This window comes from Enterobacter sp. ECC-249, assembly GCF_043965265.1.
Taxonomy (GTDB): domain Bacteria; phylum Pseudomonadota; class Gammaproteobacteria; order Enterobacterales; family Enterobacteriaceae; genus Enterobacter; species Enterobacter quasiroggenkampii.
This window is the reverse complement of record NZ_CP143660.1, coordinates 4,080,685-4,136,924: the sequence shown is the minus strand read 5'-3', so window position 1 is coordinate 4,136,924 and position 56,240 is coordinate 4,080,685. Positions and strand designations below refer to the sequence as shown.

Sequence of the window (56,240 nt, the reverse complement as noted above, 5' to 3'; positions counted from 1 at the left end):
CACCCACATTAAAATTTCTGGGATAAATGATTACGTTTACATTAACAGAGTGAAAGGCCTCTTAACACCCTAAGAGGCCAACGCAATGTAAAACTTAGTGAATTGCATCCTGACGATGGTAGCCGCGCCACCATACTAGCAGGTTAAGGGTGGCGACGATGGCTCCAATCGCACATACCCCAGACCAGCCCGCATGCTGCCACGCCGACGCTGAAATTAGCGAACCCGCAGCGCCGCCAATGAAGTAGCTGGTCATGTATCCGGCCGTCAGGCGGTTACGCGCCTCAGGCTTCACGCGATAGATGACGGTCTGATTGGTGATATGAACGCCCTGTACGGTGAGATCGAGTACCAGGATACCGACGATCAGCGCCAGCACCGAGATGTGTCCGTACCAGATCGCCGCCCAGGAGAGCAGAAGTAAAACCAGCCCTGCGGAGGTGGTCAGGTGGGATTTGCCCTTATCGGCCAGCCCGCCTGCGGGACGCGCGCCCAGTGCGCCTGCGGCACCGGCCAGGCCGAACAGGCCAATCACTCCTTCGGAATAATTGAACGGCGGCGCGGCCAGCAGAAACGCCATCGATGTCCACAGGATGCTGAAGTTAGCGAAGGTAAAGCAGCCCAGCAGGGCGCGGGTACGCAGAAGCTTATCCTGGGTGAACAGGCTGAACACGGAGGCCAACAGCTGAGGGTAGTTCAGGTGATTTTCCTGCTTCACTTTTGGCAGCCCGCGCCACAGCGCCAGAGCCATGATGACCATCAGCACGCTCGCCACCCAGTATACGGTGCGCCAGCCGCCGAGGCTGGCCAGCAGTCCTGCAACGGTACGCGCCAGCAAAATCCCCAGCAGCAGGCCGCTCATGATGGTGCCCACCACCTTGCCGCGTTTTTCCGGGGAGGCGAGGGTAGCGGCGAGCGGGACCAGAATTTGCGCCACCACGGAGAACAGCCCCGTTAGCGCTGTACCGACGATCATCATCGTCAGCGACTGGCTGCTGGCGGTGATCAGCATCCCACCGGCGGCCAGCAGAGTCATGGAGACGATGAGCATTCGGCGTTCAAACATATCGCCGAGCGGCACCAGGAACAGCAGCCCGGCGGCATAGCCCAGCTGGGCGGCGGTGACGATAAATCCTGCGGAGCTGGCGGAGAGATTGAACGCGCGGGCGATGGTGTCGAGAAGAGGCTGCGCGTAATAGTTGCTGGCGACCGCCAGACCCGTTGCCACGGACATTAAAAGGATGAGTGCGGGGCTAAGCCCTTGAGCTGTTTTTGTCATTAGTTTCAGGAATCGTTAGTTAAGTGATTATTTTTCCGGAAACCATAATAGCTAATGATTGTGAATGTTGGGGGATTGTTGGGTGATGGATTGTGCGGTTTAGGTTGGGTGCGGTCTGGTGCCCCCTCACCCCGGCCCTCTCCCCAAAGGGGAGAGGGTTAGGGTTAGGGTGAGGGGTAAGGTTTTGTTTTTACTTCTGCGCCGCAAGCGCCTCTTTCACCCAGCCGTCAAACTGCTGCTGGTGGGCTTTGATCCAGCCGTCCACGTGGCCTTTCACATCCGCTTCGGAGGATTTGCCCGCGTGCATCATCGCGTTCTGGGCGTTGATGTCCGCCAGCGGCAGCTTCATCACCGAGAACAGCTTCGCCGCCGCCGGGTTTTTCTCTGCCCAGGCTTTGTTCGCCACGATATGCATGGTGTTAACCGGGAAGCCGTAGTTCATGCCGTTCGGCAGTTTGGTGTCGATAACTTTCTGCTCGCCCGGCAGGGAGGAGAACGGCACCTGCAGCCACATCACGTCTTTACCCGGCTTCAGCACGTCGCTCACCCAGTACGGCGTCCAGGTGTAGTAGATCACCGGTTTACCCTCTTTGAAGCGGGCAATGGTGTCGGCCATCATCGCTGAATAGTTGCCGTGGCTCACGTCGACCGTTTTCGCCAGATCGAAAGCTTTATTCTGGTGGTTAATCACCGCTTCACAGCCCCAGCCCGGCGAGCAGCCCATCATATCGGCCTTGCCGTCACCGTTGGTGTCGAACAGTTTGGCGATCTTCGGATCTTTCAGCTGTTCAATATTGGTGATGTGATACTTATCGGCGGTTTTCTTGTCGATAAGATAACCCTGCGCCGCGCCCGTCACGAAAGTCCCTTCGCGATAGAATTTCTTGTCGCCACCGGCGGCGGCATACATATCGTCGTGCAGCGGCTGCCAGTTGACGGCGGTAAAGGTGGCGTCACCGGAGGCAATCGAAGTGTAGCCCACGTTGTAATCCACTTCGCTCGGCGTGTTAACCGTGTAGCCGAGCTTCTCCAGCGCGCGGCTGACGATCAGGGTCTGGAAGCTCTCTTCCGAAATGGTGCTCTGCACCGGCTGCACGGTAATGCCTTTGCCCGGCAGGTCAGCCGCGAAGGTGCTGGTGGAGACAAGGGTGGCAAACGCTGTGGCAAAAAGTACGTTATGTCGCATCGTTGTTCCTTATTTTGATTTCGTGAAAGGGCGGGTGAGTAACCCGACAGGGCCGGTGGAATACCAGCGACGGTTGCCGCGACTGCGTGAATCACGACCGACGGCCTGGGTCAGGCGGTCAAGAATTATGGCGAGGATCACAATTCCGACGCCGCCGACGGTGGCCAGCCCCATATCGAGACGGCCAATGCCGCGCAGCACCATCTGGCCCAGACCGCCAACGGCGATCATCGAGGCGATCACCACCATCGACAGGGCCAGCATCAGCGTCTGGTTTACGCCCGCCATGATGGTTGGCATCGCCAGCGGGAGCTGAACCTTAAACAGCATCTGTCGCGGGCTGGCACCGAACGAGCGTGACGCTTCGATCAGGTCCGCAGGCACCTGGTTTATCCCGAGAATGGTCAGACGAATAATCGGCGGCAGGGCAAAGATAATGGTCACCACCACGCCCGGCACGTTGCCGATGCCGAACAACATCACAATCGGCACCAGATAGACGAATGCCGGTGTGGTCTGCATCGCATCCAGCAGCGGGCGAATAATCTTCGCCGCCCGCGGACTGCGCGCCAGCCAGATCCCCATCGGCAGGCCGATAACGATGCAGAAGAGCAGGGCGGTCAGCACCAGCGCCAGGGTGATCATCGCCTGCGACCAGGCCCCAATCGCGCCGATGGCGATCAGGGAGATCAGCGTAGCGATCCCCATCCCGACGCTACCAAACTGCCAGGCAATCAGGGAGAACAGGATAATGGCGACCGGTGCCGGCATGCCCAGCATCAGCTGCTGGAAGCCGTTCAGGATGTAATCCACCGGGACGCGGATCCCCTGAAAGACCGGACGGAAGTGCGTGACCACCCAGTCGATCCCCTCCGTGACCCAGCTGTCCAGCGGGATCAGCGTTTTATGGAACGGATCCATAATATTGAAGTGCTCTGGCGCAGGCGCGGGTGCGCTATTGAGCCAGTCTGCCGCGCCGCCGCCGTCGGCGGGTGCTGGCGTGGAACCCCACGCGTCGGCGGATTGTGCAGCGTTGTCCGCTGCTTCAGTGGTGCCCCACGGGTTTGATTGATCAGCCATTGTTTGCCCCCTCGCGATCTAAAGCCTGCAGCAGCATCCGTTTTGAGATGATGCCGACGTACTGTTGTTCCTCACCCACGACCGGCACGGCGCACGGCGCCTGGCCCACGTGAGAGAGCAACTCGCTGAGCGGCGTTTCGGCGTCCACGGCAAGTGGAGCGTCAATTAACGCCGCATCGATTCCCTGGTTCTCAGTAAGTGCCGTTTTCAGGGAGTCGATGGAGACAACGCCAACAAATTTATTGCCGCGTTCAACCAGATAACCGTATTCACGGTCTTCGTCCTGCAGCAGCTTCAGCGCCGAGCGCGGGCCAAAGCCTGGGGTTTTACGAATAATGCCGTTTGGCGTTCGACGGGCAATATCTTTAGCGCTAAAGACCTGGCTAATATCCACGCCGCGGAAGAAGGTGCGCACATAATCATTTGCCGGATTATTGAGAATTTCATCCGGCGTGCCGACCTGCACCACTTCACCGTTTTGCATAATGGCAATACGGTCGCCAATACGCATGGCTTCATCCAGATCGTGGGAAATAAAGACAATCGTTCGCTGATGTTTAGCCTGTAATTTTACCAGCTCATCCTGCATCTCGGTGCGAATTAACGGATCGAGGGCGGAGAAGGCTTCGTCCATTAATAATATGTCTGGATTAATGGCTAATGCGCGGGCTAATCCCACGCGCTGACGCATACCGCCGGAAAGTTCATCCGGGTACGCATGCGCATAATTTTCCAGCCCGACCTGACGCAGTGCATCCAGGGCTTTTTCCTGACGTTCCTGAGCCGGCGTGCCGGCTAATTCCATGCCGAAAGCGGTATTATCCAGCACCGTCATGTGCGGCATCAGCGCGAATGACTGGAACACCATTGCGATCTTCTTTCTGCGCACCTCGCGAAGCTCGGCGTCTGATATTCTGGCGATATCCACGCCGTCAATCAGCACCTGTCCGCGGGTGGGTTCAATCAGGCGATTGAGAAGGCGAACCATAGTGGATTTACCCGAACCGGATAATCCCATGATGACAAAAATCTCGCCTTCTTCAATGGCCAGACTGGCGTCTTTAACGCCAAGCGATAGCCCGGTTTTTTCCAGAATTTGCTCTTTCTTAAGGCCTTGCTCAATATATTTGAATGCGCGCTGCGGATGCTCGCCAAATACTTTATAAAGATTTTTCACTTCTAATTTAATTGCCATGCAATAGAGAGTGTCCTGTTATTTGTTTATGCCGATATGATTACCATGGTAAATTGTTAACGGGCATAACCCTAACATACTGAGAATCTGAGACAACCCTGGGTTTGCTTATGACATGAATTTTCATGGAAGCGAAACGGCTGAATTTCCCATGACTAAAGGGCTGAGCGTGATCTGAATTTTTCTCAATTTTTTGCTGCTGCATCGGGAAATTTCGCCTGAAATGGAATGATTCAGGCGAATATGACGTGGAAATTACAGTGTAGTTGCTTTGTAAATATTAGAGAGGAAATTGTTGGGTTTATATTAAATTAACGAACGTTAACGTTCATTAAAAATCCCAGTCTTCATCCTCGGTTTCTACCGCTTTGCCCATTACGTACGATGAGCCCGATCCCGAGAAGAAATCGTGGTTTTCGTCGGCGTTGGGCGACAGCGCGGCCAGAATCGCCGGGTTCACCTCCGCCATCTCCGGCGGGAAAAGCGCCTCATAACCCAGGTTCATCAGCGCCTTGTTGGCGTTGTAGCAGAGGAAGGCCTTCACGTCTTCCTCCCAGCCGGTGCCGGCGTAGAGTTCCTCGGTATAGCTCAGCTCGTTGTCGTACAGATCCATCAGCAAATCGAGCGCAAAGCCTTTAAGCTCCTCGCGCTTTGCCTCGCTGACTTTCTCCAGCCCTTTCTGATACTTATAGCCGATATAATACCCGTGCACCGCTTCATCACGAATGATGAGCCGAATCAAATCGGCGGTGTTTGTGAGCTTGCCCCGGCTCGACCAGTACATGGGCAGCCAGAAGCCGGAATAGAAGAGGAAGGATTCCAGGAACACGCTGGCGATCTTCTTCTTCAGCGGCTCGTCGGCGCGGTAATATTCCAGAACCAGCTCCGCCTTTCTCTGTAATGACTCGCTCTCCTCGCTCCAGGCGTAGGCTGCGTCCACGTCTTTGGTCTGGCACAGGGTGGAGAAAATCGAGCTGTAGGAGCGGGCGTGCACCGCCTCCATAAAGCTGATGTTCGACATTACCGCCTCTTCGTGCGGCGTCAGCGCGTCGCTCATCAGCGCCGGTGCGCCGACGGTATTCTGAATGGTGTCGAGCAGCGTCAGGCCGGTAAAGACGCGGATCGTCAGCTGCTGCTCGGCGTGGCTCAGCGTTTGCCAGGCCGGAATATCGTTGGAGAGCGGGACCTTTTCCGGCAGCCAGAAGTTGCTGGTCAGGCGGTTCCACACCTCCAGGTCTTTGTCGTCCTGGATTTTGTTCCAGTTAACGGCACTCACGCGTGACAGTTTCATCCTTTCTCCTTACAGCGCGCAGGACACGCAGCCTTCAATTTCGGTGCCTTCCAGCGCAAGCTGGCGCAGGCGAATGTAGTAGAGCGTCTTGATACCTTTCTTCCAGGCGTAGATCTGCGCTCTGTTGATGTCCCGCGTGGTGGCGGTATCCGGGAAGAACAGCGTCAGCGAGAGTCCCTGATCCACGTGTTTTGTCGCCTCCGCGTAGGTATCAATGATTTTTTCCGGGCCGATCTCGTATGCGTCCTGATAGAGCGCCAGGTTCTCATTGGTCATAAACGGGGCAGGGTAGTAAACGCGCCCGGTTTTGCCTTCCTTACGAATCTCAATTTTCGACACGATCGGGTGAATGCTCGACGTAGCGTGGTTGATGTAGGAGATCGAGCCGGTTGGCGGCACGGCCTGCAGATTCTGGTTGTAGATGCCGTAGCGCATCACGTCATCACGCAATTGCAGCCACATCTCGCGCGTCGGCAACACGATCCCGACGCGGGCAAACAGTTCGCGCACTTTTTCGGTTTTCGGCTGCCAGTCGCCTTCCAGGTACTGGCTGAAATATTCCCCGCTGGCGTAGCGGGACCGCTCAAAGCCCGCGAACCGCTGGTTGCGCTCGCGCGCCAGCATCATCGAGGTGTGCAGCGCGTGCCAGGTAATCGTGTAGAAATAGAGGTTGGTGAAGTCCAGCCCTTCCGGACTGCCGTAGGCGATGCCCTCCCGCGCCAGATAGCCGTGGAGGTTCATCTGCCCCAGCCCGATGGCGTGCGACGCGGCGTTGCCCGCTTCAATAGACGGCACGCTGCGGATGTGGCTCATGTCCGACACCGCAGTCAGCCCGCGAATGGCGGTCTCCACCGTACGGCCAAAGTCGGGGGAATCCATAGTGTGGGCAATATTCAGCGAGCCGAGGTTGCAGGAGATATCCTTCCCGATGTCGGCGTAATCCAGGTTCTCGTCGTAGGCTGACGCGCTGTTGACCTGCAAAATCTCCGAGCACAGATTGCTCATGTTTATGCGCCCGGCAATCGGGTTCGCGCGGTTCACCGTATCTTCGTACATGATGTACGGATACCCGGACTCAAACTGAATTTCGGCAAGCGTCTGGAAGAAATCGCGGGCGTTGATGTATTTTTTGCGAATGCGCTCGTCGGCTACCAGCGCGTCATAAAGTTCGCTGATGGCCACGTCGCCAAAGGCTTTGCCATAGATTCGCTCAACGTCATACGGCGAGAATAGCGCCATCTCGGCATTCTCTTTGGCCAGTTTAAAAGTGATATCCGGGATCACCACGCCGAGCGACAGGGTTTTGATACGGATTTTTTCGTCGGCGTTTTCGCGCTTGGTATCGAGAAAACGCAGAATGTCCGGATGGTGCGCGTGCAGATAAACCGCGCCCGCGCCCTGGCGCGCGCCAAGCTGGTTGGCGTACGAGAAGGCATCTTCCAGCATCTTCATCACCGGGATCACGCCGGAGGACTGGTTTTCGATGCGCTTGATCGGCGCGCCCGCTTCGCGCAGGTTAGAGAGCAAAAACGCCACGCCGCCGCCGCGTTTGGAAAGCTGCAGCGCCGAGTTCACCGCCCGGCCAATCGACTCCATATTGTCTTCGATACGCAGCAGGAAGCAGGAAACCAGCTCGCCGCGCTGGGCTTTGCCGCAGTTGAGGAAGGTTGGCGTGGCGGGCTGGAAGCGTCCGGAGAGGATCTCATCGGTGAGCTGCACCGCCAGCGCTTCATCGCCCTGCGCCAGCGTCAGCGCGACCATCACCACGCGATCTTCAAAGCTTTCTAAGTAGCGTTTGCCGTCAAAGGTCTTCAGGGTGTAGCTGGTGTAGTACTTCCAGGCACCGAGAAACGTCTGGAAACGAAAACCGCTGGCGTGGGCGCGTTCAAACAGCGTCACCACAAAGGCGCGGTCGTAGCGGGTGAGGACGCGCGCGTCGTAGTAGCCCTCGTTAATCAGACAGTCGAGACGTTCATCCTGGCTCGTAAAGGTCACACTGTTGGGCCGCACGTGGGCGGCAAAAAAGGCGTCCACCGCCTCACGATCTTTATCGAACTGGATGCGCCCCTCCCGATCGTAGAGGTTAAGCATCGCGTTTAATGCGTGGTAATCCGGCGTCGCCTGAATCACCCGTTCTGCGGTTGTCGTTGCCAAAATTCGTTCACTCCTTTACGCACGTTTTCGACGTCCTGCTGTGTCCCCATCAGCTCAAAACGATAGAGATACGGCACGCCGCATTTTTGAGAGATGACATCCCCGGCGCGGCCAAAGGCGTCGCCGAAATTGCGATTCCCCGCCGCGATAACGCCGCGGATGAGCCCGCGGTTATGGGGATCGTTGAGAAAGCGGATCACCTGACGGGGCACTGCTCCCGCTGTCCCGCCTCCGCCATAGCTGGGCACCACCAGAATGTACGGTTCCTCTACCCGGATCCGCTCCCGCTCGTTAAGCGGAATGCGCACCGCAGGCAGCCCGACGCGCTCAATAAAACGGAGCGTGTTTTCCGAGCTGCTGGAGAAGAACACCAGTCTGCTCATGCCCGTGCGGCCTGCGCGGCGATGCGGTTGATCATGTCCGGGCGGAAGCCAGACCAGCTGGTCTCCCCGGCCACCACCACCGGAAGCTGACGGAAACCCTGCGCGCGAAGGGTATCGGCGGCCTCGGGCTGCTGGTCAATATTCACCATCTCAAACGCCACGCCGCGGCTTTCCATCGCCCGTTTGGTCGCGTGGCACTGAACACAATCGTTACGAGTGTAAATAATAATGCTCATGATTCGTATTTCCATTTAAAATGAGGAAGCGGCGCGAATCATCGCGTCAGGTTGTATGTATCTTGCTAAAGGAAATACTAGATGTAGTTGTCTTAAGTTTCAACCATACAAGATATGGGAAATTCAGATTGATGTTGTCCCGATGATGAGCTCAGCGGGGCAGGGCAGGCTATACGGGTTTTACAGGCGAGAAGGCAAAGAAAAGCCCCGGCAGCCACTGACAACCGGGGCAGAAAATGGTGCGCGATCGGGTTATTTACGCAGGCTAAGCAGAGCGCCCACAAAGATACCGACCGCCGCTACCGTGCCGAGCGTACAGAGCGGTTTTTCGCGCACGAAGGTCGTTGCGCAGCTGACCGCATCGCAGGCAGCCTGTGTCGTACGCGTGCGGCCGTTTAAGCGTGCGCGGGTTTCACGGAGCAGAGACTGAGCCTTACGCTTTGCGGCATCCGCTTCGTCCTTCGCGTCACTTCCCCAGGACTTCAGCACCTCTTCCAGCGTGTCCGCTAATTGGCTGACATCATTACGAATATCCTGAGCGTCGTCGTTAATATCGTTTCGGTTCGGTCTGTTAAACATACGATCCTCCGTAATTTTGTGTTCCCGTTCAGTTTAGTTCAGAAATTTAATATCGGAAGCGCATCACGCGTTATCCGGCAGTTTATGGACTATTCTGAAAGCCCTGCTATTGCTGAATACTGTAAGGTTGCCGGGCAGGAAAAGATAACGAGGAAAAGATATGTATTTACGACCTGACGAGGTGGCACGCGTTCTTGAAAAAGAGGGATTCACCATGGATGAGGTGACGCCAAAAGCGTATGGATATCGCCGTGGCGAGAATTATGTTTACGTTAATCGTGAAGCAAGAATGGGACGTACCGCTCTCATTATTCACCCGACGCTGAAAGACAGAAGTCTGTCATTTGCTGAGCCTGCCTCGGATATTAAAACCTGCGATCATTATCAGCAATTTCCGCTCTATTTAGGCGGTGAACGGCATGAGCATTATGGTATTCCGCATGGTTTCAGCTCGCGTATGGCGCTGGAGCGGTTTTTGAAGGGACTGTTTGGCGACGTACAGTAAATTCGCGACTGGCTTTCGCCAGTCGCTTCACTTCACGCTTTAGCCTGGCTGTACTGGCTGACCTTAAACAGGCGGCGGCAGTAGTCGAGGAAATAGCCGTATACCGCACCCATCAGCATTGAAATCACAATATTCGAACTGACGGCCGCAGCGATCTGGTGCCAGTCTGCACCGACTGTCAGGAGAATGGCCACGTAAACCGGCGACTGGAACGTCACATAAGCCAGAACGTCTGCCAGGTTTTTCACCCAGCCTGCGGGACTGATTCGACGCGCGAAACGCATTACCGCATCGCGGTATAACCCGTAAGGCCATGCAATAATAATATTGACCGGGATCGCCACCAGACGAGAAGAAAGTGACTGCTCGAAGGACATTCCGGAGAGGAATATTTCGATCAGCATGTTCACGACGGAACAGTAAACAACCATCGCGAAAGTATCCGCCACCGCGTGGCGCAGGCGAGATTGCGGCGAGAACATGTCTGAACTCCTTGAGAAGAACACAAAAGAAACGATTTTCCTTCAGCGCTTAGTGCTTTAGGTTGGTTTGTCTGACGTGTATAGCGTATATCTCTGAGTTTGAACTAACAACTAGTGATTAATTTTTATTTAATCGCCTTTTGTCCACAAAATTCTCTAAATTTGTTCGTTTTTTGTCCCGATCGTTATAATCTGTCTTGTTTGCTTTTTTTTCTATTAAAATCAATATGTTGATTTTGTTGGTGGCGCGGATGACGAATGCTCCTCCTGGCAGCGGCACAGTATGCTGAGATTTGAAGTAAAGTTGACCATTTATATTAATGCGGTGATTCGATACCTCTGTTTCCCTGCAGCGCCGTGCGTTATTATTCGAAATGAGATCTTAATATATTTACACTGATGCCCATACGGATCCTTGGGTAGATATTTCAACTCAAATGAATTATTCTGTCGGCGATTTATCTATTTACCCCAAAGAAAAGGTTTTCAAATAATATGTCTTTGACGTTACAGAATCTTAATAATATCCGAACCCTGCGCGCCATGGCGCGTGAATTATCCCTGGACGTTCTTGAGGAAATGCTGGAAAAGGTCAGGGTCGTTACTGAAGAGAAACGCAGCGAGCTGACGGAATTAGAGCAGCAGCGTGCTGAGCAGCAGGAAAAAATTAATGCCCTGCTGGAGCTGATGAAAGCCGATGGTATTTCACCGACTGACCTGCTGGGTTCTGAACTGGCGCAGGCGGGTAAGCCAGCGAAAAAGCGTAAGCCGCGTGAAGCAAAATATCGCTTTATTGACCAGAACGGTGAAGAGAAAACGTGGACCGGTCAGGGCCGCACGCCTAAGCCTATTGCCAACGCGCTGGCAAACGGTAAATCACTGGATGATTTTCTGATCTAATGCATGGACCGGGCGGAACATGCCGCCCGGTTATCTGTTCAGCAGACGCCGAAATCACCTTCTTCGGTATACGGCGCCACATCGGCGGCTTTCAGCGTATATTTCTCACCTTGCTCATTGCTGGCCTGGACCGCCACAATGCTGTCACCGTTCACTTCGAGTACTTTCAGTTTCGGGCCGCCTTTACGCGGTTGCACATAATCACCGACAGAAAACATATTACCTCCTCATCGTTTTAGCGATCTTCACATTAGCCCACGCATGACGCCGGGTACAGCGTATTTCACTGATTACTGCTTATGAGGTACGCCGGTTCCATGGCATCACCTTAAGCAGCCTGGCCATGCCGCAAAAGCCTGTCACACCGGCAAACAGCAGCCCGGCGCCAACAAAACCGCTGAGCAGGAAAAAGCCGCTGGAGACGCTATAGCCCAGCATTACCCCACAGAGAATCAACAGCCCGGCGGCAATTTGCACCTGACGCATCAGCGGGAGAGGCTGGGATTTGTCTTCGACGGTCGGCAGCCCGGCCTGCTTCCAGCCCTGAATTCCCCCTTCGACGACAAATGCCTGAGCGGGAAGGGCAGCCTGCGCCAGACGCTCGGCATTGCCTGAGGTCCGGGCGCCGGACTGGCAGTGAAAAATCACCGTATCGCCCGCCTGCGCGTTAAGACCGCCGGGTAAGGTATCCAGCGGCACGGACCGTGCGGCGGCAATATGCTCGCGGGCGTACTCATCGGCATCACGAATATCAATGAGTTTTGCGCCCTCAGCGATGCGGGCACTGGCCTCGCGCGGCGAAAGAAGGGGAAGTGACATGGCGGCTCCTTACGGGCAATAAAGCTTTTTCAGGGTGCTGATGAGCTGGTGCACCGCATCGTTTTTAATGAAATAGAGAATGCGCTGCGCGTTGCGGGTGCTGTCGATCAGACCTTCCTCACGCATGCGCGCCAGATGCTGCGACGATGCGGAAGGGCTTAGCCCCGTGGCTCGCGCCAGTTCCCCCGCGCTGGTGCCGGGCGCTCCGCACAGGGTGCAGAGGATCAGCAGCCGGCGCGGGTTGCTCATCGCTTTTAAGAGTGTGGCGGCCTGCTCGGCGCTGGCCTGAAGCTGTTCGAGTTCGGTCATGGTAGTTTAGAATTTTCTTAATTAAGATAATGCTAAAGTAATTGTGCGTATTACGCCAGCGTCAAAAGCGTAAAAGAGGGTAAACGCGGGGGTGAGAACTGGCGTAGACAGGTAAACTGGCTATGCTTAGAGATAGTTCTCTTTATTATTTTCAATGGATTAGCTTGCACGGAGTTTTGATATGGGTTTTTGGCGTATTGTTTTTACCATCCTGTTGCCGCCGCTGGGCGTGCTGTTGGGCAAAGGTTTTGGCTGGGCGTTTATTATCAATATTCTTCTGACGCTACTGGGCTACTTCCCCGGTCTTATCCACGCTTTCTGGGTTCAGAGTAAGAGCTAAGCACGCCAGAGTAAGTCGCTGTAGATCCCGGTCAGCACGCCCATAGGGCCAAACTGCTGTTTGATCCAGCGCGTGACCTGGCCGGTCGCGGCATGCTGCGTGGCGAGCAGCATGCGCGAGTCCTGACGCGGGTTATTGATGCGCCGCGTCACCAGTAGCCCGTCTTCCACCGCTTCCCGCGCCATATACTCCGGTAAAAAACCTATCCCTTCGCCCAGAATCTGGCACTGGCATTTGGTATTAAAGTCCGGGACCAGAATCGCCTCCTGACCGTGCAGCAGCCAGCCGACCTTTTTGTTAATGGTGTGCGCGGTATCTTCCACCATGATGTTGGGATACAGGCGCAGCTGACTTTCCGCTATCGGTTCCGGAACGAACGCCAGCGGGTGTGCCGGCGCGATGGCGAACACCCAGCGAATAGCGCCGATCTCGGTGTAGTCAATTCCGCCGCCGTCGAGCAGCGTGTCCGGCGCGCCAATGGCGATATTGGCCTGGTTGTTGATGATGGAGTCCCAGACGCCGTTGTACACCTCGGTGGTGACGGTGATCTGGCAGGTGGGAAACTGCTTTTTCAGCACCTGCAGCAGCCGCGCGGTATGGCGCGGCGTATATAACAGCTGGTTGATACAGATGCGCACCCGCGCCTCGATGCCCTGTGAGATGGTATCAATCCCGCGCTTGATGGCGTGAAAGTCATTAAGCAGGTCGGTGGCTTTGCGGTAAAAGTAAAAGCCGGACTCGGTCAGCTCAATGCTGCGCGTGTTACGCACAAACAGCACCACGTCCAGCCCGGTCTCCATGCGCTTAATGGTGTAGCTGATGGCGGAGGTGGTAACGCCCAGTTCGGCGGCGGCTTTGCTGAAGCTGCCGAAGCGTGCGGCGGTGGTGAAGGCCAGCAGGTTCTCTTCGGTAAAGATGGAATTCATATCACGGCTCCGTCAGACATCAGTTTTGAACATATTTTAACAACGCTGTTACAACGCATTTGAAGCCGATCACAGTTCTGACTCTTTGCGGAAAGCCCTGGTGTATAAGGCTTTATCATGCATAAGCATAATGCGTTTTGATGCGCTAAAAAGCGGTTAAACATAAGAAAAAGGTTGCACAGACGCACGTTTTGACTGAACTATTGAATTTAACTCAACAATGAATTGACTGTCGATGAATCATTTTTAAGCGGATTCTTTTATGACCAGGCTGTTGCTATTCTCAGGTCAACAGAAATAAAAACATCGGGAGTCTGAATATGTCTGCAACTGACCTGGTTACGGAATTTTTGCTGGCGGCAGAAGAGGGAAATAGCGATGCGCTAAAAGCCTGCCTGGAGAAAGGCGTGGATATTAACGCCACTAACCGCCAGAAAAGAACCGCCGTTACGATTGCCAGCCTGAAAAAACATTATGCCTGCGTGGAGTTATTAATTGCCGCCGGAGCGGATATTGATAAACAGGACCAGACCTGCTTTAACCCTTTCCTCATTAGCTGCCTGACGAATGATCTAACCCTCCTGCGGCTGGTATTACCCGCGAACCCGGATCTCGACCGCCTGACGCGTTTTGGCGGCGTGGGCATTACGCCAGCCAGTGAAAAAGGGCACGTGGAGATTGTCCGCGAGCTGCTGGAAAAAACCGATATCAACGTTAACCACACCAACTTTGTCGGCTGGACGCCGCTGCTGGAAGCCATCGTGCTCAACGACGGCGGCGCAAAGCAGCAGGCGATCGTGAAGCTGCTGCTGGATCACGGTGCGAACCCGCATATGACCGATAAATACGGCAAAACCCCGCTCGAACTGGCGCGGGAGAAAGGCTTCACTGAGATTGCTGACCTGCTTCTGGCGGCGGGCGCGTAATGCGATCGGTCAGCCCGCTCCGGCTGGCCGCTAATTAAATAAAGCATTTTTTACCGACGTGCATTTTGCACGTCGGCGGCCCCCTTTTATCCGCGAACAGGTGAAAATAATGCCAACGAAAATCGTGATTAAAAAGAATACGTATTTTGACTCCGTGTCATTAATGTCCGTTTCCACAAAAGCCAATAAATTGCCGGGCGTTGAACAGGCCTTTGTCGCCATGGCAACGGAAATGAATAAGGGCGTATTAAAAAACCTCGGGCTGTTAACGCCGGAATTAAATGAGGCGAAAAACGGCGACCTGATGATCGTCATTAAAGGCGACGCGGCGAATGATGAAACGCTGGCCGCTATTGAAGCGCTGTTCACGCGTAAAGAGAGCGCGGGCTCCCATGAAGCGCGCTACGCGACGATTGCCAGTGCCAAAACCCATCGTCCTGACAGCAACCTTGCGGCGATCTCCGTCAACGGCACCTTCGCCGCCCGCGAAGCGCGCCAGGCGCTGGAAAACGATCTCAACGTGATGCTGTTTTCCGATAACGTGTCGCTCGACGACGAGCTGGCGCTGAAGCAGCTGGCGCATCAGAAAGGGCTGCTGATGATGGGGCCGGACTGCGGCACCGCCATCATCAACGGCGCGGGACTGTGCTTTGCCAACGCGGCGCGCCGCGGCTCGATTGGCATCGTCGGCGCGTCCGGTACTGGCAGCCAGGAACTGAGCGTGCGCATTCACGAATTCGGCGGCGGCGTGTCGCAGCTGATCGGCACCGGCGGGCGCGATCTCAGCGAGAAAATCGGTGGCCTGATGATGCTCGACGCCATCGACATGCTGGAAGCCGACGAGGGTACCCAGGTTATCGCGCTGATCTCCAAGCCGCCGGCTCCTGCCGTGGCAGAAAAGGTGCTGGCCCGCGCCAGAGCCTGCCGCAAGCCGGTGGTTGTTTGCTTCCTCGGGCGCAATGAACCGCCCGCCGATGAGGACGGCCTGCAGTTTGCGCGCGGCACCAAAGAGGCTGCCCTGAAGGCCGTTCTGCTCACCGGCATCAAAAAAGAGTCCCTGGATCTGCATCCGCTCAACTGGCCATTGATTGAAGAGGTGCGGGCCCGCCTGACCCCGCAGCAGAAGTACATTCGCGGCCTGTTCTGCGGCGGCACCCTGTGTGACGAGGCGATGTTTGCGGCGCTGGAGAAGTTCGACGACGTTTACAGCAATATCCAGCCGGATCCCGCTAAACGCCTGCAGGACGTCAGCGTCAGTAAAGCCCACACCTTCCTCGACTTTGGCGATGACGATTTCACCAACGGCAAGCCGCACCCGATGATCGACCCGACCAACCGCATCAGCCGTCTGCTGCAGGAGGCGCGCGATCCGGAAGTGGGCGTCATCGTGATGGACTTCGTTCTGGGCTTCGGCGCGCACGACGATCCGGTCGGCGTGATGATCGAGGCGATCAAAGAGGCGCAGGCCATCGCGAAGGCCGATAACCGTCCCCTTGAGATCCTCGGCTACGTGCTCGGCACCGATCGGGATCCGCAGTCGCTGACGCAGCAGTGCCAGATGCTGACCGATGCAGGCGTCATCTGGGCAAGCAGCAGCACCAATACCGGATTACTGGCACGCGAATTTGTCTGCAAAGGGGAGAAAGCATAATGACGACTTTATTCAACCAGCCGCTGAACGTCATTAACGTCGGTATTGCGATGTTCAGCGACGATCTTAAAAGGCAGCACGTTCCCGTGACCCAGCTCGACTGGACGCCACCGGGGCAGGGCAATATGCAGGTGGTGGAAGCGCTGGATCAGCTGGCGGAAAAACCGCTGGCGGAGAAGATCGCCGCCGCCAACCAAATCGCGCTTGAGCGCATTATCCAGTCCCATCCGGTGCTGGTGGGCTATGACCAGGCGATTAACGTCGTGCCGGGGATGACCCGCACCACCATTCTGCACGCTGGTCCGCCTGTCTCCTGGGAAAACATGTGCGGCGCGATGAAGGGTGCGGTCACCGGGGCGCTGGTGTTTGAAGGGCTGGCGAAAGATCTGGACGACGCGGCACGGCTCGCCGCCTCCGGAGATATTACCTTCTCGCCGTGCCACGAGCATGACTGCGTGGGCTCGATGGCGGGCGTCACCTCCGCGTCGATGTTTATGCACATCGTTGAAAACAAAACCTACGGCAACCGCGCGTTCACCAACCTCAGCGAGCAGATGGCGAAGATCCTGCGCATGGGGGCCAACGACCAGAGCGTCATCGACCGCCTGAACTGGATGCGCGACGTGCTCGGCCCGATGCTGCGCGACGCGATGAAGATTATCGGCGAAATCGACCTGCGCCTGATGCTGGCGCAGGCGCTGCACATGGGCGACGAGTGCCACAACCGCAACAACGCGGGCACCACGCTGCTGATCCAGGCGCTGACCCCGGGGCTGATCCAGGCGGGCTATCCGGTGGAGCAGCAGCGCGAGGTATTCGAGTTTGTCGCCAGCAGCGACTACTTCTCCGGCCCGACGTGGATGGCGATGTGTAAGGCCGCGCTGGACGCCGCCCACGGCATTGAGTACAGCACCGTCGTCACCACTATGGCGCGCAACGGCTACGAGTTCGGCCTGCGCGTTTCTGGCCTGCCGGGGCAGTGGTTCACCGGCCCGGCGCAGCAGGTGATTGGCCCGATGTTCGCGGGCTATAAGCCGGAGGATTCCGGGCTGGATATAGGCGACAGCGCAATCACCGAAACCTACGGCATCGGTGGCTTTGCGATGGCGACGGCCCCTGCGATCGTCGCCCTGGTGGGCGGGACGGTGGAGGAAGCCATCGACTTCTCCCGTCAGATGCGCGAAATCACCCTCGGCGAAAACCCGAACGTCACCATTCCGCTGCTCTCGTTTATGGGCATTCCGACCGCCATCGACATCACCAGAGTCGCGGGCAGCGGCATTCTGCCGGTGATTAACACCGCCATTGCCCATAAAGATGCGGGCATCGGCATGATTGGGGCGGGCATCGTTCACCCGCCGTTTAGCTGTTTTGAAAAGGCGCTGTTGACCTTCCGCGATCGCTACTTTTTATAAGGCATGCATCCATGAAAAACATGAAACTGGAGTGGAAAAGAGGTGACTGGGCGGCGTATTTCGGGTTGATGACCAACAACCTGACCAATTTGCTGACCATGATGGGGCTGCTCATTTTTGTCGTCGGCATCCCGAAGGAGATTGTTTATGGACGCATTGCGCCAGCCTTTGGGCTGGCGGTGCTGACCGCGAGTATTTGCTACGCCTGGTTTGGCATGCAGATGGCGCGCGCCACCGGACGAACGGACGTCACCGCGCTGCCGTCCGGCCCCAGCGCGCCTTCTATTTTTACCGTGACCTTCCTGGTGCTGATGCCGGTCTATCAGCAAACGGGCGATGCGGAGTTCGCCATCCAGATTGGCCTGGTGTGGTGCTTCGTGGAGGCGATGATCCTCGCGGGCGGTTCGTTCTTAGGCGAAACCATCCGCAAGATGATCCCGCGTACCGTGCTGCTGTCGTGCCTGTCCGGTTTGGGTCTGCTGCTGCTGGCGATGAACCCGATGCTGCAGGCGTTCGAAGCGCCGACCGTGTCGTTTATCGTCCTGCTGCTGATTTTCATCAACTGGTTCGGCAAAAAGCCGATTTTCGCCCGCATCCCGACCGGCCTGCTGCTGCTGATAGCCGGCACGGCACTGGCGTGGATCTCCGGCCTGCAAAGCCCGGAGGCGATCAAAGCCTCCATGTCATCCTTCGGCTTTAACCCGCCGCAGGTGCACGTGGAAGGTTTCCTGCAGGGGCTGCCGCACGCGCTGCCGTATCTTGCCTCTGCCGTACCGCTGGGGCTGGCGAACTACATCTTTGACCTGGAGAACATCGAAAGCGCCCACGCGGCGGGGGATGAATATCCGACGCGTAAAGTCATGCTGGCGAACGGTCTGGCCTCCATGCTCGGCTGCCTGATGGGGAACCCGTTCCCGGTGACGGTTTATGTCGGCCACCCGGGATGGAAAGCGATGGGCGCGAGCATCGGCTACACGCTGGCCTCCGGCGTGACCATGTTCATCGTGCCGCTGTTCGGGCTGGGGGCGTTTATGCTCGCCATCATTCCGATGACCGCCATCGTGCCGATTCTGGTGTTTATCGGCGTCGTCACCGCCAATCAGGTGGTAAGGGAAACGCCGAAGGTGGAAGTGCCCGTGATCTTCATCTGTCTGTTCCCGTGGATCGCCAACTGGGCGTTGACCATGATGAACAGCGTGATGGGGGCGGCGGGCACGAATGCAGCCAAAATCGGTACTGACGTGCTGCACAGCAAAGGGATCTACTACGAAGGATTAGTCCATCTGGGGAACGGCGCACCGCTTGCCAGCATGCTGTGGGGCTGTATCGCCATCTTTGCCATTATCAACAAACCGCTGCGCGGAGCCGTGGCTGCGGCGGGCGGGGCGCTGCTGGCGCTGTTTGGGGTGATCCACGCTCCGGTCGTGGGCTTTGCCGAAGGCAGTTCGCTGATGTTCGTCACCGCGTATCTGATGATGGGCGGCATGTTTGTGGTGAAGCATGTGCTGGACAGACCCCTCACCCCGGCCCTCTCCCCAAAAGGGGAGAGGGTGTAATCGTCCCCTCTCCCCTATGGGGAGAGGGTTAGGGTGAGGGGAAACATACCGCACCATGGAGAAGGAAAACGTATGAAAGAGCTTATGGTTGTCGCCATTGGCGGCAACAGCATTATCAAAGACAACGCCAGCCAGTCGGTTGAACATCAGGCGCAGGCGGTAAAAGCGGTGGCAGAGTCCGTGCTCGAAATGCTGGCTTCCGACTATGACATCGTGCTTACCCACGGCAACGGCCCTCAGGTGGGGCTGGATCTGCGCCGGGCTGAAATCGCCCACGAGCGGGAGGGGCTTCCCCTTACGCCGCTGGCAAACTGCGTGGCGGACACTCAGGGCGGGATTGGCTACCTGATCCAGCAGGCGCTTAACAACCGCCTTGCCGCGCGCGGAGAGCAAAAAGCGGTCACGGTCGTCACGCAGGTGGAGGTGGATAAAAACGATCCCGGCTTTACGCACCCGACGAAACCGATCGGCGCGTTCTTCAGCGAGGCGCAGCGCGACGAACTGCAGCGCGCGCACCCGGACTGGCACTTTGTTGAGGATTCGGGCCGGGGATATCGTCGCGTGGTGGCCTCTCCGCAGCCGCTGCGCATTGTCGAGGCCGATGCGATCAAGACATTGACGCAAAAAGGCTTCGTGGTGATCGGCGCGGGCGGCGGCGGTATTCCCGTGGTGCGTTCGGCGCAGGGCGATTACCAGAGCGTCGACGCGGTAATTGATAAAGATCTCTCCACCGCGCTGCTGGCGCGCGAGATCAGCGCCGACGTGCTGGTGATCACCACCGGCGTGGAGAAGGTGTGCGTCAACTTCGGCAAGCCAAACCAGCTGGCGCTGGACACCGTCAACATAGCGGAGATGACGCGCTACAGGGAAGAAGGTCACTTCCCGGCGGGCAGCATGCTGCCCAAAATCGTCGCCTCGCTGGAATTTTTACACCACGGCGGCAAGCGGGTGATCATCACCTCGCCAGACTGCCTGCCCGCCGCGCTGCGCGGGGAAACCGGTACCCATATTGTGAATGAAGGAAGATGAGATGAGTGAAAACAAAAGCCGCCGCGAATTTATCAGCCAGAGCGGCAAAATGGTGACCGCCTGCGCGCTGTTTGGTGCCACCGGATCCGTCGCGTATGCTGCTGACTCCGCAAAGCCACTCTGCGAGACCGGTAAGCCTATGAATATCACCGCGAAACATTACTATCTGGACAACGTGCTGCTCGAAGCCGGGTTTAACTTCGACGGCGGCGTGGCGACGAGCACCCGTACCGAGCTGAAAACGCTGGAGATCAAGGACGGGAAGATCGTCGCCCTGCGCGACAACAAGCGCCACGCCGACGCCACGCTGCCGCACTACGATGCGGGCAACAAGCTGATGCTCCCGGCGATGCGCGACATGCACATCCACCTGGATAAAACCTTTTACGGCGGCCCATGGCGATCGCTCAACCGTCCGGCGGGTACCACGATTCAGGACATGATCCGCCTTGAGCAAAAGCTGCTGCCCGAGCTGCAGCCCTACACCCAGGAGCGTGCGGAAAAGCTGATCGACCTGATCCAGTCGAAAGGCTCCACCATTGCCCGCAGCCACTGCAACATTGAGCCGGTTTCCGGCCTGAAAAACCTGGAAAATTTGCAGGCGGTGCTGGCTCGCCGCAAAGCGGGTTTTGACTGTGAAATCGTCGCTTTCCCGCAGCACGGGCTGCTGCTGTCGAATTCCGAAAAGCTGATGCGCGAGGCGATGCAGGCCGGGGCGCACTACGTGGGCGGGCTGGACCCGACCAACGTCGACGGCGCGATGGAGAAATCTCTCGACACCATGTTCCAGATTGCGCTGGACTACGACAAAGGGGTGGACATTCACCTGCACGAAACCAGCCCGGCGGGCGTGGCGGCGGTGAACTATATGGTTGAAACCGTGGAGAAAACGCCGGAGCTGAAGGGCAAGCTGACCATCAGCCACGCCTTCGCGCTGGCGACGCTCAACGAGCAGCAGGTGGATGAGATCGCCACCCGCATGGCGGCGCAGCAGGTGACCATCGCCTCCACCGTGCCGATTGGCACCCTGCATATGCCGCTGAAGCAGCTGCGGGACAAAGGCGTGTTTGTGATGACCGGCACCGACAGCGTGATCGACCACTGGTCGCCGTACGGTCTGGGGGACATGCTGGAAAAAGCCAATCTTTATGCCCAGCTCTACATCCGTCCGAACGAGCAGACGCTCTCCCGCGCGCTCGGTATAGCCACCGGAGACGTGCTGCCGCTGAATGACAAAGGCGAGCGCGTGTGGCCGAAGGCGCAGGACGATGCCAGCTTTGTGCTGGTGGACGCCTCCTGTTCCGCCGAGGCCGTGGCGCGCATTTCCCCGCGTACCGCAACGTTCCAAAAGGGAAATCTGGTCTGGGGTACGGTGGGCTAATGGGGTGCCGGGTGGCGCTGCGCTTACCCGGCCTACGGTTCGGAGATTTTGTAGTTCGGGTAAGGCGAAGCCGCCACCCGACAATGCAGTATACTGCTGTGCACATACTTAAAGAGGGATCTGCCATGGCACAAAACATCTACGACAACCCGGCGTTTTTTGAAGGCTACGCCCAGCTTCCGCGCTCGGTGCAGGGGCTGGACGGCGCGCCGGAGTGGCCCGCGCTTAAGGCCATGCTGCCGGATTTAACCGGTAAATCGGTTATCGATCTCGGCTGCGGCTACGGCTGGTTCTGCCGCGCCGCGCGCGAGCTGGGCGCTGCTCACGTCACGGGGGTCGATATCTCAGAAAAGATGCTCGCCCGCGCGGCTGAACTGACTGACGACGCACGGATTCACTATCAGCGTAGCGATCTGGACTCTCTCAGCCTCGACGAAAACAGCCTCGATCTGGTCTACAGCTCGCTGGCGCTGCACTACCTGCCGGAGCTGGATACCCTGTTTGCGAAGGTTCAGCGCGCGCTCAAACCCGGCGGCAGCCTGGTCTTTTCGATGGAGCACCCGGTTTACACCTGTGCCTCGCGTCAGGGCTGGCTGACCGACGATAACGGCGAGCGGTTCTGGGGCGTGAACCATTATCAGGACGAAGGCCAGCGCGTCAGCAACTGGCTGGCGGACGGGGTGATCAAATACCACCGCACGCTGGGCACCACGCTTAACGCGCTGATCGGGGCCGGATTAACGATAAGCAACGTCAACGAGTGGGGGCCAACGCAGGCGCAGATTGACGCCTGGCCCGCGCTGGCCGAGGAGGCGGAGCGCCCGATGCTGGTGCTGATCGCCGCCCGCAAGGATCAGTAGCCGACCTTGTATACGCGCCCGGTCTGCACGCCTTCCACGCTGCGACGATAGGCTTGCGCCACCGTGGCGGCAGGCACGCTTTCGAAGCCCGGGAAAAAGCCATCGTATGTTTCGACCGATTCGGTGAGCACCGTCGGGCTGATCAGGTTTATGCGGATCCCGCGCGGCAGTTCGCAGGCTGCGGCGCGAACAAACCCTTCCAGCGCCGCATTTACCGTGGTGGCATTCACGCCCTGCGCAATCGGCTCGTGCGCCACAATTCCGCTTATCAGCGTAATCGAGCCGCCTTCGTTAAGATAATGCTGGCCGGTCAGCGCCAGGCGCACCTGCCCCAGCAGCTTATCCTGCAGCCCCTGGTTAAAGTCGCTGTCTTTCATGGTCGCGAGCGGGCCGAAGTAGAGGCCACCGCTGGCGGACACAATCGCGTCCACCGGGCCGATTTTCTCAAACAGCGCCTGAACGCTCGCCTGAGAGGTGATATCTACCTGATAGTCGCCCTGCGTGCGGCCGACGCGGATGACCTCGTGGCGACGACTCAGCTCTTCCGTTACCGCACGACCGACCGTACCGCTGGCACCAATAATGACGATTTTCATAGCCGACTCCTTATGTTGTGAGCCTTCATTCTTTAATAAATAAAAAAGCAGATAAACTGGGCTAAAGTTAAAAGATTGCTAACCAGAGGTTTGGAATATGGATAAGCTTCGCAGCATGGAGACCTTTATTGCCGTGGTGGAAAGCGGCAGCTTCACCGGTGCGGCGGTACGGCTGGAGATGTCAGCGGTGATGGTGGGGAAGTACGTTGCGCTGCTGGAATCACAGCTCGGCACCCGCCTGCTGGAGCGTAACACGCGCCGCCAAAGCCTGACGGATGCCGGACGCGTCTATTTCGACGAGGCGAAGCGGGTGCTGGAGCAGGTCATGATTGCCGAAAGCGCGGTTGAACGGCTGCGTGCTGCACCTGCCGGAACGTTGCGCGTCACGGCGCCCACGTCGTTTGGCGGCTGCGTGATTGCCCCGCTGACGGCAACTTTTTTACAGCGCTACCCGGAGGTACGCATCGAGCTGGATCTCACCAACCGGATGGTCGATCTGGTGGAGGAGGGCGTCGATCTGGCCATTCGCATTGGTGACGTTCGTAATGACGATCTGGTGGCGAAATATCTGTGCCCCTACAACATGGTGATCTGCGCCGCGCCGGACTATTTGGCGCGACACGGCACGCCGCAAACGCCAGACGATCTGGTGGATCATCTCTGTCTTTCGCACACGGTGTGGACGGCACGTAACGAGTGGCGGCTGCCGGGCGTGGAAGGGGAGGTGCGCTGGAAGCGGGATGCAATCTTAAGATGTAACGACGGCTACGGCTTACGCATGGCGGCGCGAGCCGGAGCAGGGCTGTTGCTGCAACCCGAGGTGCTGGTGGCGGAAGAGCTGGCAAGCGGCAGGCTGGTGCGGGTGCTGGAGCCGTTCACGCCCGCGCCGAGGCCGGTGCATTTATTGTGGCGCCAGGATTTGCGGCCGCTGCCTAAACTCACTCAGTTTATTGCGCACATCATGCAGAACGGGCATATCAGCGTTAATTAGGGCAACGTCCGGTTGGCGCTTTGAGGGGGCCACACTCGTCATAGCCGTAGACGGTATAGCCCTTCTGCTTCATGCAATTCGATATTTTGTCTTCTCTGGCAACGATTTCCTGAAGTGTTTGGCCAGGTTTGCTGCTGCCTCCGTTATAGCTGCCGTCATCAAGATTGGCGTCTTTGTCTACGCCACAGAAGTAAAGATCTTTCTTGCGCTGCTCATTATCGGTGTAGCCTCCCGGCCCCGGCTTCTGGAAGGTTTGAGCATAGCGAACATATTTATAGTCGGAAGAGTCCATATTACCGACAACACAGCCGCTCAGCAGGAAACAGGATAACGTTACGATGATTTTCATTATTGATGCCTTATCCTACGAAGCGCATGAAAAATCCAGGGACTTGTGCTAGTAAGAGTGGTCATATCATAAAAAAGAAGGTAACAAGAGAATGTCCGTGAGTAAACTCGCCAGCAGCGCGCAGGGCCTGCAATCATCTGCCATCCGTGAATTATTAAAACACAGCAAGATGGCGGGCGTAATCTCGCTGGGGGGCGGTATTCCAAACCCTGACCTGTTCGATCGCGAAGGGCTGAAAATCGCTGCCGATGCCGTATTATCTCAGCATTTTGGCGAGGCGTTCCAGTACGGCCTGACGGAAGGCGTACCGGGACTGCGCGAGGAAATTAAACGTATCTGCGAGGGGCGCGGTATCGCCTGTAAGGCCGATGATGTTGTTATTACTTCCGGCTCGCAGCAATCTCTTGACGTGCTGGCGCGTGCGTTAATTAACCCGGGTGACACCGTTGTCGTTGAGCGTCCAACCTATCTTGCCGCGCTGCAGGTATTCGGCCTGGCTCAGGCGAATTTTGAATCCGTTGGCACCGACGGCGACGGTATGAAGGTGGACGAACTTGAGGCCCTGGTGGCAAAGAAAGCCATCAAAGCGGTCTATATCGTTCCAACGTTTGGTAACCCCGGCGGCGTCACGCTTTCCGAAGCGCGCCGTAAGCAGCTGGTGGAATTATCGAAGCGCTATGACTTCGTCATTATTGAGGACGATCCGTACAGCGAAATTAATTATACCGATGAAGTCTTCCGCCCGTTAATTGCCCATGCCAAAGATATCGGCAATGAAGAGAACGTGGTGTATACCTCAACCTTCTCTAAAATTCTCGCGCCGGGGACTCGCGTAGGCTGGGTGCTGGTACCGGAATGGCTGAAGCGCGCGGTCGTGAACCTGAAGCAAACCACCGATCTGCACACCAGCACGCTGTCGCAGCTGATGACGTATGAATACCTGAAAACCGGTCGTCTGGCCGATCAGATTAAAACGATCCGCGAAGCCTATCGCCAGAAATACCAGACGTTCGCAACCGAGCTGGAGGCCGAGCTGGGCGATGTGATGTCGTTCCACAAGCCGAAGGGCGGCATGTTCCTGTGGGCGAAAATGAACAACGGCATGAATACCACCCGCTGGCTTGAAAAAACGTTAAGCAACGGCGTAGTATTTGTGCCTGGCGAGTTTTTCTACTGCAATGAGCCAGACCCAACGACGCTGCGCATGTCGTTTGTCACGCCAACGGATGAAGATCTGAAAGAGGCGGTTCAACGCCTGAAAAAATCGCTCTAAAAGAGCTGCGCATAATGGCTTTCCTGCCGTTATGCGCAATACGCGTTCAGGGCGGCAGGGGCCGCGATCGTTCATGGTGAGTTCCATGTTTGAACTTCTGCTCGGTGTCGTTACCCACACCCCCGTGTGGGTGTGGGTGCTGTTTATCTTTCTCATCTCTCGCGGCATTAAGGCCCGCAGGCCCGCCACCGTCACGCTGGAGAGGCTTGCCATCATTCCGGCGATCTTTCTTATCTGGGATATTTACGATCTGGTGGTCTACCGCACGCTGACTCCCGGGACCGTGGCATTGTGGACGGCGGGGATCCTCGCCGGGGCTGCGCTGGGGTATTTCCTGATTAAGCAGGCGGTTATCACCCGCGCAGAGGCGCCGCGCACCCTTTACCGCCAGGCAGACTACACCGCACTGCCGTTTATGATGCTGGCGTTCGGGGTAAAGTATGTGCTGGGCGTGATGAGCGCGGTCTCTCCCCAGACGATGCAGCAGCCTGCCATGAGCGCGCTGGCGATCGTCTCCGGCGGCGTGTTTGCCGGTGTGTTTATTGGGAAATTTGCGCGTTATATTGGCGTGTATAACAGCGCCGCATCGCGCCCGGCGGAGTAAGATCTCCGCGCCTGTTCGGGTCAGGCAACATCCGGCTGGCCTGATTTTCGCTTAGCTATGACGTCCGCAACGGTCTTTATACGGCTTAGCTCCTCCTGCGTCCTGGAGTTAGATTGCGCTTCCCAGATATCGACGTTCAGCTGTAAGTTAAGCCAAAATTCAATCGAGGTATCAAAGGCTTTTGCCAGTTTGATCGCCATATCGGCAGTAAGCTTGCGATTGTTATTGACCAGCGCGCTGATGGTGTTGCGGTGAACGTTGAGCATCTCCGCCAGATCGCTGATTTTCAGATTGAGCGGTTCAAGATACTCATACTGCAACACGTCGCCCGGCGTGGTGGGTTTGCGGAGTGCCTGTTGAAGTGTCATAGATGATGCCTCACTTGTGTTGCGTGTACTTATGTGGAGAGAGGAAGAGATCTTCTGCTTTACCCTCTGTCCAGCGAAATACGAGCCTGTATTGCCTGTTTACCCGGATTGAGGAATATCCCTTCAGCGGAGGATTCAATGCTTCATACATATTACCCGGTGGCGATCGCAAATCCCTGTGCGAGGTTGCTGCCCTGATCATATCGAGCTTTCTCGCAAGCGCTGTTTCCAGATTTGAAGGAATAACATTGCTCGATCTGCCGTAAAGAAAATAATCTTCAAGCCATTGCTCCCGAAAATAACTAATCATAATGCTGCTGAGCTCCAGTCCATGAAGCTGATTGAATGGTAATGCACTCCTGCACTGTGCGCAAGTGCGTTTTTGTCTGCGGTTAATATTACCCTGGCGATGGCTGAAGGGAAGTGGGATGCATGACTAAAGATTAATACGCCGAGGTAGGTTCCAGTTTTGGCGTGCGGTTTAATGCCCGGCGGCGCTGCGCTTGCAAGGGCCTCCGGGTATGTAGGCCGGGTATGGCGGAGCCGCCACCCGGCAATTGACTATCGCTCCCTCAGCGCCTCTTTCGCCCGGTTAAACGGTTTAATCAGATAATCCAGCACCGTTTTTTCTCCGGTCTTAATATCCACCGTCGCAATCATCCCCGGCACAATCGAGAAGCGCCTGCCCGCCTTATTCACCAGGAAATCCTGGCTGGTGCGGATAAACACCCGGTAGTAGAACACTTCCGGCTTGGCCTCGTCCTGGATGGTATCCGGGGAAATCGTCTCCACCACCCCGTGCAGCCCGCCGTAAATGGCGTAATCGTAGGCGGTGATTTTAACCAGCGCCTCCTGATTCGGGTGGATAAAAGCGATATCGCGCGGCGACAGGCGGGTTTCGATCAGCAGGTGATCGTCCACCGGCACAATCTCCATCAGCTCGCCGTTGGGTGGGATCACCCCGCCGATGGTGGTGACCTTGATGTTTTTCACGATCCCGCGCACCGGGGATTTTACCGTCAGACGGGTGACGGAATCCTGGCGGCCCTTGAGGATCGCCGAAACCATATCCACCTCCGCGTTGGCCTTGGATAGCGCCTCGCGGGCCTGGACGTAATACTGCGAACGCACGTCGGTGAGCTTCAGTTCCAGATCGCTTTTCTGCCGCTGCAGGCGCAGCACCTCCACGTGGCTGGCGGCCCCGGTTTTCACCAGCCGCTGGGTAATGGCGAGCTCTTTATTCGCCAGATCTAACGCGGCGCGCAGCTCCCGCTGGGTATCCTCCAGCTGCGCGCGGCGCGAGTTGTACAGTCTCGTTTCGTCGGCAATCAGATCCGGCCATTTCGCCAGCGAAGGAGGGAACTTCAGCGGCAGATCGTTCACCTCGGCGTACAGGCGGGCGCTGGAGGCCAGAGACGCGCGGTAGCGCGCCGCGCTTTCGCCGACGTTTGACTCGGAACGGGTAGGGTCAAGCCGCGCCAGCACCTGCCCGGCCTGCACCTGATCGCCCTCGTGGACATTCAGCTCGGTGAGGATCCCACCGTCGAGAGACTGTAAGACCTGCTCGCGCGAGCTGGGGATCACTTTCCCCGAGCCGGTTGACACCTCATCCAGCACGCCAAACCACGCCCAGACGCCCAGCACCACAAACATCAGCAGCGAGAAGATCACGATCCGACGCGCGCCGGTGTAGCCGCTTTCGGAGTCGAGGGCGTTATCCAGATCGTCCATTGCCGCCACGTCACGCTGACTGATTTTCATTTTTCCACTCCCGTCCGGTTGCTGCCTGTTGCTGCTGCATGCGGCTGTTGCTCAGCGCCTGGGCTTTTGGCGCATCCATCACCAGCATCCCCTCTTTCAACACCACTACGCGCTCCACCAGCTCAAGCACCGGTACACGGTGGGTGGCGACGATGAGGGTGCGATGCCCGAGCCAGTCGTCCAGCCGCTGGATGAATTCCCGCTCGGTGTGCTCGTCCAGCGAGGCGGTGGGTTCATCCATCAGCACGATATTCGGATCGCGCAGCAGCATTCGCGCCAGCAGAATCGACTGGCGCTGCCCGCCGGAGAGCCCCACGCCGTTTTCCATGATCGGGTAGTCCAGCCCCTTTGGCAGCTTCTGCACGAAGCCCGCCGCACCGGTCAGCTCCAGCGCCTCGAAAATTTCTTCGTCGGTGGCGCGCGGCATGCCGAGGGTGATGTTCTCGCGCAGGGTGCCGTAAAACAGCCGCGCGTTCTGGGTCATAAAGCCGACGTTGCGCCGGACGTCGGCGACGTCGAGATGCGGCAGGCTGAAGCCGTCGAGCCGCAGCTCTCCCGCCGCCAGATCCATCCCACCCGCCATCGCCTGCAGCAGGGTCGATTTGCCCGCGCCGTTGCGCCCGAGGATCGCCACTTTTTCTCCCGGCCGGATCTCCAGGCGGTTAATGCGCAGCGCCATGCGCGGATCGTCAGGCTGATAGCGGAACTGCGCCTGCTCAAAGAGGTAGTGGCCGCGCAGCACGTCCTGACGGATCGGCGTCTCCTCGCGCTGGTTTTCGGTGGGGAGCTGCATGATGCTGTCCAGCCCCTCTTTTGCCGCTTTGACCTGCTGCCAGCGGGCCAGCACGCCGCACAGCGTCGCCATCGGAGCGATCATGCGGGAGGCCAGCATCGACGCGGCGACCACCGAGCCGGTGGTCAGGGTGCCGTCGATCACCATCGGCGCGCCGACCACAATTACGGCGGCGTAAACCAGGCTCTGGATGGTCATCCCCCAGCTGATGAGGTTCTGCGTCAGCTCGCGGGTGCGCAGGCCGGATTCGGCGGTGATCTGGATATAGCTGTTCCACTGCTGCAAAAAGCGGTTTTCCGCCTGCATCAGCTTGATGTCTTCGAGCCCCTGCACGCTCTCCACCAGCACCGCGTTGCGCAGGGTTGATTCATGCGCCGACTGCTTTGCCAGCTCCGCCAGCTTCTTCTGCAGCAGCAGGCCGGGCAGGACCATGATCACCGCCGCGACCGGGGCGATCCACGCCAGCTGCGGGGCGATGATCGCCAGCACCACCACGAACAGTAAAAAGAAGGGCAGGTCGACAATCGTCGAGATGGTGGACGAGGTCACCATCTCGCGGATCTGCTCCAGCTCGCGCAGCTGTGAGATAAAGCTCCCGGTGGAGCGGGGGATCGCGCTGTTGCGCAGCCGAAGCGCGTGGCCGAAGACGCGATCCGAGACGCGCATATCCGAGCGCTTGCCCAGCAGATCCATAATGTGCCCGCGCGCCACGCGCAGCACGAAGCCAAACAGGGTGGCAATCAGCACCCCGATGGTCAGAACGTACAGCGTCGGGTAGGACTGGGCGGGGATCACCCGGTCATAGACCTGCATGGAAAAGACAATCCCGGAGAGGGAAAGCACGTTGATAAACAGCGCGGCCAGCATCACCCAGCTGTAGGGGCGGAGATCGCGCATCACCAGCCGGTAGAGCCAGTCCGGTCGGTATTTTGAAATATAGGCATCCACGCGGCTGTCCTTCAGCGCGGCGAGTGGCCGCAGGGCAATGACGTGGCGGATGGCGGGCAGCATGGCCGTCATCGACAGCCTGTTAGTGTAGGTCTGGTCGTCGAAGAAGCTGACTTCCAGCGTATCGTCGCCGTCGAAGTGCTCGATCGCGCCGACCCGGCCGTCATTCAGCGCCACCACCACCGGCAGACGCCAGCTGTTGATCGACTGCTGGTCAGCGGTGAGCAGTTGAAACGACAGCCCTGCCTCACGCGCCAGCTGGGTGAGGGCGGGTACCATCGGTTTGCCTTTCAGCCACGGTGCGCCTGCGATCAGCGCGCCGGGCGAGCAGGCGACGCGGTAGCGGGTGGCGATAAAGCCAAAGGCCTGCGCCCACTGCGCCAGCGCCTCATCCGTCATGTTTTCACCCTGCGGGATTTCGCGCTGCTTCATGGCTGGATCTCCACGGTCTGGATGGTTCGGTTATCAAGGTCGAACGCATGACGCAGCTGCCCGGTGTTATACAGGCAGTTGAGCTGCAGCTGGTGCAGCTGACCGAGGGTCTGCTGCTGCGTGAAGCGCGCCTGATAAACCTCCTGTTCGGCGTTGAGCACGTCGAGCAGCGGGCGCGAGCCGAGGTCAAGATACTGCTGCTGGTATAGTTCGCGGGTGCGGGCGCTGAGCGCCTCCTGGCGGCCCTGAATTTGCAGCGTGCTTTGCAGGCTCATTACCTGGCTGCGGGCTTCCAGCAGTTTCTGGCGGACATCCAGGCGCGTGCGCTGAATGGTGGACTGCGCCGCTTCCACCGCGTGTCCGGCGGCGTTACGCCTGGCGGTGAGGCCGCCGCCCTGATAGAGCGGCATCTGCACTTTCACCCAGGCGGAATACTGGGTGCGATCCCGCGTGTCGCTGCCCGCATAGCGATCGTTCATGTAGTGGCGCACCTCCGGCTCCAGCGAGACGGTTGGCGTCATCTGCGCGTCGGCGTAGTCGAGGTTAGCCTGGGCGACGTTAGCCTGTGCCCAGGCGGCAAGTACCGCAGGGACCAGGCGGTCATCCGGCTCGGCGACATCGCAGCTGCGGGCCAGTTTTTGCGGAAAGTCGTTGCCGATCGCGTTCAGGCTGTTCCAGCCGAGAAAGCTCATCAGCGTGGCGCGGGCGCTGTCCAGGCTGGCCTGGTACTGCATCAGCTGGGCGCGCGCGCCTTCGATACGCGCATCGGTCTGCACCACGTCAGAGAGCGACGTGGCGCCTTCGTCGTTACGCTGGCGGGTCAGCGTGCCGATGGAGGAGAGGGCCTCAAGCTGCTCTTTGGCGGTGTCGACCATCTGCTGCCAGGTTTGCACCTGCACCATGGCGATAGCGGTATCGTGGGCGATGGTGTCGATACTCACCAGCACGTTGGCCTGCTGCTGGGCAACGCCCGCGCTCTCGGCCCTCACCTGGCTATCCACTTTGCCAAAGTCGTAGAGCATTTGTGAGAGAGAGAGCACCAGCGATGGCGTAAAGCCGTTCTGGTCGCCGTCATGGGAATACCCGTTGTCCACGCCGGCATTAATCTGCGGATAGTATTTTGATTTCGCGACGTCCACCTCTTCGCTCTGCTGGTAGAGTTTGCCCACGGCTTCGCTGATGGCCGGGTGCCACGTGACGGCACGGTTAACGGCCTCGCCAAGCTGTAATGTGCCGGGAGCGGCGTGGCCGGCCACCGGGGCCACGCGACCGTTGAGTGAGGGGAGTTCCTGCGTTTCGCGAAGCTGTCCGGTATTGATGGTTGCCGCCGGATTTGCGCAGAAAGCGGACACAGATATCAGGCAGCACGAGAGCCACCAGTAAGGCATCTTCATTCCCATGTCATGTCCCTAATAAAAAGAGTACGGCTTTATTATTTATGCCCGGGCGCTGTGCGCCCGGGTTAGGTACTACAGGTGCTATCAGGTAATGATGTGCTGCTGATTAACAAGCTCGTCGTAGGTGGTCTGAACGCCATCAAGCGTAACGAGCGTGGTATTAGTGTAGGTGCCCCCCGCACCGTCACGGTCGATGGAGATCACGGTATTGCCATTACTATTAGTAACATGGAGATAATTCCCCAGCGTCGAGGCGCTACCGTTCCAGCCCACCAGCAGATCGCCGATGTCGATCTTGTCCCCCTGCGCCAGCGAGAAGCCGGTCCAGTGATCGCCCGCGGTGCTGCTGACGTTACCCGCCGTGGCATTCCCAACCGTACTGTTCAGCACCTGGTAAATCAGCGTATCGCCGTAGGCCGTACCGGTGATGACGTCGTTATGCTCCGAGCTGATGAACTGCGGCGCCATATTGATGGTCAGCGTGGCGGTATCCGTCCTTCCGGTAGAGTCGGTCAGGGTGTAGTTGAAGGTCTCCTTCGAGGTCATGGTTGAGAGCGATACCCCGCTGTTGAGGGTATAGGTGTAATGGCCGTCAGCGCCGATCGCCAGGACGCCGTAATGGCCGGTGATATTCACCGTTGCGCTGCCGGTATACGGATCCAGCGTGGTGGTCACGCCGTTGTAACCGGTCACGCTCAGACGGGTATCCACCGAGTGGAGCTGATCCAGCACGCCGCCAGAATCGGTGCCGTCAAAGATATTGCCGTTGACGGTGTGGGTGCCGGTCGCGTCGAAATCAGTCAGCGAATAGGTGGTGCCGTTTACGCTTGGCGTGATGGTGATGGTCCCGACGCTGAGCCCCGGTACGCTACCGGTAAAGCTCAGCGTATAGGTCCCGGCGTTGAGATCCAGCCCTGTCAGCGGGACGTCGATACTGCCGCCCAGCAGCGAGGCGCCGCTGAAGGAGCCGCTGCGGATCGCGCCGTTGGCATCGCTAATCGTCCAGTTTACCGTCAGCCCGCCCAGCGCCAGCAGCGAGACCACGCTAAAGTGCAGCGACGCGTTATGCAGCGCGGTGTTCGGGTCGACCACGAAGGTTCCGCTGCCGCTGCCCTGGGTTGATGAAAGCACCGCGGTCGTCCAGCTGGCGACGCCCACGGTGGTATCGGAGTAGACCGACGTGTGGTGCACCGAGGTGACGTCCATTGCGGTACTGACGTCGTTGACCGCATTCATCGCCTGCGCGGTTGGGGTGATGTTAAGCGATGCCGTATCCTTCGAGCCGTCAGGCGCGGTAACGGTGTAGACGAAGGTGTCCGGCGTGCTGATATGGTCCGCCCCCACGCCGCTCCTCAGGGTATAGGTGTACTGACCGGACGAATTAATGGTCAGCGTGCCGTATTCCCCCTGAATGGTGGTTGTTCCACTGCTGTTGACCGCCACGCCGTTTACTTCGGTGACTACCGTGCCCGCCGGAACAGGGTCATTCGCCAGCACGTCGCCCGTGGTCGTTTCGCTGATGCTCGCCACGCTGTAAACATGATCCTGCAGGACGCTCAGCGTGTAGGCCGTAAGGGCGGTGATCCCGGACGCGGTATTCAGCAGGAACAGGTATTCCCCGGCCGGCAGATTGAGCGTCAGCTGGGATGACGAGCCCCCCAGCAGCGGGGCGCGCAGCCAGCCCGACTCGACGCGAACCTGCTCGAAGGTCTGGGTGGCGTTGTTGAACTTATAGACGTACAGATCGAATACCGATGCCAGCGCCACGCCGCCCACGGAGGCCTGAATGGTCATGGTGCGGGTCGTGCCTTCCTCCACGTTGTAGATAATCGGGTTGGTCATGTCGTCCAGCAGGTTAAGCCCCAGCGTGCTGCCGAGATTAATGCCTACCAGGGTAAAACCGTTCTGAGACGAGGCGCCGTTATTAATCTCGCTCACGGTGGTGTCAAAGGTCAGCGAAGCCGTGTCGTCCACCGCCACAATGCCGTTGACTACCGTACCGGCACCCAGAGACAGCACCAGGTTCGCCGACGCGCTGACGCCGTTATGGGTGATGGTGTAGGTGAAGCTCTCCGTTCGGCCAATGACCGCGGCGCTGGTGTCGGTCAGGCTGTAGGTATAGCTGCCGTCGCGGTTAATGGTCAGCGTACCGTACTGGCCCTGGATCACCGTACCGTCGGCGTTCACGCTGGTGGTGACGCCCTGCGCGTTAGTGACCGCGGAGATGGTGGTTCCGGCCGGCGCGTTGTCGCTGCCGGCGGTCGGATCCGTATCGAGGATCACGTTGCCGTTGAGGCTGGTATCGCCCGTAACCGTACCCGGACCAGTCTCTTTCACCGCCACGTCGAGGCTGGTGTAGGAGCCGGTCGCCAGCAGGTTGGTGTTGTAGCTGAGCACGCGGTAGTCGCCGTCAGCCAGTCCGGACAGGTTCAGCGATACGCCGGTTGCGCCGAGGGTCAGGAGATCGGCAAACTGCGGTTGGCCGGTGTCCACCACGGTAGTCCAAACGCCGTTGACGTAGTGCTGCACTACCAGCTCAAGGGTATTGAGCAGAGAGAGCACCGCCCCCGTAGCGTTGGCGTTCACCACGATATCCGCGCTGCCGCCGCTGACCACCGAGAAGTTCACCTGCGCGGTGTCATTACCGATCAGCGTCAGGACGTTGCCAACGGCGCCGACCAGCAGGAAGCCGTAGTCACTGTACTGACTGTTGGTCACGGTCGCCGTGGTGCTGAGGTTCAGCTCTTCTACGTTATTGCTGGCGGAGAGCGGCACCACCGGCGCAAGGGCAGAGCCCGGCAGGGAGGTGTTGCCCGCGACGTCGGTCGCGGTGATCTGCAGCGTCTGGCCTTCGGTCTGTTTGTTAATGAAGGTGTAGCTGTAGGTGCCGTTGCTGCCCGCAATGGCGGTCACCGTCGTACCGTCCGCAAGGCGGATCGTGACGGTGCTGCCGGCTTCCGCAGTCCCGGTCAGGACGCTACCGTCGGCGTTGAAGGTTCCGGTCGGCGCCGTTGGGGCGGTCGTATCAACGATAATCGTCGTCACGGCTGACGCCACGCTGGTGTTTCCGGCCGCATCGGTGGCGGTGGCGGTGAAGTTATGCAGTCCTTGCGTCAGCGTGGTGGTTTGCGGCAGGGTCCAGTTTCCGCTGCCGTCGGCGGTCACCGTGCCTACCAGCGTAATGCCATCGTAGATCCGTACTGTGGCATTCGCTTCGGCCGTCCCGCTCAGCGTTGGTCGGGTGTCGTTGGTCGGGTTCGTACCGGTTACCGGCCCGGTAACGCTGCCGACATCATCAATCACCGAACTGATGACCGGCGCGGCTGGCGGGAGGGTATCGACGTTAATCACATACCCGGCGGTAGGCGCGCTGGCGTTGCCCACCGCATCGGTGGCGGTAAAGGTCAACGTGTGCGCGCCGTTGCTCAGCGCCGGGGATGGCGTAAAGCTCCACGCCCCGCCGGTCGCCGTCACGCTGCCGATCTGTACGCCGTTATCAAAGATTTTCACCGTTGACCCTGCTTCCGCCGTACCGGTGAGGGTCGGCTGCGCGTCGTTGGTGAAACCGCCGTTGGCAACCGGCGTCGCCGCATTGCCCACGTCATCCAGAATGCTGGTCAGCACCGGCAGCGCAGGCGGCGTGGTGTCGACGGTGAGGCTGAAGCTGGCCGACGACACGCTGGTGTTGCCTGCCGCATCCGTGGCCTGCGCGGTGAAGCTGTGCGGACCATTCGCCAGCGTGGTGGTGAGCAAGATACTCCAGCTCCCGCTGCCATCCGCGGTGCCCGTTCCGACAAGCGTGGTTCCCTCATAGATCTTAACGGTAGCAAACGGTTCGCTGGTTCCGGTAAGGCGCGGAACGGTATCGTCGGTTGTTTGCCCGGACGTAAGCGGGCCGGTGATGCTGCCTACGTCGTCTATCGCCTGGCTGATAACCGGCGCGTTCGGTGCGGTGGTATCAACAATCAGGGTAAAGTCCGGCGAGTTCGGGCTGACGTTGCCAGCCGCATCGGTGACCGTGGCGGTCCAGGTATGGCTGCCGCTGGCCAGCGGCGTTGACGGCGTAAAGCTCCATGCGCCGGTACCGTCCGCCTGCACGGTGCCGACAGGCTGGCCGTTCTCATAAACGGTGACCGTGGCGTTGGCTGTCGCGGTGCCGTTCAGCGTCGGCGTGGTGTCGTCGGTGCTCTGCCCGGAAGAGAGCGGGGTTTGAATGCTGCCCGCGTTGTCACCCGCGGTCGAGATGACCGGTGCCGACGGCGCGACCGTGTCCACCGTCAGGTTAAACGGCGCCGTCGTGCTGCCGGTGTTGCCAGCCGCGTCGGTGGCGTTGAAGACGATCGCGTGCGGCCCTTCGCCCAGATCGGTGCCCGGGGTGAAGGTCCAGTTACCCTGGGCATTGACCACGGCAGTGCCAATTTCGGTACCATCAACGATCACGTGCACTGTAGAACCCACGTCGCCCGTGCCGTTGAAGGTTGGACGCGCGTCGTTGGTGCTGTTACCCGACGTGAGCGTCCCGGTGACCGGACCGATATCGTCAATGACGCTCGTCACCACCGGTACGCCGGGAGCTGCGGTATCAATGGTAAAGGCGAAGACCGACGAGTTCGCCGAGGCGTTGCCTGCTGTATCCGTTGCATACGCGCGCAGGGAGTAGCTGCCGTCGCCCAGCGGCGCGGTCGGTGTAAAGGTCCAGTTGCCGCTTCCGTCAACGAGCGCCGTACCAATCTGCGTGCCGTTGTTCATGATGTGAACCGTGCTGCCCGCCTGGCCGGTGCCGCTGATGGTCGGTGTGCTGTCGTTAGTCACCTGGCCGCTGGTGAGGTTGCCCGTGACGCCGCCAGGGGCGTTGTCATTCACATTATCCAGCGTCGGAACCGTCGGGGCCGTCAGATCAACCACCACGCTCCAGGGAGTTGAGACCGCGCTGACGTTGCCCAGCGGGTCGGTCGCCCGGACGGTGAAGCTGTGCGTGCCTTCGCCGAGCGCGGTGTCAGGGGTAAACGTCCACGCGCCGGTGCCGTCAGCCGTTACCACGGCAATCTGGGTGCCGCCGTCGAAAATGGTCACCACGCTGTTTGCGTCCGCTGTCCCCGAAAGGGTTGGCGTGGCGTCGTTGGTCTCGGTGCCGCTAACCACCGTGGTGGCGGCGTTACCGACGTTATCCGTGACGTTGGTGATGACCGGCGTAGCGGAAACGGAGTCCACCACTACGGTGAAGCCCGCCGAAGGACCGCTCTGGTTCCCCGCCGGATCGGTTTCGCGGATGGTCAGGACATTATTACCCTCTGCCAGGGCTGGCGTGGTGTAGCTCCAGGTACCGGTGTTGCCGATCACCACGCTGTCCAGCAGCACGCCGTTGTTGTAAATGGAGATGGTATCGCCCACCGCGCCGGTGCCGGTGAGGGTCGGCTGGTTGTCGTTAGTGGTCTGGCCGCTGGTCAGCGGGCCGGTGCCCGGACCGACGTCGTCAATCACCGCGCCGATAGCTGGCGTGCCCGGTGCGGTGAGGTCGACGGTGACGCTGGCCGCCGGAGAGCGGCCGCTGGTCTGGCCGTTGAGGGTCGCGGTCACCTCAAAGGTGTGCAGCCCTTCGCCAAGCGCGGTCGACGTATAGCTCCAGTTGCCGCTGCCGTCGGCGGTCACCGTCGTCACGGGCGTTACGCCACCGTCCTGATAAATGGTGATCAGGCTTCCCGCCTGAGCCGTACCGGTAAGCGTTGGCGTGGTGTCGTTGGTGGTTTTGCCTTTCACGTCGCCGACGATCGGGGCGACGTCATCGTTGATAGCCGTAATGACCGGCACCTGCGGCAGGTCGAGCGGTGAATCGGTAACGATAAAGGACGCGCCAGGGCTGGCATTTCCAGCGGCATCTGTGGCGGTCACGGTCAGCGTGGTCGGGTCCAGCTGCGCCGGACTCAGCGCAATGGAGAAGCTGCCGTCGCTTGCGGCAACGCCACTACCAATAACGGTCCCACCGCTGTCTTTCACGGTAACGGTACTTCCTGCCTCGGCGTTACCGGTCAGCGGAGTTCCTTCCTGAGCCAGGGCCATGCCACTCGGGTTTGCAGGCGCGGCGGTATCCACCGTCACGCTCAGCGGTGCGGAACTCCCTGACGTGTTACCGGCAGGATCGACAGACGAGACGGTGAAGGTATGAGGGCCATCCGGCAGGGTTGTACCTGCAGTCCAGCTCCAGCTGCCGTCCGGCTGTATCGTGACCGGCACACCCGACGGGCTACCGTCGATGGAGATGATAACGCTGGTGCCGGGTTCGCTGGTCCCGGTAAGGGTCGGCGTGCCGTCGCGGGTGTAGAGCACGTTGTTGGTAAGCTGGCTGTCTGAGACGGCATTAATCTGCGGTATCCCAGGCGCAACGGTATCGAGCGTGACGGTAAAGACCGCACTCGGCGCGCTAAGGTTGCCCGCTGCGTCCACGCCGGCCACGGTAATGTTTAGCGGGCCGTCCGTTTGTTGTGGCAGGGTGAAGGACCATTCGCCAGTACCATTCACCGTCACGCGTCCTAATTCGACGCCGTTGTTGTAGACGATCACCGTCTCACCGATGGCGCCGGTGCCGCCGACCGCTGGCGTCGAATCCGTGGTAAAGCCACCATCAGGCGCGCCGCCCACGGCACCAATCACCGGCGTAGCTGGCGCCACGGTATCCACGACGATTGTAATCGCTGGCGACGGGTCAGAGATGTTGCCCGCTTCATCGGTGGCGGTGGCGGTCCAGGCGTGGCTGCCCTCGGCAATGTCGCTGCCAGGACGCCAGCTCCAGTTGCCGCTGCTGTCTACCGTGACGGTGCCCACAACGGTGGATATGCCGTTGACGGTGTCAGTGATGTTGATTACGTCGTTCGGCGTGCCGGTGCCGCTCAGGACCGGGCGCGGATCGTTAGTGGTTCCGCCATCGGGAACGGGGCCGGTGATCTGGGTGACGCTGTCGGTGACGGTCGGTGCCGCAGGCGTAGCCGGCGGGTCGGTATCAATGGTGATGGTGACCGGCTGCGATGGGGCGCTTTCGTTGCCCGTGCCGTCCATGTTGGTGACGGTCAGGGTAATGTCATAGGTGCCGTTAGGCAGCGGGGTTGACGGTGTCCAGGTCCAGTTGCCGCTTCCGTCCACGAGCACATCATCAAGTTTGACGCCGCCGTTGTATATCGTCACGGTATCGCCCGGATTGCCGGTTCCGCTAAGGGTCGGCGTGGTGTCGCGGGTGGTTTCTCCCGGGTTCAACGGTATTGCTGTGCCATCAGGGTTGACGGTGATTGCCGGGATATCCGGTGTGGCAGGCGCGACGGTATCCACCGTCAATACAAACGGGCTGGAAATCGTGGTATTGCCGGCGGCATCCGTGGCGTGAACCGTCAGGGAATGCGGGCCGTCGGTGAGCGGGCTAACGGGTATAAAGCTCCAGCCGCCGCTGCCGTCGAGGGTGGCGGTGCCGAGCAGGATGGCACCGTCATAAACGGTGATCACCGTATCCGCCGGGGCTGAGCCCTGCAGCAGCGGCTGGGTGTCATCCGTGGTATCGCCGCTGCTGAGCGTGCCCTGAACGCCGCCGACGTCATCGGTCACGGTGGCGATAGTGGCTGCTGCTGGCGGCGTGGTATCGACGGTCAGAGTAAAGCCGCTTGACGGCTGGCTGGTGTTACCCGCTCCATCGGTGGTGACGGCGGTAAAGGTATAGGTGCCGTTAACGAGCGGCGTGGTCGGGGTATAGGTCCACGTGCCGCTGCTGTCGATCACAATCGTTGTGACATCGACGCCGTCCTGGCGAATGGTGACGGTTGAGCCCGGCTCCGCGGTGCCGTTGAGCGTTGGCGTGGTGTCGTTAGTACTGTCGCCAGAATTGAGCGCGCCGAGGCGCTCTGGCACGTCATCCACAACCTGGGTAATGACCGGCGCTCCCGGGGCAACGCTGTCAATGATGATGCCCCAGCTGTTGGAGACGTCGCTGGTGTTGCCCGCCGCGTCAGTTGCGACGGCGGTCAGGGTATGTGGCCCTTCAGTGATCGGGGTGTTTGGGGTAAAGATCCACACGCCAAGGCCATTGGCGACGGTCGTCCCAATAGCAACACCGTCCACGCGGAGAGTGACCGTTGCGTTTGGTTCGGCGGTACCGCTGAGCGTTGGGGTGGCGTCGTTAGTGGTCTCATTAATGTCGAGCGAACCGGTGCGACCGGGGACATCGTCCACGACTTGTGAAATTACCGGCGCGCCAGGCGCCGTGCCGTCGATGGTAATCGTCCACGAATCTGATAACCCGCTCGGGTTACCGGCTACATCCGTCGCCTTCGCGGTCAGTACCAAGATGCCATCGGCCAGCGGTGCAGGCGGCGTAAAGCTCCACAGGCCGGAAGAGGAAACAACCACCGTACCGAGGACATCGCTGCCGTTGTAAACCGTGATGGTCGAGCCCGCTTCCCCCGTTCCGGTCACGGTCGGCGCCCGGTCGTTGGTAATCCCGTTCGGGCCCACGGGGCCCGTGCTGGCCTGCACGTCATCAATCACAGATACGATAATTGGCGTCGCCGGTGGAGTAATATCCGGTGATGCGGCGGCGGTTGCTGGTCCCGTGTTGCCTGCCGTGTCGGTGGCGTCAGCGGTCAGGATTTCGCCGTTGAGCTTCGGCGGGGTCAGCGTCAGGCTGAAGTTACCCTGGCTGTCCGCAACAACCGTGCCAAGAGTGACATCGCCTTCACGGATGGTCACCGTGCTGCCGGCTTCCGCGATGCCGCTGATGGTGCCGCCATCATTCGACACCGCGAGGTTTCCAGGGGCAGACGGCGGCGTGGTGTCCACGGTGAAGATGACAGGCTCTGAGCTCGCGCTCAGGTTTCCGGCGGCATCGGTTTCAGTGACGGTTATGGAGTGTGTCCCTTCCGGGAGCGGGCCGTTCGGCGTGACGCTCCAGGTGCCGTTGGGCTGCACCGTCGTTGTGCCAACCACCACGCCGTTATCGTAAATGGTGATGGTTCCGCCGGGCTCGCCGGTTCCCGCCAGGATCGGCAGTGAAGCATCGGTAAGCGCGCCCGACGTGATGGTTCCCCTGATAGCGCCCGTATCGTCGGTCAGCACAATCGCGGTCGGCGCGTCCGGCGGAGTAAGATCCACCGTCAGGGTAAACACCGGTGAGGCAGGCCCGGTGTTGCCCGCGGCGTCGGTTGCCCGCACGGTAATCTCATGAGTTCTTTCACTCAGATCAACCGACGGGGTAAAGGTCCAGGTGCCGTTGCTGGCGACCACCGCCGTACCAATGGCGACTCCACCGTCATAAATCGTCACGGTCGAGCCCGCTTCGCCGGTGCCGGTAAGCTGCGGGCGCTGATCGTTAGTGCTGCCGCCGTTGCTGACTGCCCCCGTCTGCGGGGCAATATCATCCGTTACGCTGGTGATTGCTGGCGCATCGGGCGCGGTGATGTCCGGCGCGTTGAGCGTTGTGCCCGGGCTGGTATTCCCGGCGCTATCCGTCGCGGTGGCAGTCACCTGCTCGCCGTTGGTTAACGGTGTGCCGAGGGAGACGGTAAAGCTGCCGTCGCTGCCCGTTTTTCCTGAGCCAATAACATTCCCGTTCGCGTCTTTCAGCGTGATGGTACTGCCGGGTTCAGCGGTACCGGTGACGGTTTTACCATCTGGAGAGAACTTAAGGCCGGAAGGTGCGTTCGGCGGCGTTGTATCCGGATCGGCAGGATCGACGGGTGTGTTGGGGTTGGGGCTATTGTTATTGCCACCATCGCTACCGCCGCCGCCACCACCGGTGCTTGCCGCCGCCGCGATGCCACCCGCTGCGACGATGCCGCCCAGTGCCCATGGCCAGATGGCGGCACCACCGGCGTCGCTCCCGGAGGCCGCAAGCAGCACGTCCGTGGACGCGATAGATTCAAACGTTGCGGCTCCGGTCGGATCTTCAATCCACCATAATGCGCCCTCGCTGTCCTGCAGTACCAGCTGGCTCACGCCCTGCGCGTCCGTGACGTAGAAATTTTTAAGGGTGATCACCTCGCCGGAGTGCAACGTAACCAGCAGATCGTTACCATTTCGCGCGAAGTGGGAGACGCTCGCTCGCTCGATATGAAGCTCAACGATAGAGGAATGGCTCAGCGTAACCTGTGTGCCTTCCGTGGTCGTTTCCACGCCAGTAAGTTTCGATATAACAGAGATTTGGCTCATTTAGGCATTACTCCAGCAGATGTGTCATGAACGGCGAGCAAGACGAGCCATCTCTGCAGAAGGTAAAGGGCGCCCCCGGCGCAGTCGCTGTTATAACGCAAACGCAGCACTGACCGTTGTTTTTAGCGCGCACGATGCCCGCCAGGATTCAGAGTGGCAACATCAGAGCGAATCTAATTTCTAATGAAAGAGAACCGTTTTATTCGTGTTTTATGTTTTGTAAAACCCTGTAATTAATAGAGGAATTATTTTTGAGGATATAAAAATGATATAGACAGAAAACACGGGTTGTGCAAATTCAGCTTTCGTAAATAAATTCGAAAACAATGTGGAGGGCATTAATCTATTGATGTTGTTAAAAATTCAGTTGATATAACTTGTTGTTTTTTATTGATTTGGTTTGGGTGAGTAATGTTTATTCTTAGTGCGGTTTACGCACTGTAATAATTAGTAGGGGATATTTTTAATATAATGTAAAGCGATATTATTTAAATCTGCTTAATATTCATTTAAGTTAGGGTAACGTTTTTGATATAAGATATATTATATCACTTGAACAATAAAATATATTCTTGTGCGGGGTTAAAACTCTGCTATCACGCGAAATAATAACGTTAAGGTGAGAGTAAATAACATGATTTATTTTCATTGGGCTACAACGTCAGGATGATTTTGCGCCAGCAAAAAAATTACGGGGACAATGAATAAAAATCGTCAGTCGGGCGTTTACTGACGTCACTCCCTTCTTACCCTGGAGCTTTATATGAACACGACCTCGTTCCGTTTGATCCCGGTGCTGATTTTTTCCCTGCTGTCCCCACTGGCGCTGGCGATGGGCAATAATAGTACCGAGAGTAAAACGCCCGACTGTCCTGCCGGACAGGTGTATGACAGCGCTACTCAGAAATGCGTGCCGGACAAAAGCAGCAGCCTCAGCGACCAGGACAAAACCAACTATGCGTACCATCTCGCGAAGAAAGGCGAGTACCAGGCGGCGCTCAATCTGCTTAATTCGCTGAAAAATGGCAATACGGCTGAAGCGTGGAACTATCGCGGGTTCGCCACGCGCAAACTGGGCCGCACGGACGAAGGGATTGGTTACTACCAGCGTGCGCTGGCGATCGCCCCGGATTATGCCAAAGCCCGGGAGTATCTCGGTGAAGCGTGGATGGTGAAAGGACGCCCGGACCTCGCGAAAGAACAGCTGAAGGTGATTGCCGGTATTTGTGGCCAGTCCTGCGAGGAGTACCGTGACCTGCAGGCGGCCATCAACGGACATCCGGAATCCTGATTTTCTCGTGGAGGGAAACCCCATCGCAACCCGTGAGGTTCGTCAACAGCTCGCCGCATACCTGCCGCGCCTCTGGCGCTATGGGCTGGTGTTGTCGCGAAACAGAGATATCGCCGAAGAGCTGGTTCAGTCCACCTGCGTCCGTGCGCTTGAAAGAAGCAGCCAGTATACGCCGGGTACGCGTATCGACAGGTGGCTGTTCGCGATCCTGCACTCCATCTGGATCTCTGAGCTTCGGGCACGACACGTTCGACAGGGGCAGGGATTTGTTGCCAGCGACGAGCTGCTGGCGCCGGACACCCGCGAACAGAATGAGACGCGCCTGCATTACCTGAAGGTGATGCAGCGCGTTAACGCGCTGCCTGAAGCCCAGCGCAATGCGGTATTTTTGGTTTATGTCGAAGGCTTTACCTACCAGGAGGCGGCGGAGACCCTGGCGGTGCCGATCGGTACCGTGATGAGCCGGCTGGCGACGGCGCGTGCTCGGCTTGCCAGATCCGCTGACATACTGCCTCCGGTAAAGGAGAAACGCTCTTGAACGCGTACCGTTTTACACCGCCCTATAACGACGACGCCATCGTGGCCTGGATAGATGGCGAGATGTGCCGCGCCGACGCGCAGCAATTTGAAGAACAGATGAAAAGTGACGAACGCCTCTCCGGGCGAACCGCCGAACTGATGAAAAGCAGCGAGGATTTCGTCGGGGCGTTTGCCTCCCTGCTGGATGACGCGCCTCTGGAGACGATGAAAGCGCGTCTGGAAGAGATTCCCGATCCACAATCCTCCACGCCGTCTGGCGTCAGCAGGCGGGCGCTGATTGCCGCATCGGTCAGTTTTTTGATGGTCGGCTCCGGGCTGGGCTACCTGCTGCGGCCCGCTTCCGCGCCAGCGGATGAGAATGCCCATATTCGCGACCTCGAAGCGCAATATATGTCCCTGTACAGCGTCGAGACGCTGCTGGATATGGACAACGCAACGCCGGTCCTGCAGCGCGGGCTGGAGCGGGCCGCGCAGGATATCGGCATGAAGCTGCACATGTCGCAGCTTGTCCTGCAGGGGGCAGAGCTGAAAATGGTGCGCATGCTGCGCTATGAAACCACCACGATTGCGCAGATTGCCTGGATCAACGCCGACTACGGGCCGATGGCGCTCTGTATCTCTCCCGTAGATGAGAAGACGACGACCTCTCTCCGCCAGGAGCAGCGGCACGGCATGAACCTGGCGTGGTGGCAGGAGACGGGCTTCCAGTTTGTTCTTATTGGCCGCAACCCGTCGTCTCACCTGCGGGGAAACGCGGAGCAGCTGCGGCGGCTCATCTCAGGATGACGGCACGCTCTTCGTCTTAATCGCAATGGCGATGGCAATACGATCGTCCACGACCAGCGCAAACTTATCCATCCCGTAGGACGCGCGCGAGATCGCAGTCGTGGCATCCAGCGTGAGGGCCTGCGCGTGCGGGTCTTTCACGATGGCCTCCAGGATCACCGGGCGGGCGATGTTGCGCACGGTCAGCGTACCGAACACCCTGAACCGCCCGTCCCCCTGGGCGACCACGCGAGAGCTGATGAACTCGATGGTCGGGTAGTGCTCCGCATCAAAAAACATGTCGCTTTTTAATTGCCAGGTGAGCAGCTTGTTAGAGGCCACCAGGGTTGCCACAGGAATGGTGACATGAATATGGTCGTCGACGTCGTTTTCCGGATTGAGCGTCACTGCACCCGTCACGCCGCTGAACGTCGCCCATGAGAGGATGCCGCCGAAGGCATGCCACGAGAGCCGAATGGCGGTGTCATCGGTGTCGATAAGGTAGCTTTTTGGGGCGGCATGCAGGGAAGGGCATAACAGCAGAACGGTCAGAAAGGCCAAAAGGCGATACATCGTGGTTTCTCCGATAAGTGCGCACTGCGTAAACGCCCGAGGTGCTAATTATATTCGAAGAAATAAAAAAGGCCGCAAGCGCGACCTTTTTGTGAGCATAAATACTTACTCAGTGACTTTCTTTTCCAGCTCGCTGGCACCTTCTTTGGTTTTGTTCCAGCCTTTCTCAGCGCCTTCTTTGGTGGCATCCCACCCTTTCTCGGTGCCTTCTTTGGTTTTATGCCAGGCTTTCTGGGAATCTTCGCTCACTTTGCTGCCCAGGCTCTCGCTCTTGCCTTCCGCTGCATGCTTCTGTTTCAGCTTCAGCTCTTCACCTTTGTTCTGCTCTTCGTGCAGTTTTTGCTTCGCCTCGTTGGCGTTTGCGTTCGCCGCAGCGACGGTATCGTCAGTTGCATGTGTGGTCGCAGCAAATACTGGAGAAGCCAGCAGAACGGCAGATAATGCGATAATTGTTTTTTTCATAATATCCTCATTTAACGTTTCGGTTATGAGCGTGATTCAGCATGGCACAGGCGAAGCGGGATGGCTTTAGGAAAAAACTGTAATGAGATCAATGTGCCCTGATGTGAGGTATTTCGCCTGAGGATTATCCAAAGGATAAAAAGCCTATTTCCGCGAGGGCGGCGAGGGTCAGGAGAATGAATATTATGACGGTTATGGGTCTGTACATGATGGGATTCCTTCCGGGTTGAGCGGCTATTCCGTAGCGCTGGGTGGTGTGGGTAATTTTGCACAGGAGGGAGGGAGAGGGTGTTGATATTTGTCAATGTCAGGGGGTTAACAATATCAACTACTGGCCCGTTGGTCGGTTTTTTTTTGCAAAGATCACGATATACTGGCTCTGATTAGAAGGAGAGGAATGTCATGGCGATAACAGAAGAAGCGTTGCTTAGGTCGGGTTTCACAAAAGAAGAGCTGCAAAAGCTTAAACGTTATGTGGATACTCAGCATTCGACGCTGGATATTTTGCTTCCTGCGCTTTCAAATCGGTTTAAAGGGACAATCATTCTTTCCGTCGTACTTACGGTTCTGTTCATCCTGGCGGTATGCTTTGCTTCCCGAGAGAATATCATCTCATCAGGCATTGCTGTAGTGTTTATCTTTGGTATCTTCTGTTGGATGACTCCCCTCAAATTAACGTATAAAGCCTGGCGTTTTAAGCGGGATTATTATCAATAGACAGCAAGTCAAAAACAATTTTTGCGTTTATGCCATATCCGATGATTTTCATGGTGAGTTTTGGCCGACTCATAGAGTCCATTTTTCTGTAAAAATCAGAGCGCATAAAATAAAAAAGACGCCAGGAACCCGGTTTGCGAAGTAAGCCGAATACGCCGTACGCATTTGCAGCAAGGCTTACCGTTTTATACGCAGCCAGACCAGTCTCACCGCGAAATCCCATAAACTCTGCAACCGATATTGCTGTGTCAGCGACAAATCCCTGTGAATCAGGTTTGTTCAGTAATTGATTATTCACTTCTCTGGATACGGTATTAGCCGCATCAATCACCAGTGTGGCACCTAACAACACACCGACAGGCGTCATCGAGCTCGCAAGGAGTAATCCACCTGCGGCTTGTAACCCAGCAAAAACAACCTGTACAGCGGAAATGACATAGCCAACAACTTTATTGTTTTCCTTAATGAACTCAACCCTTGCATAAAGCTGCGCTGCTTTCGTTCTGAGCAGGCGATCTTGTTCAAGAAGATTTTCGTTCTCTGCCCTGAGATTTTTTATATAGGAAATTCCTTCTTCGTCGGATTTCGCTCTGCGGGCAAGAGAAAATTGCTCAGTGATAAAAGACTTAATGTCTTCCATAAACTGAATTCTGGTGAGCCCATCCTTGAGATGGTCAGCAGCTACCCTATTTGCAGTATTAATGAGTTTACGTGCTTCCAGATTAATCATGGTCGCTGACCATGCGTTTGTCTGTTGTCCTGTAAGCAGTGAGATGTCCATATATATCCTCATGAACGCGTTATGCCAGCACCGGCCAAAAGCATATAACAATGTTTACTCGTTTGCATACGTTCTTGCAGAGCAAGGGCTACGCAGAGGGCCGTGTCATAATCTCATAAGGACTGCTTTGTTGCCTTTACTGGTACGACTATGTTAGTCAGATATCCGAGTAATCGACGATGGTCAGAAATGTCTCCGAATTTACAGGGCAATATAACGCATCGGGAGAACCCTCTCAGGACATTATTGTTCCTGCAAAAAATATCTGGCCTGCCTATAAACAGCGCGATACTCTGTAATGCTTTGTCTTTTTTGTGAACAGGAAAAAGTATGCTTAGTACGTTACCCGATTTACACAGAAGTTTTGCAGAGCAACTCAAGCTTAAATTTCAGGCTGATTCGCGGATTCACTCCCTTCTCGCTGGCGGCTCGCTTGTTCATGGCGGGTTCGATAAATACTCCGATCTCGATTTTGTCGTTGTGGTAGACCCTCTCTATTATGACGAAATCATGGCTCAGCGTATTGTGTTCGCCGGAACACTGGGTCACCTGCTCCATGCTTTCACCGGGGAACATGTGGGAGAGCCTCGTCTGCTTATCTGCCTGTATGGCCCCGAACTTCTTCATGTCGATCTGAAATTTGTCACCCTCGAAATGCTCACTCAACGCGTTGAGGAGCCAGCGGTGTTATTTACCCGTGATAACCAGGCTCTGGAGCGCCAGCTGGCAAAATTTAGCGCTCACTGGCCCAACATGACGCCGGAGTGGTTTGAGTCCCGAGCCTGGATCTGGCTTCATTACGCGGTCGTGAAGCTGGAAAGGGGAGAACTCTTTGAAGCGATAGGCATGCTGGCATTCTTCCGGGAGCAAGTGCTGGGGCCGATGCTATACCGTCGAGCAAATCTACCGCAACGTGGGGTTCGCCGCATCGAATTCCTCAGCATTGATCCTGATGCCCTGCTGACTTCGACGCTGGCAACGCACGATCGTGATTCCGTTAGCATGGCCATCAGAAAGGCTGTTGATGCTTATATCACTCTGCGGGCTGATGCGCTGCCGGAAAATATCGCAGACGATGCGGCACGTTGGGCGGTTATTGCCATGCTCGAAGCCAGAACCTGACCTTAAAAGGTTTGGTCTGTTCCGCACCCATGTTCAGACGACGTTTGCTAAAAAATGGTCGTCTGAATTTCGGTTGTGAGGTTCTTCCTGAGTGCTTAGATTCATTTTCAATCTATCGAGAGGATATGAATATGAACTTTGCAGAACGCCACTATCAGCATGAGCCTCTTCTTATTGCCAACGTCTGGGATGCCGCCAGTGCTGCCGCAGCGCAAAAAGCAGGCTATCAGGTTCTGGGAACGTCCAGTGCAGCTATAGCGTCCACACTGGGATATGACGACGGGCAGGGAATGCCGTTTGATGAGTTGTTTTATATGGTCACCCGGATCCGGGCTGCCAACAGCCTGCCATTGAGCGTTGACATGGAAGCAGGGTATGGTGATTCAGCCGAAGAGATAGCAGGCAATCTGCGGCGCCTTGCTCAGACAGGCATTGCAGGCGTTAACCTCGAAGACAGCCGAGTCATAAACGGGGTTCGTCAGCTTGACGATGCCTCTGATTTTTCCCGTAACCTGAGAACAGTGTGCGATACGCTGAGAAGCGAAAATTACAGCCTGTTTCTGAACATCCGGACTGACACGTACCTGCTCGGACATGAAGACGCGTTGCAGGAGACGATATCACGGGGTCAACGCTATAAAGCCGCAGGTGCTGACGGCCTTTTTGTTCCCTGCCTGACGTCAGAGAAAGACATCAGCCTCATTGCAGAGGCAGCGGGTCTGCCCCTGAATGTCATGTGTATGCCCGATCTTCCTTCATTCGACAGGCTGAAACGGGCCGGGGTAAGCCGCATTTCAATGGGCAATTTTGTTCATTCTGCGATGCAGTCAACGCTGACTGATATCATGCATGCGATCCGATCTCGTCAGACGTTTGAAGGACTTTTTGGTGATGAAAATAACCGATAAGAATTTATGCGATATCTGGTATCAGGCATTACTTGAACGTGCTTCAGAATATACTGGCGTGTTTTTTGTTGGCGTCAAAACCACTGGCGTATTCTGCATTTCGGTATGCCGGGCGCGAAAGCCCAAACGCGAAAATGTCGAATTTTATAAAGATGCCAAATCTGCCCTGGCGGACGGCTTTCGTCCCTGTAAGGTCTGCAGGCCCGCTGAAAATGCGCACAGCGCGCCATTATTCGTTGAGCAGGCGCTTGCGCTTGTCAGGCGCGATATCAAATCCCGTGTAGCAGACGCGGAGCTTCGTCAGCATGGCATCAGCCCGGAGCGGGTAAGGCGCTGGTTCCTGCAACATCATGGCATCACTTTTCAGGCTTTCCAGCGAATGCAGCGGGTGAACGTTGCCCTGCAGGAGCTGAAACGTGGGCGCGCGGCGACTGATGTTGCGCTGGACAATGGCTATGAATCCTTGAGCGGGTTTGGTTATACCTACAAGCGTCTTACTGGCGCAGCGCCGACTCAGGCAACCCAGGTGATAGTCATTCACCGGTTTACCACGACGCTTGGTCCGATGTTTGTCTGCGCGACAGAGCGGGGAGTCTGTCTGCTGGAGTTTACCGATCGCCGGATGCTAGAAACAGAATTTCGCGATATCCAGCGTTTATTTAACGCCAGAATTGTCACCGGAGAAAACAGCCATACCCGGCAGACGGTAAAAGAGATCGGCGAATATTTTGCCGGAACGCGCCGACAGTTTGATCTCGCTTTAGATGCTCCGGGCAGTGATTTTCTACAATCCGTCTGGCATGCATTGCGTGCTGTTCCCTATGGACAGACCTCACATTATCAGGCCATTTCACTACGGCTTAATAAGCCCAATGCTGTGCGCGCCGTCGCTGCAGCTAACGGTGCCAACCGGATTGCGATTGTGATCCCCTGTCACAGGATAATTGGAAAAGATGGCGCGATGACAGGTTACGGAGGGGGGATTTCACGCAAAGAATGGCTTATTGAGCATGAGAGAAACAATGTTTAATGGCGTGATGTTGCTGTGTCGCCGGGAGATTTTATGGACTTCCCGGGAGAAATTGAGGGCACAAAAAAGCCCGCAGGGCTTGCGCCGTGCGGGCTCTTAGGACTTCATCGGATGACTCTGGTAATCACCGATGGAGAATTTTGGTGGAGCTGGCGGGAGTTGAACCCGCGTCCGAAATTTCTACATCCTCGGTACTACATGCTTAGTTTGTCTTTACATTCGCACGCCAGCTGCGGACAGACACGCCACTAACGAACTAGCCTGATTAGTTTTAACGCTTCAACCCCAGGCAGGGCTTCCACGCGATCTCTTTTGGGTTTGACCTCTCTTTGATCCCCGTCTTAAGAGCGGAAGCTAGGGAGAGAGGGCTCAGAGCAGGTTATTAAGCTGCTAAAGCGTAGTTTTCGTCGTTTGCGACTATTTTTTTGCGGCTTTTAACGAGGCAAACCGCCCCTCGGCATGCACCTTGGGTTTCGCAAATCCCGTCGAATCCAGAATCAGCCCCAATAGTGTTGAACTGAGTATACCAGATTTCACTTCCTGGATACCAGCCCGGAACGCTAACTTATTGAATAGTACAATAAGTGTGCAGAATCAACGTCCTGCGTTTTTCATAATGCGCGCTTTGTCCAACTGCCACTCGCGCTCTTTCAGGTCTGTACGTTTGTCGTGCTGTTTTTTACCCTTCGCGACGCCAACTTTCACTTTGCACCAGGCGTTTTTCCAGTACAGCGACAGGGCGACCACGGTGAAACCTTCACGGTTGATGCGTCCGTAGAGGGATTCCAGCTCACGCTTGTTCAGCAGCAATTTGCGCGTGCGCGTTGGGTCACACACGTAGTGTGAAGAGGCGACGGTTAGCGGCGTAAAGTTCGCGCCGAACAGGAAGGCTTCGCCATCTTTCAGGATCACGTAGCTATCGCCGATGTTGGCTTTCCCGGCGCGCAGCGATTTTACTTCCCAGCCCTGCAACGCAAGGCCAGCTTCGAATTCTTCTTCAATAAAATACTCGTGGCGAGCACGCTTGTTGAGCGCAATGGTCGCCGAGCCTGGTTTATGTGCTTTTTTCTTCGTCATAAGTGTCGTAAAGCCGTCGGTAATCTGATTTCAAAAAGTCACCTCATTGCGTCCCGTGAGGTCTAACGCGCTATCTTAGCACGAGATGAGGCTTAGCGTTTTTTTAACAGGTGATAAATGTTATTATTTGTCCGTTGTGTGACCATGGGAAATGCTATGCCTCAGATTAGCCGTACTGCGCTTGTGCCTTACAGCGCGGAACAAATGTATCAGTTAGTGAACGATGTTCAGTCTTATCCAGAATTTATTCCGGGATGCACCGGGAGCCGCGTTCTGGAGTCCGGTCCGACGCAGATGACCGCGGCGGTGGATGTCTCCAAAGCGGGGATCAGCAAGACGTTCACCACCCGCAATACGCTGACCAGCAATCAGAGTATTTTGATGCATCTGGTGGATGGTCCGTTTAAAACCCTGATGGGGGGCTGGAAGTTTACACCGCTGAGCGCTGACGCCTGTCGCATCGAGTTCCAGCTGGACTTTGAATTTACCAATAAGCTGATTGAGCTGGCGTTTGGCCGCATCTTTAAAGAGCTGGCGTCGAATATGGTTCAGGCGTTCACCACTCGCGCCAAAGAGGTTTACAGTGTCGCATAAAATTGCTGTAGAAGTGGTGTACGCGCTGCCGGAGAAGCAGTATCTGCAGCGCGTGATGCTGGAAGAGGGTGCGACCGTTGAGGCGGCTATCCGCGCGTCCGGCATACTTGAGCTTCGCAGCGATATCGACCTGGCGAAGAACAAGGTCGGGATTTACAGCCGTCCGGTGAAGCTGGGTGATGTGCTGAAAGAGGGTGACCGGGTGGAGATTTATCGTCCGCTGATTGCCGACCCGAAAGAGCTGCGTCGTCAGCGTGCGGAGAAAGCGGGTAAGTAGCTCTTTCTCCCCCGGTGGCGCTTCGCTAACCGGGGCTACGATTCTGCGTAAGAATTCAGATACAAAAAAGGTGCTCAATGAGCACCTTTTTGCATTTCTGACTTCTGATTATTTGGTCAGGGCAGGCTTGTTGTCGATGTTGGTCAACACACCGGCGCTGCTGAAGGTCAGCGTCAGGGTCTGCTGGGTCGCATCTTCGTGGCCCGGCTTTTGACGGAATACATAGAACCAGGTGTTAGTGCCGAACGGATCGGACATCATCGGGGTTCCCAGTGTATAAGCGACCTGCTGTTGTGTCATCCCAACGCGGATTTTGGACACATCGTTAGGGGTAAGGTAGTTCCCCTGGTTGATGTCAGGACGGTAAACCACTTTCTCCAGAGTGGAACAGCCTGCGGTCAACATCAGAAGAACCGCTGCGGCAGCGGTCAGCATTTTACAACGCATAGTGATTTGATTCCTTTTCGGGCCCGAGCAGAACGCGGCTCATATGTAATATGCCGATGATAATAGACCTTGCCCCACTTTGAAACCGGTCTGGCGGCGTTTTTGTTGTTCTGTATGACCCTGAGATCCCGAAAAAGTTTATGCCGCCAGCAGTTCTTTCGCGTTCGCGAGCGTGTTACGCGTGACTTCGCTGCCGCCGAGCAGGCGTGCCAGCTCCTGCAGACGCGCACGTTTATCCAGCGGCTTCATGTGCGTTTCGGTCATTTCACCGTCGGTTTCTTTGCTGACGATAAAGTGATGATGACCACAGCCCGCAACCTGCGGCAGGTGGGTGACACACATCACCTGCGTTGATTCGCCGAGCTGGCGCAGCAGTTTACCCACCACCGCCGCCGTTGGGCCGCTGATGCCGACATCCACTTCATCGAAAATCAGCGCCGGTGTTTCCATTTTACGCGCGGTGATCACCTGAATCGCCAGCGCAATACGCGACAGTTCACCGCCGGAGGCCACTTTGGAGATAGCCTGCAGCGGCTGCCCCGGGTTGGTAGTGACGCGGAACTCGATGCGGTCCGCACCTTCCGCCGTCAGGTGGTTCTCTTCAAAGCGGACATCAATGGTGAATACACCGTGCGGCATCGCCAGCGTGTGCATGCTGTCGGTGATGTGCTGGCTTAGCTCCTGGGCGTAATGCTGACGGATTTCATGCAGCTTTTGTGCTGTCGCCAGCGCCTGTTCATGGTGCAGATTCACCGCCAGAGAGAGGGTTTCCTGCGAGTCAGCCTGATCGTCAAGCTGTTGCTGTTCTTCCAGCAGAGCCTGATAGTAGCCCGGCAGCTCTTCCGGCGTGACGTGGTGCTTGCGCGCCAGTGAAATCTGACGGGAGATACGCTGCTCCAGCTCAAACAGACGGTTAGGGTCGAGATCCAGACGCTCACAGTAGTGGCGCAGTTCGTCACTGGCTTCGGAGATCTGAATCGCCGCTTCTTCCAGCATATCCAGAACGCCAGAAAGCTTGCTGTCCATGCCGACCAGTTCGGTAATCAGCTGGCGGACGTTATAAAGCTGGCCTTGCAGATTCACGTCTTCGCCATCCGCCAGCAGGTTGAGCGCATTCTGGCTGGTGGAGAGCAGGTGGCCGCTGTTCGCCAGGCGCTTGTACTCTTCGTCGATTTGCTCAAACTCACCCGGCTGCGGGTTGAATTCGTTTAGCTCTTTAAGCTGGTACGCCAGCAGCTCCGCACGTGCAGCGCGCTCCTGGCTTTGCTGCTGGTGCTGCGCAAGTTCACGGCAGCTCTGATGCCACTGGCGATAGTGCTCTGCCATAAGCTGAGTAAGCGCGTACTCACCCGCATAGCCATCCAGCAGCGCTTTCTGCTGTTCAGGTTTGACGAGTTGCTGATGCGCGTGCTGGCCGTGGATCTGGATAAGCAGCTGGCCGAGTTCGCGAAGCTGGGAGAGCGGAACCGCCGTACCGTTGATAAAGCCACGTGAACGACCGTCGCTGCTGATCACGCGGCGTAGTAAACACTCACGTCCATCTTCGAGCTGGTTCTGCTCCAGCCAGCGCTGGGCGGCAGGGGTGTCTTTCAGGGAGAAACGGGCGCACAGGTCGGCACGGTTTGCGCCCATGCGCACCATGTCGCCTTCTGCGCGGCCGCCAAGGCACAAGCCGAGGGCATCAATGGCAATGGATTTACCCGCACCGGTTTCCCCGGTGATCGCCGTCATGCCGCTGTGGAAATCGATCTCAAGCTCACGAACAATGGCAAAGTTGCTGATGGTCAGTTGTGCCAGCATAATTGTTTTCCTGTATGAAAAACCATAACTGTGTTTTCATACAGTATAAACTGGTTTTTTATACAGTAAAGTACTGGATGCAAAATCAGAACAATTTTTTTGACCAGCCAAGCTTCGAGCTCAATGTGTTGAAATAGCTGTAATCTTTCGGATGAATCAAATTCAGGTGGTAATCACACCGGCGAATAAGAACATCTTCACCTTCCTGGATCGGCAGCGCTATCTGGCTGTCGCAGCTGATCTCCAGGTCGTTACGGCGGTGCGAGAAGCGCAGACGTATCGTGCTGTCGCCGTTGATGACCAGCGGGCGGGCGGAGAGCGTGTGCGGGAACATCGGCACCAGGGTGATGGCATCCAGCGAAGGCGTAAGGATCGGGCCGCCGGCAGAAAGCGAGTATGCAGTTGAGCCGGTCGGGGTGGAGATAATCAGTCCGTCAGAACGCTGGGAGAAGGCAAAGATTTCGTCGATATAGACTTCGAACTCGATCATGTGCGCCACTTTACCGGGGTGAAGGACCACCTCGTTAATCGCGGTGCTGATGCGCTTCTGGCAGTCCTGCTGGCACACCTGCGCTTCCAGTAAAAAGCGTTTTTCACTTATATAGTGGCCTTCCAGCACGTCTGCCAGCTGCTGTTGCGCATTGTCCGGGTCGAGGTCGGTTAAAAAACCGAGATTGCCACGGTTGATGCCAATAACCTTAATGTCATAGCGCGCCAGCGTGCGGGCCGCGCCGAGCATGTTGCCGTCGCCGCCCACTACCACTGCGAGATCGGCCTGTTGGCCTATCTCCGCCAGCGTGCCGGTTTTGACGCTCTTCAGCTGCAGCTCCTGAGCAATCTGCTGCTCGACCATCACTTCATAGCCTTTGCTACACAACCAGCGATACAACATTTCATGTGTCGTTAGTGCGGTAGGGTGACGCGGATGCCCGACGATCCCAATACACCTGAAATGATTATTCATTTTCTGGAGGTCCTTGTGCCTGATGAATGATGACAATCTGTCTTGTTCCCTTGAATCCCGGAAACTGATCCCCATAATAAGCGAAGTTAGCGAGATGAATGCAGAAAAACGCGGAGAAATTCATGAGTAGTAAAGAACAGAAAACGCCTGAGGGGCAAGCCCCTGAAGAAATTATCACGGAACAGCACGATGAAGTTGAGGCTGTAGAGCCAGACGCATCTGCTGAGCAGGTGGACCCGCGCGATGAAAAAATTGCGAATCTGGAAGCCCAGCTGGTAGAAGCACAGAATCGCGAACGCGATGGTGTTCTGCGCATCAAGGCGGAAATGGAAAACCTGCGTCGCCGTACCGAGCAGGACGTAGAGAAGGCGCATAAATTTGCGCTGGAGAAATTCGTCAACGAACTGCTGCCGGTGATTGATAGCCTCGATCGCGCGCTGGAAGTGGCTGACAAAGCGAATCCAGACAACGCCGCAATGATCGAAGGTATCGAACTGACGCTGAAATCCATGCTCGACGTGGTGCGTAAGTTTGGCGTGGAAGTGATTGCCGAAACCAACGTTCCGCTGGATCCAAACGTTCACCAGGCGATTGCGATGGTGGAGTCAGAAGAGGTGGAAGCCGGTAAAGTGCTGGGCGTGATGCAGAAAGGTTACACCCTGAACGGCCGTACCATTCGCGCGGCGATGGTGACCGTGGCGAAAGCGAAAGCGTAA

At 57.4% G+C, this 56,240-nt stretch carries 52 protein-coding genes and 1 other RNA gene; 23 read left to right on the top strand and 30 right to left on the bottom strand.

All coding sequences use genetic code 11. From position 1 onward, the window contains the following. Positions 1-94: 94 nt before the first annotated feature. The 9 genes from V1587_RS19625 to V1587_RS19585 form a co-directional block, all read right to left on the bottom strand. Positions 95-1,279 (bottom strand): MFS transporter, encoded by a 1,185-nt coding sequence (locus V1587_RS19625; protein ID WP_335245983.1) that lies wholly within the window; start codon positions 1,277-1,279, stop codon positions 95-97. A 190-nt stretch (positions 1,280-1,469) separates the two neighbouring features. Continuing rightward, on the bottom strand, positions 1,470-2,465 hold the full coding sequence (gene proX / locus V1587_RS19620) for a glycine betaine/L-proline ABC transporter substrate-binding protein ProX (RefSeq protein WP_371897969.1): 996 nt from the start codon (positions 2,463-2,465) through the stop codon (positions 1,470-1,472). A gap of 9 nt (positions 2,466-2,474) precedes the next feature. Next, on the bottom strand, positions 2,475-3,545 hold the full coding sequence (proW, locus tag V1587_RS19615) for a glycine betaine/L-proline ABC transporter permease ProW (protein WP_371897970.1): 1,071 nt from the start codon (positions 3,543-3,545) through the stop codon (positions 2,475-2,477). Beyond that, complete coding sequence (gene proV, locus V1587_RS19610) at positions 3,538-4,740, bottom strand: glycine betaine/L-proline ABC transporter ATP-binding protein ProV (protein WP_371897971.1); 1,203 nt, start codon at positions 4,738-4,740, stop codon at positions 3,538-3,540. Before proV ends, proW begins: the two co-directional genes overlap by 8 nt. 331 nt (positions 4,741-5,071) lie before the next feature. Beyond that, on the bottom strand, positions 5,072-6,031 hold the full coding sequence (nrdF, locus tag V1587_RS19605) for a class 1b ribonucleoside-diphosphate reductase subunit beta (RefSeq protein ID WP_214577180.1): 960 nt from the start codon (positions 6,029-6,031) through the stop codon (positions 5,072-5,074). A gap of 9 nt (positions 6,032-6,040) precedes the next feature. Continuing rightward, positions 6,041-8,185 carry a class 1b ribonucleoside-diphosphate reductase subunit alpha gene (gene nrdE, locus V1587_RS19600; protein ID WP_371897972.1) on the bottom strand — a complete coding sequence of 715 codons (2,145 nt, stop codon included), beginning with the start codon at positions 8,183-8,185 and terminating at the stop codon, positions 6,041-6,043. Beyond that, positions 8,158-8,568 (bottom strand): class Ib ribonucleoside-diphosphate reductase assembly flavoprotein NrdI, encoded by a 411-nt coding sequence (gene nrdI / locus V1587_RS19595; RefSeq protein WP_047650315.1) that lies wholly within the window; start codon positions 8,566-8,568, stop codon positions 8,158-8,160. Before nrdI ends, nrdE begins: the two co-directional genes overlap by 28 nt. After that, positions 8,565-8,804, bottom strand: coding sequence for a glutaredoxin-like protein NrdH (nrdH, locus tag V1587_RS19590; RefSeq protein ID WP_008502570.1), 240 nt, complete (start codon positions 8,802-8,804; stop codon positions 8,565-8,567). Before nrdH ends, nrdI begins: the two co-directional genes overlap by 4 nt. Before the next feature lie 252 nt (positions 8,805-9,056). Beyond that, positions 9,057-9,383 (bottom strand): DUF883 domain-containing protein, encoded by a 327-nt coding sequence (locus V1587_RS19585; RefSeq protein ID WP_008502569.1) that lies wholly within the window; start codon positions 9,381-9,383, stop codon positions 9,057-9,059. A 160-nt stretch (positions 9,384-9,543) separates the two neighbouring features. Here V1587_RS19585 and V1587_RS19580 point away from each other — a divergent pair, with 160 nt between their 5' ends. Further along, positions 9,544-9,888, top strand: coding sequence for a DUF2002 family protein (locus V1587_RS19580; RefSeq protein ID WP_023308923.1), 345 nt, complete (start codon positions 9,544-9,546; stop codon positions 9,886-9,888). A gap of 32 nt (positions 9,889-9,920) precedes the next feature. On the opposite strand, the gene alaE is transcribed toward V1587_RS19580, so the two are convergent. Continuing rightward, positions 9,921-10,370, bottom strand: a complete 450-nt coding sequence (gene alaE / locus V1587_RS19575; RefSeq protein ID WP_008502567.1) for an L-alanine exporter AlaE — start codon at positions 10,368-10,370, stop codon at positions 9,921-9,923. 495 nt (positions 10,371-10,865) lie between these two features. Here alaE and stpA point away from each other — a divergent pair, with 495 nt between their 5' ends. Continuing rightward, a complete protein-coding gene (stpA, locus tag V1587_RS19570) occupies positions 10,866-11,270 on the top strand; it encodes a DNA-binding protein StpA (protein ID WP_371897974.1) in 405 nt (134 codons plus the stop codon). Between the two features lie 38 nt (positions 11,271-11,308). On the opposite strand, the gene V1587_RS19565 is transcribed toward stpA, so the two are convergent. The 3 genes from V1587_RS19565 to V1587_RS19555 form a co-directional block, all read right to left on the bottom strand. Continuing rightward, entirely contained in the window at positions 11,309-11,488 is a 180-nt protein-coding gene (locus V1587_RS19565; RefSeq protein ID WP_023308920.1) for a hypothetical protein, read from the bottom strand. A gap of 79 nt (positions 11,489-11,567) precedes the next feature. Then, the gene (locus V1587_RS19560) at positions 11,568-12,089 is read right to left on the bottom strand and encodes a rhodanese family protein (protein WP_371897975.1); all 522 of its coding nucleotides are present in this window, start codon (positions 12,087-12,089) and stop codon (positions 11,568-11,570) included. A 9-nt stretch (positions 12,090-12,098) separates the two neighbouring features. Next, complete coding sequence (locus V1587_RS19555; RefSeq protein WP_371897976.1) at positions 12,099-12,398, bottom strand: ArsR/SmtB family transcription factor; 300 nt, start codon at positions 12,396-12,398, stop codon at positions 12,099-12,101. Between the two features lie 181 nt (positions 12,399-12,579). Here V1587_RS19555 and V1587_RS19550 point away from each other — a divergent pair, with 181 nt between their 5' ends. Then, positions 12,580-12,738, top strand: coding sequence for a YqaE/Pmp3 family membrane protein (locus V1587_RS19550; RefSeq protein ID WP_045286357.1), 159 nt, complete (start codon positions 12,580-12,582; stop codon positions 12,736-12,738). Here the strand turns inward: V1587_RS19550 and V1587_RS19545 are convergent. Beyond that, positions 12,735-13,664, bottom strand: coding sequence for a LysR substrate-binding domain-containing protein (locus tag V1587_RS19545; RefSeq protein WP_371897978.1), 930 nt, complete (start codon positions 13,662-13,664; stop codon positions 12,735-12,737). The genes V1587_RS19550 and V1587_RS19545 overlap by 4 nt on opposite strands. 320 nt (positions 13,665-13,984) lie before the next feature. Here V1587_RS19545 and V1587_RS19540 point away from each other — a divergent pair, with 320 nt between their 5' ends. The 7 genes from V1587_RS19540 to V1587_RS19510 all read left to right on the top strand — a co-directional run bounded on the left by V1587_RS19540 (position 13,985) and on the right by V1587_RS19510 (position 22,482). Next, complete coding sequence (locus tag V1587_RS19540; protein ID WP_371897979.1) at positions 13,985-14,590, top strand: ankyrin repeat domain-containing protein; 606 nt, start codon at positions 13,985-13,987, stop codon at positions 14,588-14,590. Positions 14,591-14,699: 109 nt separating this feature from the next. Next, entirely contained in the window at positions 14,700-16,241 is a 1,542-nt protein-coding gene (gene fdrA, locus V1587_RS19535) for an acyl-CoA synthetase FdrA (protein WP_371897980.1), read from the top strand. After that, positions 16,241-17,656 (top strand): DUF1116 domain-containing protein, encoded by a 1,416-nt coding sequence (locus tag V1587_RS19530; RefSeq protein ID WP_371897981.1) that lies wholly within the window; start codon positions 16,241-16,243, stop codon positions 17,654-17,656. The genes fdrA and V1587_RS19530 overlap by 1 nt, the downstream gene beginning before the upstream one ends. Before the next feature lie 11 nt (positions 17,657-17,667). Beyond that, positions 17,668-19,212: a xanthine permease gene (locus V1587_RS19525; protein WP_371897982.1), complete on the top strand. Its 1,545-nt coding sequence runs from the start codon at positions 17,668-17,670 to the stop codon at positions 19,210-19,212. 72 nt (positions 19,213-19,284) lie between these two features. Beyond that, positions 19,285-20,241, top strand: coding sequence for a carbamate kinase family protein (locus V1587_RS19520; RefSeq protein WP_371897983.1), 957 nt, complete (start codon positions 19,285-19,287; stop codon positions 20,239-20,241). 1 nt (position 20,242) lies between these two features. Continuing rightward, positions 20,243-21,622: an amidohydrolase family protein gene (locus V1587_RS19515; protein WP_371897984.1), complete on the top strand. Its 1,380-nt coding sequence runs from the start codon at positions 20,243-20,245 to the stop codon at positions 21,620-21,622. A gap of 125 nt (positions 21,623-21,747) precedes the next feature. After that, on the top strand, positions 21,748-22,482 hold the full coding sequence (locus tag V1587_RS19510; protein WP_371897985.1) for a class I SAM-dependent methyltransferase: 735 nt from the start codon (positions 21,748-21,750) through the stop codon (positions 22,480-22,482). On the opposite strand, the gene V1587_RS19505 is transcribed toward V1587_RS19510, so the two are convergent. Then, a complete protein-coding gene (locus tag V1587_RS19505; protein ID WP_371897986.1) occupies positions 22,476-23,078 on the bottom strand; it encodes a short chain dehydrogenase in 603 nt (200 codons plus the stop codon). The genes V1587_RS19510 and V1587_RS19505 overlap by 7 nt on opposite strands. Positions 23,079-23,175: 97 nt before the next feature. Between V1587_RS19505 and V1587_RS19500 the strand changes: the two genes are divergently transcribed. Continuing rightward, entirely contained in the window at positions 23,176-24,069 is an 894-nt protein-coding gene (locus tag V1587_RS19500) for a LysR substrate-binding domain-containing protein (protein WP_371897987.1), read from the top strand. Here V1587_RS19500 and V1587_RS19495 read toward each other — a convergent pair. Next, a complete protein-coding gene (locus V1587_RS19495; RefSeq protein ID WP_371897988.1) occupies positions 24,062-24,418 on the bottom strand; it encodes a hypothetical protein in 357 nt (118 codons plus the stop codon). The genes V1587_RS19500 and V1587_RS19495 overlap by 8 nt on opposite strands. 91 nt (positions 24,419-24,509) lie before the next feature. Here V1587_RS19495 and V1587_RS19490 point away from each other — a divergent pair, with 91 nt between their 5' ends. Both V1587_RS19490 and V1587_RS19485 read left to right on the top strand, forming a co-directional pair. Beyond that, a complete protein-coding gene (locus tag V1587_RS19490) occupies positions 24,510-25,691 on the top strand; it encodes a PLP-dependent aminotransferase family protein (protein ID WP_371897989.1) in 1,182 nt (393 codons plus the stop codon). Between the two features lie 85 nt (positions 25,692-25,776). After that, on the top strand, positions 25,777-26,295 hold the full coding sequence (locus V1587_RS19485; protein ID WP_395314461.1) for a DUF6622 family protein: 519 nt from the start codon (positions 25,777-25,779) through the stop codon (positions 26,293-26,295). Between the two features lie 20 nt (positions 26,296-26,315). Here the strand turns inward: V1587_RS19485 and V1587_RS19480 are convergent, their stop codons facing one another. The 6 genes from V1587_RS19480 to V1587_RS19455 form a co-directional block, all read right to left on the bottom strand. After that, on the bottom strand, positions 26,316-26,663 hold the full coding sequence (locus V1587_RS19480) for a HigA family addiction module antitoxin (RefSeq protein WP_371897991.1): 348 nt from the start codon (positions 26,661-26,663) through the stop codon (positions 26,316-26,318). A gap of 10 nt (positions 26,664-26,673) precedes the next feature. Continuing rightward, complete coding sequence (locus V1587_RS19475) at positions 26,674-26,973, bottom strand: type II toxin-antitoxin system RelE/ParE family toxin (protein WP_371897992.1); 300 nt, start codon at positions 26,971-26,973, stop codon at positions 26,674-26,676. Positions 26,974-27,224: 251 nt separating this feature from the next. Further along, positions 27,225-28,394 (bottom strand): HlyD family efflux transporter periplasmic adaptor subunit, encoded by a 1,170-nt coding sequence (locus V1587_RS19470; RefSeq protein ID WP_371898029.1) that lies wholly within the window; start codon positions 28,392-28,394, stop codon positions 27,225-27,227. 10 nt (positions 28,395-28,404) lie between these two features. Continuing rightward, a complete protein-coding gene (locus tag V1587_RS19465; RefSeq protein WP_371897993.1) occupies positions 28,405-30,597 on the bottom strand; it encodes a type I secretion system permease/ATPase in 2,193 nt (730 codons plus the stop codon). Continuing rightward, entirely contained in the window at positions 30,594-31,997 is a 1,404-nt protein-coding gene (locus V1587_RS19460; RefSeq protein WP_371897994.1) for a TolC family outer membrane protein, read from the bottom strand. The genes V1587_RS19465 and V1587_RS19460 overlap by 4 nt, the downstream gene beginning before the upstream one ends. 81 nt (positions 31,998-32,078) lie before the next feature. Continuing rightward, on the bottom strand, positions 32,079-42,176 hold the full coding sequence (locus V1587_RS19455) for a BapA/Bap/LapF family large adhesin (RefSeq protein WP_371897995.1): 10,098 nt from the start codon (positions 42,174-42,176) through the stop codon (positions 32,079-32,081). Between the two features lie 763 nt (positions 42,177-42,939). Here V1587_RS19455 and V1587_RS19450 point away from each other — a divergent pair. From V1587_RS19450 to V1587_RS19440, 3 genes are read left to right on the top strand one after another with little or no spacing between them, the layout of a single operon-like run. Then, positions 42,940-43,467 (top strand): tetratricopeptide repeat protein, encoded by a 528-nt coding sequence (locus tag V1587_RS19450; protein WP_251894928.1) that lies wholly within the window; start codon positions 42,940-42,942, stop codon positions 43,465-43,467. A 7-nt stretch (positions 43,468-43,474) separates the two neighbouring features. After that, a complete protein-coding gene (locus V1587_RS19445; protein ID WP_371897996.1) occupies positions 43,475-44,005 on the top strand; it encodes an RNA polymerase sigma factor in 531 nt (176 codons plus the stop codon). Next, complete coding sequence (locus V1587_RS19440; RefSeq protein ID WP_371897997.1) at positions 44,002-44,793, top strand: anti-sigma factor; 792 nt, start codon at positions 44,002-44,004, stop codon at positions 44,791-44,793. The genes V1587_RS19445 and V1587_RS19440 overlap by 4 nt, the downstream gene beginning before the upstream one ends. Here V1587_RS19440 and V1587_RS19435 read toward each other — a convergent pair. Then, entirely contained in the window at positions 44,785-45,345 is a 561-nt protein-coding gene (locus V1587_RS19435) for a YceI family protein (protein ID WP_395314460.1), read from the bottom strand. The two genes, V1587_RS19440 and V1587_RS19435, sit on opposite strands and share 9 nt — an antisense overlap. 105 nt (positions 45,346-45,450) lie before the next feature. Next, positions 45,451-45,807: a hypothetical protein gene (locus V1587_RS19430; RefSeq protein WP_023333137.1), complete on the bottom strand. Its 357-nt coding sequence runs from the start codon at positions 45,805-45,807 to the stop codon at positions 45,451-45,453. A 402-nt stretch (positions 45,808-46,209) separates the two neighbouring features. Here V1587_RS19430 and V1587_RS19425 point away from each other — a divergent pair, with 402 nt between their 5' ends. Next, a complete protein-coding gene (locus tag V1587_RS19425) occupies positions 46,210-46,524 on the top strand; it encodes a hypothetical protein (protein WP_371897999.1) in 315 nt (104 codons plus the stop codon). Here V1587_RS19425 and V1587_RS19420 read toward each other — a convergent pair. After that, positions 46,502-47,305 carry a DUF4225 domain-containing protein gene (locus tag V1587_RS19420; protein ID WP_371898000.1) on the bottom strand — a complete coding sequence of 268 codons (804 nt, stop codon included), beginning with the start codon at positions 47,303-47,305 and terminating at the stop codon, positions 46,502-46,504. The genes V1587_RS19425 and V1587_RS19420 overlap by 23 nt on opposite strands. Before the next feature lie 330 nt (positions 47,306-47,635). On the opposite strand from V1587_RS19420, the gene V1587_RS19415 reads away from it, so the two are divergent. The 3 genes from V1587_RS19415 (at position 47,636) to V1587_RS19405 (ending at position 50,365) form a co-directional block, all read left to right on the top strand. After that, positions 47,636-48,427 carry a nucleotidyltransferase domain-containing protein gene (locus tag V1587_RS19415; protein ID WP_371898001.1) on the top strand — a complete coding sequence of 264 codons (792 nt, stop codon included), beginning with the start codon at positions 47,636-47,638 and terminating at the stop codon, positions 48,425-48,427. A gap of 131 nt (positions 48,428-48,558) precedes the next feature. After that, complete coding sequence (locus V1587_RS19410) at positions 48,559-49,335, top strand: isocitrate lyase/phosphoenolpyruvate mutase family protein (RefSeq protein WP_371898002.1); 777 nt, start codon at positions 48,559-48,561, stop codon at positions 49,333-49,335. After that, complete coding sequence (locus V1587_RS19405) at positions 49,319-50,365, top strand: bifunctional transcriptional activator/DNA repair enzyme AdaA (protein WP_371898030.1); 1,047 nt, start codon at positions 49,319-49,321, stop codon at positions 50,363-50,365. Before V1587_RS19410 ends, V1587_RS19405 begins: the two co-directional genes overlap by 17 nt. A gap of 141 nt (positions 50,366-50,506) precedes the next feature. Here V1587_RS19405 and ssrA read toward each other — a convergent pair. Further along, positions 50,507-50,870: a transfer-messenger RNA gene (gene ssrA, locus V1587_RS19400) on the bottom strand. Between the two features lie 89 nt (positions 50,871-50,959). Continuing rightward, positions 50,960-51,442: an SsrA-binding protein SmpB gene (smpB, locus tag V1587_RS19395; RefSeq protein WP_008502505.1), complete on the bottom strand. Its 483-nt coding sequence runs from the start codon at positions 51,440-51,442 to the stop codon at positions 50,960-50,962. Between the two features lie 156 nt (positions 51,443-51,598). Between smpB and V1587_RS19390 the strand changes: the two genes are divergently transcribed. Both V1587_RS19390 and V1587_RS19385 read left to right on the top strand, forming a co-directional pair. Continuing rightward, positions 51,599-52,036 carry a type II toxin-antitoxin system RatA family toxin gene (locus tag V1587_RS19390; protein ID WP_024908332.1) on the top strand — a complete coding sequence of 146 codons (438 nt, stop codon included), beginning with the start codon at positions 51,599-51,601 and terminating at the stop codon, positions 52,034-52,036. Further along, positions 52,026-52,313 (top strand): RnfH family protein, encoded by a 288-nt coding sequence (locus tag V1587_RS19385; protein ID WP_134347257.1) that lies wholly within the window; start codon positions 52,026-52,028, stop codon positions 52,311-52,313. The genes V1587_RS19390 and V1587_RS19385 overlap by 11 nt, the downstream gene beginning before the upstream one ends. 108 nt (positions 52,314-52,421) lie before the next feature. Here the strand turns inward: V1587_RS19385 and bamE are convergent, their stop codons facing one another. The 3 genes from bamE to nadK all read right to left on the bottom strand — a co-directional run bounded on the left by bamE (position 52,422) and on the right by nadK (position 55,524). Next, entirely contained in the window at positions 52,422-52,760 is a 339-nt protein-coding gene (gene bamE, locus V1587_RS19380; protein WP_023308883.1) for an outer membrane protein assembly factor BamE, read from the bottom strand. Between the two features lie 138 nt (positions 52,761-52,898). Beyond that, the gene (gene recN, locus V1587_RS19375; protein WP_371898004.1) at positions 52,899-54,560 is read right to left on the bottom strand and encodes a DNA repair protein RecN; all 1,662 of its coding nucleotides are present in this window, start codon (positions 54,558-54,560) and stop codon (positions 52,899-52,901) included. Between the two features lie 85 nt (positions 54,561-54,645). Beyond that, positions 54,646-55,524: an NAD(+) kinase gene (gene nadK, locus V1587_RS19370; RefSeq protein WP_008502500.1), complete on the bottom strand. Its 879-nt coding sequence runs from the start codon at positions 55,522-55,524 to the stop codon at positions 54,646-54,648. A gap of 122 nt (positions 55,525-55,646) precedes the next feature. Between nadK and grpE the strand changes: the two genes are divergently transcribed. Next, entirely contained in the window at positions 55,647-56,240 is a 594-nt protein-coding gene (gene grpE, locus V1587_RS19365; protein WP_371898005.1) for a nucleotide exchange factor GrpE, read from the top strand.

What these genes read in the sequence shown, in the direction of transcription:
- V1587_RS19410 (WP_371898002.1), top strand. Translation starts at nt 48,559, where the DNA reads ATGAACTTTGCAGAACGCCACTATCAGCATGAGCCTCTTCTTATTGCC.
- V1587_RS19455 (WP_371897995.1), bottom strand. Translation starts at nt 42,176, where the DNA reads ATGAGCCAAATCTCTGTTATATCGAAACTTACTGGCGTGGAAACGACC.
- V1587_RS19485 (WP_395314461.1), top strand. Translation starts at nt 25,777, where the DNA reads ATGTTTGAACTTCTGCTCGGTGTCGTTACCCACACCCCCGTGTGGGTG.
- alaE (WP_008502567.1), bottom strand. Translation starts at nt 10,370, where the DNA reads ATGTTCTCGCCGCAATCTCGCCTGCGCCACGCGGTGGCGGATACTTTC.
- V1587_RS19530 (WP_371897981.1), top strand. Translation starts at nt 16,241, where the DNA reads ATGACGACTTTATTCAACCAGCCGCTGAACGTCATTAACGTCGGTATT.
- bamE (WP_023308883.1), bottom strand. Translation starts at nt 52,760, where the DNA reads ATGCGTTGTAAAATGCTGACCGCTGCCGCAGCGGTTCTTCTGATGTTG.
- V1587_RS19500 (WP_371897987.1), top strand. Translation starts at nt 23,176, where the DNA reads ATGGATAAGCTTCGCAGCATGGAGACCTTTATTGCCGTGGTGGAAAGC.
- V1587_RS19430 (WP_023333137.1), bottom strand. Translation starts at nt 45,807, where the DNA reads ATGAAAAAAACAATTATCGCATTATCTGCCGTTCTGCTGGCTTCTCCA.
- proV (WP_371897971.1), bottom strand. Translation starts at nt 4,740, where the DNA reads ATGGCAATTAAATTAGAAGTGAAAAATCTTTATAAAGTATTTGGCGAG.
- V1587_RS19420 (WP_371898000.1), bottom strand. Translation starts at nt 47,305, where the DNA reads ATGGACATCTCACTGCTTACAGGACAACAGACAAACGCATGGTCAGCG.
- V1587_RS19510 (WP_371897985.1), top strand. Translation starts at nt 21,748, where the DNA reads ATGGCACAAAACATCTACGACAACCCGGCGTTTTTTGAAGGCTACGCC.
- recN (WP_371898004.1), bottom strand. Translation starts at nt 54,560, where the DNA reads ATGCTGGCACAACTGACCATCAGCAACTTTGCCATTGTTCGTGAGCTT.
- V1587_RS19390 (WP_024908332.1), top strand. Translation starts at nt 51,599, where the DNA reads ATGCCTCAGATTAGCCGTACTGCGCTTGTGCCTTACAGCGCGGAACAA.
- V1587_RS19505 (WP_371897986.1), bottom strand. Translation starts at nt 23,078, where the DNA reads ATGAAAATCGTCATTATTGGTGCCAGCGGTACGGTCGGTCGTGCGGTA.
- V1587_RS19550 (WP_045286357.1), top strand. Translation starts at nt 12,580, where the DNA reads ATGGGTTTTTGGCGTATTGTTTTTACCATCCTGTTGCCGCCGCTGGGC.
- nadK (WP_008502500.1), bottom strand. Translation starts at nt 55,524, where the DNA reads ATGAATAATCATTTCAGGTGTATTGGGATCGTCGGGCATCCGCGTCAC.
- V1587_RS19565 (WP_023308920.1), bottom strand. Translation starts at nt 11,488, where the DNA reads ATGTTTTCTGTCGGTGATTATGTGCAACCGCGTAAAGGCGGCCCGAAA.
- V1587_RS19520 (WP_371897983.1), top strand. Translation starts at nt 19,285, where the DNA reads ATGAAAGAGCTTATGGTTGTCGCCATTGGCGGCAACAGCATTATCAAA.
- V1587_RS19495 (WP_371897988.1), bottom strand. Translation starts at nt 24,418, where the DNA reads ATGAAAATCATCGTAACGTTATCCTGTTTCCTGCTGAGCGGCTGTGTT.
- V1587_RS19585 (WP_008502569.1), bottom strand. Translation starts at nt 9,383, where the DNA reads ATGTTTAACAGACCGAACCGAAACGATATTAACGACGACGCTCAGGAT.
- V1587_RS19405 (WP_371898030.1), top strand. Translation starts at nt 49,319, where the DNA reads ATGAAAATAACCGATAAGAATTTATGCGATATCTGGTATCAGGCATTA.
- V1587_RS19425 (WP_371897999.1), top strand. Translation starts at nt 46,210, where the DNA reads ATGGCGATAACAGAAGAAGCGTTGCTTAGGTCGGGTTTCACAAAAGAA.
- V1587_RS19625 (WP_335245983.1), bottom strand. Translation starts at nt 1,279, where the DNA reads ATGACAAAAACAGCTCAAGGGCTTAGCCCCGCACTCATCCTTTTAATG.
- nrdF (WP_214577180.1), bottom strand. Translation starts at nt 6,031, where the DNA reads ATGAAACTGTCACGCGTGAGTGCCGTTAACTGGAACAAAATCCAGGAC.
- V1587_RS19525 (WP_371897982.1), top strand. Translation starts at nt 17,668, where the DNA reads ATGAAAAACATGAAACTGGAGTGGAAAAGAGGTGACTGGGCGGCGTAT.
- V1587_RS19415 (WP_371898001.1), top strand. Translation starts at nt 47,636, where the DNA reads ATGCTTAGTACGTTACCCGATTTACACAGAAGTTTTGCAGAGCAACTC.
- V1587_RS19555 (WP_371897976.1), bottom strand. Translation starts at nt 12,398, where the DNA reads ATGACCGAACTCGAACAGCTTCAGGCCAGCGCCGAGCAGGCCGCCACA.
- V1587_RS19450 (WP_251894928.1), top strand. Translation starts at nt 42,940, where the DNA reads ATGAACACGACCTCGTTCCGTTTGATCCCGGTGCTGATTTTTTCCCTG.
- V1587_RS19490 (WP_371897989.1), top strand. Translation starts at nt 24,510, where the DNA reads ATGTCCGTGAGTAAACTCGCCAGCAGCGCGCAGGGCCTGCAATCATCT.
- V1587_RS19470 (WP_371898029.1), bottom strand. Translation starts at nt 28,394, where the DNA reads ATGGACGATCTGGATAACGCCCTCGACTCCGAAAGCGGCTACACCGGC.
- nrdH (WP_008502570.1), bottom strand. Translation starts at nt 8,804, where the DNA reads ATGAGCATTATTATTTACACTCGTAACGATTGTGTTCAGTGCCACGCG.
- V1587_RS19460 (WP_371897994.1), bottom strand. Translation starts at nt 31,997, where the DNA reads ATGGGAATGAAGATGCCTTACTGGTGGCTCTCGTGCTGCCTGATATCT.
- V1587_RS19465 (WP_371897993.1), bottom strand. Translation starts at nt 30,597, where the DNA reads ATGAAGCAGCGCGAAATCCCGCAGGGTGAAAACATGACGGATGAGGCG.
- V1587_RS19545 (WP_371897978.1), bottom strand. Translation starts at nt 13,664, where the DNA reads ATGAATTCCATCTTTACCGAAGAGAACCTGCTGGCCTTCACCACCGCC.
- V1587_RS19515 (WP_371897984.1), top strand. Translation starts at nt 20,243, where the DNA reads ATGAGTGAAAACAAAAGCCGCCGCGAATTTATCAGCCAGAGCGGCAAA.
- proX (WP_371897969.1), bottom strand. Translation starts at nt 2,465, where the DNA reads ATGCGACATAACGTACTTTTTGCCACAGCGTTTGCCACCCTTGTCTCC.
- stpA (WP_371897974.1), top strand. Translation starts at nt 10,866, where the DNA reads ATGTCTTTGACGTTACAGAATCTTAATAATATCCGAACCCTGCGCGCC.
- V1587_RS19435 (WP_395314460.1), bottom strand. Translation starts at nt 45,345, where the DNA reads ATGTATCGCCTTTTGGCCTTTCTGACCGTTCTGCTGTTATGCCCTTCC.
- V1587_RS19560 (WP_371897975.1), bottom strand. Translation starts at nt 12,089, where the DNA reads ATGTCACTTCCCCTTCTTTCGCCGCGCGAGGCCAGTGCCCGCATCGCT.
- nrdI (WP_047650315.1), bottom strand. Translation starts at nt 8,568, where the DNA reads ATGAGCAGACTGGTGTTCTTCTCCAGCAGCTCGGAAAACACGCTCCGT.
- grpE (WP_371898005.1), top strand. Translation starts at nt 55,647, where the DNA reads ATGAGTAGTAAAGAACAGAAAACGCCTGAGGGGCAAGCCCCTGAAGAA.
- V1587_RS19480 (WP_371897991.1), bottom strand. Translation starts at nt 26,663, where the DNA reads ATGACACTTCAACAGGCACTCCGCAAACCCACCACGCCGGGCGACGTG.
- V1587_RS19475 (WP_371897992.1), bottom strand. Translation starts at nt 26,973, where the DNA reads ATGATTAGTTATTTTCGGGAGCAATGGCTTGAAGATTATTTTCTTTAC.
- V1587_RS19580 (WP_023308923.1), top strand. Translation starts at nt 9,544, where the DNA reads ATGTATTTACGACCTGACGAGGTGGCACGCGTTCTTGAAAAAGAGGGA.
- smpB (WP_008502505.1), bottom strand. Translation starts at nt 51,442, where the DNA reads ATGACGAAGAAAAAAGCACATAAACCAGGCTCGGCGACCATTGCGCTC.
- fdrA (WP_371897980.1), top strand. Translation starts at nt 14,700, where the DNA reads ATGCCAACGAAAATCGTGATTAAAAAGAATACGTATTTTGACTCCGTG.
- V1587_RS19540 (WP_371897979.1), top strand. Translation starts at nt 13,985, where the DNA reads ATGTCTGCAACTGACCTGGTTACGGAATTTTTGCTGGCGGCAGAAGAG.
- proW (WP_371897970.1), bottom strand. Translation starts at nt 3,545, where the DNA reads ATGGCTGATCAATCAAACCCGTGGGGCACCACTGAAGCAGCGGACAAC.